Origin of the sequence: Pseudomonas sp. QS1027 (genome assembly GCF_002814235.1) — a bacterium.
In the GTDB taxonomy this organism is placed as follows: Bacteria; Pseudomonadota; Gammaproteobacteria; order Pseudomonadales; family Pseudomonadaceae; genus Aquipseudomonas.
The window spans coordinates 115,343-173,013 of sequence record NZ_PHSU01000033.1 but is presented as its reverse complement, the minus strand read 5'-3'; the positions used below and the strand labels follow the sequence as shown (position 1 = coordinate 173,013).

Below are 57,671 nucleotides of genomic sequence, written 5' to 3'. Positions count from 1 at the left end.
CGGCCATCACGTCACCGACGCCCGGGCCGAGCTGAAAACCGTGACCACAGAAGCCGAAGGCGTAGAACAAGCCGTCGACGGTGCCGCTCGGGCCCATCACCGGCAGGGAGTCGGGCAGGTAACCTTCGATGCCGCTCCAGACCCGGATAATGTTCAGATTGCCGACACCCGGCAGCAGGCGACGCATCTGCCCGAGTTGGTTGAGGATACTGCGCGGCTCGACCTGAGCCCGACGGGTCAGCATGTCCGGTTTGCTGCGGTAGCCGCCGCCGATGACGATATTGCCTCGGGGGATCTGGCGGAAATAAATCACCTCCTCGGGAATCTTGGTGTACACCCCGATCACCGTCGGCAAGGCATAAGGCACCGGTTCGGTGACCGCCATCTGCGGGCCATGGGTATCCAGCGGCACCGGCTCGCCGAATTGCGCCGAGAGCTTCTGCCCCCAGGCGCCGGCGGTAATCAGCAGGCGTTCGGCGCTGAACTGGCGACCGTCGGTGGTGGTGATGCTGAACTCGCCGCCGACCTTCTGCACCTCGGCCACCTCGGTCTGCTCCTCGATCCGCGCGCCGAGACGCCGGGCCGCCCGGGCAAACGCCGGGGCCGCCAGACGTGGGTTGGCGTGACCATCGTGGGGCGCATAGGAACCGCCTTTCACCTCCGCGCCCAGGAAAGGGAAGCGCTGGTGCAGGTCCGCGCCACGATAAATCTTCAGGTCCAGTTGCGCGGCTTCGGGAGCGGCGGCATAGGCCTCGAGCTCGGCGATTTCGTCTTCGCGGTAGCACACCCGCATATGCCCGCTGGCAATGAACTCGAGATCGTCGTCAATCAGCTCCGGCAAGCGCTTCCACAACGCCCAGGAGCGGTTGGCCAATTCCAGCTGCCCAAGGAAACGCCCCTGCCGCCGGACATTGCCGAAGTTCACGCCGCTGGCGTACTGGCCGATCTGGTCGCGCTCCAGCAGGATCACCGTCTGCCCGCGCCGGCGCAGGAAAAACGCCGCGGCCGACCCCATCAGGCCGCCACCGACAATCACCACATCGGCTTTCTGTAGCGTCATGGCGACACCTCCTCGGTAAGCATCGAAAGCGGTTTGACCGGCGCCTGACCGCGCTGGCGGCCGACCTGTTGCACGGTGACGCCCGCCGCGGCGGCAATCACCTCGGCCCCGGCCTGGGAACAGTAACGCCCCTGGCAACGGCCCATGCCGACCCGGCTGAAGGCCTTGGCCCGGTTGACTTCGCAGGCACCCTTTTCGCTGACCGTGCGCCGCAACTCGCCGGCACTGATCATTTCGCAACGGCAGACAATGGCGGCATCCGGCAAGGCTTTGGCTTGCGCCGAGGGCCAGGGAAACGCCTGGGCCAGACCCAGGCGAAACTGCTCCATCACCGCCAGCGCCTGACGCTGTTCGTCGCGCAATCCGGCATTCACCGGTTTGTGCTGATCCTCCAGCAGCGCCATCGCCACCAGGCGTCCGGCGTGTTCGGCGGCATCCGCGCCACGGACTCTCGAGCCATCCCCAGCGGCATACACGCCACTCACCGAGGTCCGGCCGTCGTCATCGGTGGCCAGCAACCATTGGCTGGAGGCCTCATCGAAGCGCAGTCGACAACCGGCCAGGTCCGCCAATTGGGTTTCCGGGCGCAGGTGATAACCCAAGGCGACGGCATCGCATGCCACGTCCAAGGTCGCCCCTGCCGCCGTCCGCACCCGCACGCCACTGACACCGCTGGCGGCGTCACCCAGCACCTGCTGGGGTTGGATGCCCAGGTGTAGCGGAATCTTCGCCCGGTACAACTGCGCCAAGAGTTTCATCCCGGTGAACAACAATCCGGGCCGCGCCAGCAGTTTCGGCAAGGCGCCGATACGCTTGCCCAGCGGCGAAGTGTCGAGCACCGCCGCCACCTTGGCACCGGCCTTGAGGTATTGGCTGGCGACCAGGTACAGCAACGGCCCACTGCCCATGAACACCACGCTGTGACCGATGGACACCGCCTGGGACTTGAGCGCGATCTGCGCGCCACCGAGGCTGTAGGTACCCGCCAACTGCCAGCCTTCGATCGGCATCAGGCGGTCGGTGGCACCGGTGCAAAGGATCAACGCGTCGTAATCGACGGTCGAGTGTTTGCCCTGGCTGACGCAACACAGTTGCCCCGGTGTGAGGTTCCACACCAGGGTGTCCGGGCGGTAATCGATCGACCCGCGCAAGCGGTCGAAACTCAGGTGCAAGTCCCGGGCCTTGGCGGCTTCGGTGCCATACAGCGTGGCGTAATCGCGGGTAAATCCCTCCGGCTGGCGACGATAAATCTGCCCACCATCGCGACGATTCTCATCGATCAGGATCGGTTTGAAACCGGCGGCCAGCAAAGTTTCGGCGCAGCGAACACCGGCCGGCCCGGCGCCGACGATGACTATCCGTGCAGTGGCCATATCGCCTCCGGTTGTGTGGTGACAATATCCAGCCCTTCACGGACTTCATTGGAACACGCGCGCAGACGTTCGCCCGTACGGGTCCAGACCCAGCAGTCCTGACAAGCGCCCATCAGGCAGAAACCGGCGCGGCGCCCCGTATCGAACTCCGACTGACGCAACGCAGTGCCCTGGGTCAGCAGCGCGACCATCAATGTGTCGCCCTGCAAGGCCTCAATCGGCGCGCCATCCACCTGCAGTTTGACAGTCGGCCTACCCTGTTCGGCCAGCCTTACAAAACGCCCCTTCATGCATAGGCTCCCTGGGTCATGATATTCAAGTCCAGCTGCGTCTTGAGCAGCTCGGCGCTGTCGTGATGACAGAGGATTTCGCTGCCGCCATCGATAGTCCGACGATTCGGCGCGGTGTGATTGCACAGGCCGTCTACCCTTACCGGGCAGCGATTGAGGAAAGTGCACAGCTCCGGCACATTGGCCTTGGCGCCGATAGGCGGCAGTTCGCCGCAAGTGGTGCCGCAGTTCTCCAGCCAGCCCTGGCGCAGTTCCGGCACCGAATGGATCAACAGGTCGGTGTAGGGATGGAACGGCGCCTGGGCAAATGACTGCCGGGTGCCGGCCTGAACCTTGTGGCCGCTGTACATCACCACGATGTCGTCACACAGCGCGCGCACGGTGGAGATGTCGTGGCTGATGAACAGGTACGAAACCCCCAGCTCCTGGCGCAGGTCGCGCAGCAGTTCAAGAATCGCCGCGCCGACCACGGTGTCGAGGGCCGAAGTTACCTCGTCGCAGAGGATCAGGTCCGGTTTGGCCGCCAGCGCCCGGGCCAGATTGACCCGTTGCTTTTGCCCACCGGACAGTTCATTGGGGCGCCGTTCGGCCATGGTTCGCGGCAACCGCACCAGGTCCAGCAGTTCGCCGATACGCTCCTGCAATACGGCGCCCTTTAGGCCGAAATACATCTTCAGCGGTCGGCTCAGAATGGTACCGACGCTGTGCATCGGGTTGAGCGCGGTGTCGGCGTTCTGGAAGACCATCTGAATCCGTCGGAACTGCTCTGGGGTGCGTTCGCAAAGACTACCGCCCAGGGGCTGGCCAGCGAACGTCAGGCCACCCAGCGCCGGGGTCAACAGCCCGGCCACCACCCGCGCCAGGGTCGACTTGCCGGAACCCGACTCGCCAATCACACCGATGGCCTGCCCTCGGCGGACCGTCAGGTCGATGTCTTCCAGCACACGGATCGACGGCATGCCTTGCAGGTTTTTGTTGCCGTAGCCGGCGGTCAAGCCCTTGATGGTCAACAGTGGTTCATCTTCAGCCAGGCCGCTGGGCGGGCGGATGGTCGCATCGGGCCGCGCCGCCGCCAGCAGGCTGCGGGTGTACTCATGGGTCGGGCCCTTGAGCAGCGACGCGGTGGCACTCTGTTCGAAAATCTGGCCGCCGTTGAGCACCACAATCTGGTCAGCCATCTGCGCCACGACGGCAAGGTCGTGGGAGACGTAGACCGCCGTCGCCCCACGCTCCCGGACCACCCGTTTGAAGGCCCGCAGCACGTCGATCTGGGTGGTCACGTCGAGGGCTGTGGTCGGCTCGTCGAGCACCACCAGCAACGGATCGCTGATCAATGCCATGGCCGCCATCACCCGCTGCAACTGCCCACCTGACACCTGGTGCGGGTAGCGCTGGCCGATATGATCCGGGTCCGGCAGGGCCAGGTCGCGGAACAATTCGATGGCCTTGGCTTCCAGCACGACACGGCTGCCCAGGCCATGAATCAATGCGCCCTCCACCACTTGGTCGATCAACTTCTTCGCCGGGTTGAAGGCCGCCGCCGCGCTTTGCGCGATATACGACACCCGGTTGCCACGCAGACTTTGCAGTTCGCGTTCGCTCAACGCCAGCATGTCGTGCTCGCCGACCTGCACCACCCCGCCCGACAACCGGCAGCCGCGCCGGGCATAGCCGAGCAGCGCCAGGGCGATGGTGGTCTTGCCGGAGCCGGACTCGCCGATCAGCGCCAGTACTTCGCCTTTTTCCAGGGAAAAGCTCACACCCTTGACGATTTCCACCTCGCCGCGTTCGCCACAGGCGACTACGCGCAGGTCTTCGACCCGAATCAGCTCACTCATTTCAATGGCCTCCCGCACGCCGACTACGTCGGGACGACAGTCTGTCGATAAACAGATTCACACCAATGGTCAGGGTGCCGATGGCCAGGGCCGGAATCACGATGGCCGGCGCGCCCTGGTTGAGACCGCCGATGTTTTCCCGGACCAGGGAGCCGAGGTCGGCATCCGGTGGTTGCACCCCCAGTCCCAGGAAGCTCATGCCGCTGAGCAGCAACACGATAAAGCCGAACCGCAGGCCCAAATCGGTCAGCACCGGATTGAGCATGTTCGGCAGGATTTCCACGCAAGCGATGTACAGCCGGCGCTCGCCACGGGTACGGGCCACCTGCACGTACTCCAGGGCTTCGATGTTCACCGCCATGCTGCGGGCAATACGGAAGGCACCGGGGCAGAAACTCAGCACCGCGGTACAGATCAGCAAGGTGACCGAGGAGCCGAACGCCGAGACCATGATCAGCGCCAGCATCTTGCTCGGGATCGAGATAAAGGCATCCATCAAACGACTGATCACTTCGTCCAGCCACTTGGGCGACACCACCGACAGCAACGCGCAACCGGTGCCCAGACCGCTGGCCAATACCGCGGCAATCAACGCCAGGCCGACGGTAAAGCGCGCACCGACCAGAATGCGGCTGAGCATGTCGCGGCCCAGGTAGTCGGTGCCAAACGGGTAAACGACGCTGATGCTGTCAAAGACATTATCGGAGACCACTTCGCCCACCGGGTGTGGCGCCAGCCAGGGGCCGAAAATAGCCACCAGCAACCAGATCACGCACATCACGGCCCCGACCAGACCCAGCCAGGCCGGACCATGGGACACCTTGCCAGCCGACAGATCGGGGGTTGCCGGCGTCGATTTCACAATGAGATTGTTCATTGGTTTCTCAGCCTCGGATTGGACAGAATCGCGCACAGGTCGGCAATCAGCACCAACCCCAGGTACGCCGTGCAGAACAGCATGGTGCAGGCCTGGACCAACGCCATGTCACGGTTGGTCACGGCATCGACCATCAGGCTGGCGATGCCGGGATAGTTGAAAATCGTCTCGACAATCACCACCCCGCCCAGCAGATAGGAGAGGCTCAGGGCAATGGCATTGGCAATCGGGCCAATGGCATTGGGCAAGGCATGCCGCAGCACGATGCGCATAGGGCTCACGCCTTTGAGCCGGGCCATTTCCACATAAGGGCTGTCGAGCTGATCGATCACCGCGGCCCGGGTCATGCGTGCCATTTGCGCGACGATCACGCAGCATAGCGTCATCACCGGCAAGGCGTAGGTACGCAGGAATTGCAGGGGTGAGGTGATGTCACTGGCATAGGACAGCGCCGACAGCCAGCCCAGGTTCACCGCAAAAACCAGCACCGCCAGGGTGGCTACCAGAAACTCCGGCACGGCCACCATCGCCAGGGTGACAAAGCTCAGGCAACTGTCGATACGCCCGCCCCGGCCCATGGCCGAACCGATGCCCAGGACCAGGGCCACCGGCACGGACACCAGCGCCGTGGCGGCCGCCAGCATCAAGGTGTTGGGCACCCGACCGGCCATCAGCTCGCTGACCGGCATGGCGTTGGAAACCGACAGCCCCAGGTCGCCGCCGAGCAGGCTTGTCAACCAGTGCAGGTAACGCAACACACCCGGCTGATCCAACCCCAGTTTCAGGCGCAGGGCCGCCACCTGTCCCGGCGTAGCGAACTGCCCCAGCGACTGTTGCGCCGCGTCTCCCGGCAGTACCGCCGTGATGGCGAATACCACTATGGAAACGATCAACAAGGTCACGATCGCGGCGCCCAGACGCCGGCCGATCAGCCACAGTGTGTTGCTATTCATCGCCCTCTCCTCCTGCAATGCAACGCGGGCAAAACCCGGGGCAGCCCATCACGCGTCCAGCCAGACCTGCTCGGCGAACATGTAGCCCATGAAACCGCCCAACGGGTTGCTGCCATAGCCCTTGACGCGCTGGTCGACGGCATCGATGTTGCTGATGAACACCGGGATACCGATACCGCAGTGGTCATGGGCCAGGGTCTGCATGTCCGCGTACATCTTGCTGCGCTTGGCGTCGTCGGTTTCAGCGCGGGCGAGCATCAGCAACTGGTCGAACTGGTCGTTCTTCCAGCCGGATTCGTTCCACGGCGCGCTCGACTGGAAGAACTGCGAAAACATCACGTCGGCGTTCGGCCGCGGGTTGATGTTGCCGAAGCTCAACGGGTGTTTCATCCAGTGGTTGGACCAGTAGCCGTCGCTGGGCAGACGGTTGACGTCGAGCTTGAGCCCGGCCTGTTTCGCCGACTGCTGCAACAGCACGGCGATGTCCACCGAACCGGTCGCTGCCGGCGAGGCCACCAGCGGCATGCTGATGCTGTCCATTCCGGCCTTTTTCAATAAAAACCTGGCTTTTTCCGGGTCGTAGACGGTCTGCGGCAAATCAGCGTTGTAGTAGCGCGAACCGGGGGCAATCGGATGATCGTTACCCACCACCGCAAAGCCGCGGAACACGGCGGACTTGATCTGCTCGCGGTCCATCAGGTACTTCATGGCCTGGGTGAATTCCGCGCTTTTGCCGGGCATCTGGTCCTGGCGGATAATCAAGTCAGTGTAGTTGCCCGACGGCGCATCCACGACACGGTAAGTGGTACTGGCCTTGATTCGCGTGGTCGATCGCGGATTGACCTCGTTGATCATGTGCACGTCGCCCGACAGCAGCGCGTTGACCCGCGACGGTTCGTCGGCAATGGCAATGAACTCGATCTCGTCCAGGTAAGGCAGGCCCGGTTTCCAGTAGCCGGTATTGCGCGCCGCAATCGAACGCACACCTGGCTTGAACTCCTTGACCTTGAACGGCCCGGTCCCAATGCCTTGATTGAAGTCGGTGGTGCCCTCCGGAACGATCAGCAGGTGCGACACTGCCAGGATCGACGGCAACTCGGCGTTGGGCGCGCTCAGACGGATCTGGACTTCATTGGCGCCGGTGGCCTTGATCTCGGCGAACTGCTCCATCAGCGGCATGACCTTGGAGCCGGTCAACGGATCCTTGTGCCGCGACAGCGAGAACACTACGTCGGCGGCGCTCAGGGTCTTGCCGTTGTGGAAAGTCACGTCCTTGCGCAGGGTGATGGTCCACAACGTGGCATCGACGTTGTCGATGCGCTCGGCCAGCTCCAGTTGCGGCACCAGATGGCTGTCGAAACGGGTCAGGCCGTTATAGAACATATAGTGGCGCGCATAGTCGGTGGACAGCGCGCCCTTGGCCGGGTCCAGGGTATCGGCGGTGGAACTGGACATGCCGGCGACACGAATCCGTCCACCCGGTTTGCCTTTGCCGGGGCTCGCGGCGTCATCGGCAAACAGCTTGCCGGCGGCGCTGAACAGGCTGCCGGTGCCTGCGGCGGCCACCCCGGCGACACCGAGCATCTGCAGGGCACTGCGGCGTGACATGCCGCGATTGAGGCTTTCGAATACCCTCAGGCTTTCCTGGCCGGAGATCAGTGGGGAGTCGATCTTGTTGTCAGTCATATCAGCTGTACCTGTCGATAATGAGAAGGCCCATGCTCGCGGTTGTCCGGAGCGTCTAGAAACGCAAACGACGGTGACACCACCCCTTCAACTCAATGCAAATAGTCCTGGAGCCGGTAATAAGCGCCCACCAGCGGTAGGAACCAGGGTTTGCCGAAATGCCCGGGAATCGCCGGCCAGTCGAGTTCGCGCCAGGGATTGGCCTCGACCTTGCCGGCCATCACCTCGGCCATGACCTGGCCCATGTGCACCGACATCTGCACCCCATGGCCGCTGTAGCCCATGGAGTGATAAACCCCGCCATGCTGGCCGGCACGGGGCAGCCGGTCGGACGTCATGTCCACCAACCCGCCCCAGCAGTAATCGATCTTCACGTTGGCCAACGACGGGAACATCTGCACCATCGCCGCCCGCAGCACCTTGCCGCTCTTGGCGTCGGAGACGCTGTCGGACATCGCAAACCGCGCACGGCCGCCAAACAGCAGGCGGTTGTCCGGGGTCAGGCGGAAGTAGTTACCGATCATGCGGCTGGTGACATAGGCTCGCCGACCGGGCAGCAACTGGTCGATCAGGGCCCGGGGCAGGACCTCGGTGGCGATCACGAAACTGCCCACCGGTACGATCCGCCGCCGATACCAGCCCAATCCGCCGTGCTGACAGGCGCCGGTCGCCAGCAGCACTTGCCCGGCGTGCAGCGAACCCTTGGCGGTATTGACCTGATAGCCGCCGCCCAGGGCTTTCCAGTCCGTCACCGGCGTGTCCTGATGGATCAACGCACCGTGACGTACGGCGGCCTCGGCCAGACCGACACCAAAGCGCCCGACATGCATCTGCACGCCGTTGCGCTGCAGCAGGCCACCGTGGAACTGGGCCGAGTCGACTTCAGCGCGAATCTGCCCGGCAGACAGCAACTCGACATCGGCATCGACTTCCCGGCGAATCAGCTCGCAGGTCCGTGCCAGGCCCTCGTAGTGCATCGGCTTGGCGGCCAACTTGAGCTTGCCGTTACGCTTGAGGTCGCAGGCGATCTGCTCTTGCTCCACCAGCGAAACCACGCTTTGCACGGCACTCTCGTAGGCTTGGTAATAGGCCCGTGCCCGCTCTGCACCGAGGCTGGCACTCAGGCCGGCGTAATCCTGGGCCACGCCGGTGTTGCACTGGCCGCCGTTGCGCCCCGAGGCTTCGCCGATCACCCGCCCGGCGTCCAGCACCACCACACTGGCGCCTTTCAAGGCCAGCGCCCGAGCCGCCGCCAGGCCGGTGAAACCGCCACCGATGACGGCCACGTCGACCTGCCCGGGCAATGCACCGAGCTGTGCACCGGTAAACGCCGGTGCGGTGTCGAGCCAGTAGGATTCACTGCCCATGTCTGATCCGCCTATGCCAAGAAGAGTGCCGTTACGGCTCAGAGACCGACCAGCGCGGCCAGCCCACCGATGTCGCTGATCTGCTGGTAGCCGTAGAAGGCATTGGCCGGTACTTCGTGGCCACGGGCGACGAAGGCCTTGTTCCGGATCTTCATGTCATGGGCCGGCATCAGGTCGTAACGGAAGCTCGACGACACATGCAAGATGTCCTCCGGGCCGCAGTTGAGGTTGTCGAGCATGTACTCGAACGCCGCCAGACGGGGCTTGTAGGCCTGTGCCTGTTCGGCGGTAAAGACTTTGTGAAAGGGCGCGCCGAGCTTGTCGACGTTGGACATGATCTGGCTGTTGCTGGCGTTGGAGAAAATCACCAGGGGGATCTTGTCGGCGATTTTCGACAGGCCGGCCGGTACGTCCGGGTGCGGGCCCCAGGTCGGCACGGCGTCGTAATACAGCTGGCCTTCGTCACGGTATTCGATGCCCCAACGCTTGCAGGTCCGCGCCAGGGCGGTCTTGAGGATTTCGTCATACGGCATCCAGTCACCCATGACCTGATCCAGGCGATAGGCGGAGAAATCCTTGACGAATTGGTCCATCTGCCCGGGCACGACACGATCGGCGAACAGCTCGCGAGTCATCGTTCCCATATGGAAATTGGTCAGCGTACCGTAGCAGTCGAACGTAATGAATTTGGGACGAAGAAAGCTCATTGAGTGCGGTCCTGAAGTTCGTTGAGGTCATGGCGTGACAAGCATTCGCTCCGTTTCAGGAGCCGTGATGCAACGCTGCAGCACATCGTCATTACAACACCGTGAAATCAGCAGATGGCGTTAAAAGCGACCTCCGCTCAATACAAACCACCGTTTTAGCACCTCCCCTCAGCAGACTTTGCGGGTCGCTCCAGCCTTGGGCAAACCCCGTATTCATGCGCTCTTATGGACCTTTATAGCCCTACCGGGCCTCAATGCGCACTGAACCGCCGCAGAACCTGCGCCGCGCCGAACGAAAACGGGCGCTTCCCTGAGGAAGCGCCCGTTCAAGGGTGCATTCGAGCGTTTTTTGAGGGTAGCCGATCAACCGGCGATATCGATCAGCACACTCTTGAAGCGCAAATTGGCCTCGAACGCTTCGCGCCCCAGGTCCTTGCCGATACCGGAACGTTTGTAGCCGCCGGTCGGCAGGATGTAGTCATTACTGCGTCCATAACGGTTGACCCATACGGTCCCCGCTTCCAGGCGCCGGACCAGGCGCAAGGCGCGATTGAGATCGGCGGTGTGCACACCCGCCGCCAGGCCGTAGGTAGCATGTGCTGCCAGGCTCAGCGCCTGCTCTTCATCATCGAAGGCCTGCACCGTCAACACCGGGCCAAAGATCTCTTCGCAGACCGCCGGGTTCTGGCTATCCAGGCCGGTCAGCAAGGTCGGCTGGTAATAAGCGCCCCCCAGGCCTTCGAAGAGCCCGCCGCCGGTGAGCACTTGCGCACCGGCCTGACACGAGCGCTGGACGATGCCATCGATGCGACTGGCTTGCAGGCGGGAAATGATCGGCGACAGCGTGCTCTCGGGCGACCAGGTCGGACCAGGACGCAGTTCCTCGAAATACGCCTGCAAGTGGGCAATGAAGGGTTCCATGATCGAGCGCTGGATCAACAACCGGGAACCGGACACGCACACCTGCCCGGCATTTCCGGTAATGGCCAGGGCCACCGTGCGAGCGGTCTTGGCGATATCCGGCACATCGGCGAAGACCAGTTGCGGGCTCTTGCCACCGAGTTCCAGGGTGACCGGTTTCGGACCGACCAGCGCGCAGGTGGACATGATGCTCGAGCCAGTCGCGGTGGAACCGGTAAAGGTCACCTTGCCCACCCGTGGATGACGACACAAGGCGTCGCCGGTGATCCGGCCATCGCCCTGGATCACATTGAAAATCCCCGCCGGCATGCCCGCCTGCACTGCCAGCTCGGCAAAGCGCAGACTGGAGAACGGCGTCAGTTCCGACGGTTTGAGGACCACGGCATTACCGGCCGCCAATGCCGGGGCGACTTTCCAGGAGGCCATGCTCAAGGGGAAATTCCACGGTGCAATGGCGGCAATCACCCCGTAGGGTTCGGCGATCTGCATGCCCAGCCGGTCGGTCTGGGTGGCGGCAACCTGGCCACCGTGCTTGTCCGCCAACTCGGCAAAAAAACGAATGCCCTCGGCGACGTAGGGAATATCCCAGGCGATCACATCTTTATGGGGACGGGTCGACCCCACTGCTTCCAGGGGCGCCAGGACCGCGGTATCGGCTTCGATCAGATCGGCCCAGCGACGCATGACCCGCGCCCGCTCCCGAGGCGGGCGACTGGCCCAATCGCTGCCATGAAAAGCCTGCCAGGCCGCATCGACGGCTTCATCCACCAGGTCGGCATCGGCGATCGGCAACTGGGCATAGACCTGACCATCCGACGGTCGCACAACCTCCAGCCCCGGTTGCGCATCGCGGTATTGGCCAGAAATGAAATGAGCGCTGCGCACAGCGATAAGGCGAGGATCGAAGCTATCCATGGAGCACTCCAGAAAGGGGCCGGCGAGTCGTGAACCCAGGCCTCCATCGTAGAAAAAAAGCGCAAGCATTTGCTGCCGACCTTGCGGTGCAATTAAGTAGTAAGTGTGGTCTGTCGACCTTGGGCGCGGGGAATCTGCCGAATGTTCCAGCCCCCCTTGCCAGGCCTTCGCACAGATGGGATACAGGCACCCTCGCAGCGCAAAACCGATCGCTCGTGCACACCGCTTAACGGAGACTCACCATGTCCGCCCCGCAACCTGTTGCTTATGTCTATCGCCCGATGACGGCCGCCGATCTGCCCTCGGCCCATGCCTTGTCCGTGCAACTGAAATGGCCCCATCGCCTGGACGACTGGGCCATGTTGCAGCGGGTCAGCGACGGTTTCGTGGTGCTGGATGGCGAGCGTCTGATCGGCACGGCCTTCGCCTGCCCGCAAGGCGCGTTCGCCACCATCGGCCTGGTGATCGTCAGCGACGACTATCAGGGTCAGGGCATCGGGCGCCGGTTGATGGAAAAGGCCCTCGACGCCTGCCAGTCGCGCACCCCGATGCTGAACGCCACCTTGGCCGGTGCGCCGCTGTACACCAGCCAGGGTTTTATCGAGTTCGGCCGGATTCAACAGCATCAGGGCCAGGCCCATGGGCCCGCCCCCGAGCCGTTGGCAGAGGGTGAAGTGTGTCGCCCGCTGCACGGGGCCGAACAGGCTCGTCAGCTGGCGCTGGCCAACGCGGCCAGCGGGCTGGAGCGCAACACCGTGCTTACGGACCTGCAGGATGTGGTCGAACATTCGGTGGGCATCGAGCGCGACGGTCAGTTGCGCGCCTTTGCCCTGCTGCGTCCATTTGGCCGCGGTCGTTGCATCGGCCCGGTGGTCGCGGAAAATCCCGAACAGGCCAAACACCTGATCGCCGCGTTGCTGGCCCAGGTGCCGGACGCCTTCGTACGCATCGACATTCCGGCGGACAGTGGCCTGAGCGAGTGGCTGATATCGGCCGGCCTCAAGCAGGTCGACACCGTGGCACAAATGGCACGGGGTACTCCGCCGAAAGCGGTCGACGGCGTCCGACAGTTCGCCCTCGTCACCCAAGCCATTGGTTGACCACCGCGCCCGCAGAAAACGCCGCTATCCCCCCTCAACCGCCCATTTCCAGGGAGCGTCACCGCATGTCTCAACCTACCGTTCTGCTCCTGGCTCGCGCCGATGGCAGCCGTGTCACCACGCCTTTCAACACGACGCCCCTGAGCGCAGCAGATCCATTCGGGGAACATCGTCAGGTCGCCTATACCGGGGCCGACGGTATCTGCGCAGGGATTGTGAGCACGGGCCAGGCACTCGATATCGAGGTTTTTCCGCACACTGAAATGATCGTGATCCACGCCGGCAACATCGTGCTGCAATCCCAAGGACAGACGCTGAAACTGGGCATCGGCGCAAGTGCCGTGATCGGCCGCGGTACAACGCTGCGGCTGCTGGCGCAACCCGATACCCGCTGGGCATTCTGTGCCGTCATCGGCGCCACTGCCGAACCGATACCCGGCCTGACAGCGCTGGATCCGCGAGCGCTGCTCTCGCCTTCGGCCGCACCGGAAACCCAGATACTGATCGGGCCCACCCCGCAGTGCCGCTCAGGCAATGCCTTCGAAGACGCCAGCACCGACCTGCGCGTCGGCGTCTGGGACTCGACCCCCTACGAACGCCAGGGTCGAGCGCACAAACTCAATGAGCTGATGCACCTGATTGAAGGCAGTGTCACCTTGCAGGAAGCCGATGGTACGAGCCTGACGGTCAACACCGGTGACACGGTGTTCGTACCGCAAGGCGCGCCGTGCGCGTGGAAAAGCACCGGGTATGTACGCAAGTTCTATGGGGTGAAATAAACCCCTGGCGCAACGCGGATGACACCCTGACTTAAACCCATCCCCCATCCACGATAAAATTCTGCGCGGAACACATCACCGACACATCCGATGCCAAGAACAGCGCCATATTGGCGATATGCTCGGGCTCGACACTGCCCGGCAGGCACTGGCTGCGGGCGATCAGCTCCCTGGCCGCGTCATCCACCCACATAGTCAGTTGTTTTTCGGTCATCACCCAGCCCGGCACGAGGGTATTCACACGGATACGACTGGGCCCCAGTTCACGTGCCAGGGCTCGGGTCATGCCATGGGCGGCAGCCTTGCTGGCGGCATACACCGGGTATCCACTGGAAGCCATCATCCAGCCCACGGAACCCAGGTTGATAATCGCCCCGCTCCCGACTTCCTTCATCATCGGCGCCACGGCCTTGGCGGCAAAAAAGGCGTGCTTGAGGTTGACGGAGATCAGCCTGTCGAAGGTTTGCGAATCGACTTCATCCAGGGTGTGGCGAACGTCATTGGCGGCATTGTTCACCAGCACATTGATGGGGCCCAAGGTCTGGGCGAAACGGCCTATGGCGGCTTCATAGGCGATCTCGTCGGTGATATCGCAATGGCCGAACTCGACGTTATGACCCTCGGCACGCAACAGCGCCTCCAAGCGTTCGCCCTGGGCTTGTGCCCGGTCGACGAAAGCGACCTTGGCACCCTGGCGCGCAAAAGCGCGGACCATGGATTCACCAATGCCCGAAGCACCCCCGGAAATCAGCACGGTTTTATCTTGCAGATCCGGGTATGAGGCTGGGCGGCCAGGTGAGGGTTGAGTATTCATATGGCGGTCACTCCGATCTTATTTAGTCTTATTTTATATTGCTAATGCTGAGTATTTGTCTATAAATAAACCGTATTTTCGGTTTAAAAAATACAATAGTCTAACTATTTAACAAAAAACAAAAAAGGTAGCTCAGTCATGCGGCAATCCCCACACCTGCTTTCCGGCATTGGTCTCTCGTTGGTGATGTCCAGCTTCTGCGTCCAGGCAGATGGCCTGTCCAGCGAACATAAACCCTTCGGCAAAACCAACGACGGCACCACCGTTGAGCAATACGTGTTGCGCAACAGCCATGGCGTGCAAGCCACGGTCATCACCTACGGCGGCGTGTTGCAGTCATTGAAAGTGCCGGACAAACACGGCAAGTTCGACGACGTGGTACTGGGCTTTGACAACGTCCAGGGTTATCAGAGCGGCACGGCGTTCTTCGGCGCCACCATCGGCCGCTTTGGCAATCGCCTGGCGGGCGGTGCCTTCGAACTGGACGGCAAGCGTTACCAGGTGCCACTCAACGATGGCCCGAACTCGCTGCACGGCGGCGCCCAAGGCTTTGACAAGCACGTGTGGAAAGCCAAGTCCGTGAAAAGCAAGGATTCGGTAGGTGTCACCCTGGTCTACCTGTCCAAGGACGGTGAAATGGGCTTTCCCGGCAACCTGACGACCGAGGTCACTTACAGTCTCAACGACAAGAACGAACTGCACATCGACTACAAGGCCAGCACCGATAAGCCCACGGTGCTGAACCTCACCAACCACAGCTACTTCAACCTTGCCGGTGCCGGTAACGGCGATGTACTCAAACAGCTCGCCACCCTGCACGCCAGCCACTACACGCCAGTCAACGGCACCTTGATTCCCACCGGTGAACTCGCCCCTGTCGCTGGCACGCCCATGGATTTCCTGAAACCCACCGCCATCGGCGAACACATCAAGGACGACCACGCCCAGCTCAAATTCGCCGAACCGAAACAGGGTGGCTTTGACTTCAACTGGGTGCTGGACACCCAGGGTGACATCAGCAAACTGGCCGCCGACGTACGCGACCCGGAGTCCGGGCGCCGTTTGCAGCTCTACACCAGCGAGCCCGGTGTGCAGTTCTACACCAGCAATTTCCTCGATGGATCGGTCAAGGGCAAGGCTGGCAAGACCTACAACCATTGGGGTGCGTTTACCCTGGAAACCCAGCACTTTCCCGATGCACCAAACCAGCCGGGCTTCGCTTCAACACGCTTGGACCCGGGTCAGACTTATATCCAGAAGACGGTGCTGAAGTTCTCCGCCAATTGAGCCTGAACCCGAGAGCCTGAGCCTGTGGGGGCCGTCGAGCTTTAGCGAGACGGCTCCTGCAATGTCGGTGGTGAGACAACGATCAACGCTGTTTCATACGGTCGATCACCACGGCCATCAACAGGATCGAACCGCGGATCACATATTGGTAGAAGGTGTCGATGTTCTTCAGGTTCATCGCATTCTCGATGATCGCCAGAATCAGCACCCCGGCAATCACGTGGCGGATCATGCCGATCCCGCCGCTCAACGACACCCCGCCCAGCACACAGGCAGAGATCACCGTCAGTTCAAAACCCTGGCCAATCATCGGCTGGCCGGAAGTCATGCGCGAGGCCAGGATCACTCCCGCCAGGGCGCCGATCAGACCGTGCACGGCGAAGATGATGATCTTGGTGCGATCGACGTTGACCCCGGCCAGCAACGCGGCTTCCGGGTTGCCGCCAATAGCCATGGTGTTGCGGCCATAGGTGGTGTAGTTGAGCAACCAGCCGAAAAACAGGAAGCAGGCCAGGGTGATCAGGATCGGTACCGGTACGCCCAGCAGTTGGCCATTGCCGAAGATAAAGAACTGATCCTGGGAGACACCGACCGCCTTGCCTTCGGCGAAAATATAAGCCAGGCCGCGCACGATCTGCATGGTCGCCAGGGTGGTGATCAAGGCGTTGACCCGTAGCTTGGCGATCACGATGCCATTGATCAGTCCGACGACCAGGCCCATCAGCAGTGCCGCGCCGACGCCGAGCAGCACGCTGTCGGTGTCGCGCATCACAATGGCCGCCACCACGCCGGCGCAGGCAATCACCGAGCCCACGGACAAATCGAAATGCCCGGACGCCAGGCAATACAGCATGGTGCAGGCGGCAATCCCGGTGGTGGAAATTGCCAGCCCCAAGCCGCGCATGTTCAGCGGCGAGAGGAAGTTGTCGATCAGCAAGGCGCAGAACACGAAAATCCCCACCGCCGCCAGCAACATCGCCCAATTGTCGAGCAGGCTGCGCAGGTCCAGGGGTTTGCGCGCCATCGGCAGCGCGTTGTCTTGGGTGGTCATAGTTACCTCTCAGTTCACCAGGCCGTCGGCGCGTTGGCGCGGCAAAGCCAGTTGCAGCAGGTTGGATTCAGTGGCGTGCTCGCGGCGTTGCTCGCCACGCAGCGCGCCTTCGCACAGCACCAGGATACGGTCGGAAATGCCCATGACTTCCATCAGGTCGCTGGACACCACGATCACCGCGATACCGCTGGCCGCCAGGTTATGGATGATCTGGTAGATCTCGGCCTTGGCCCCGATATCGATGCCCCGGGTCGGCTCATCGAGCAGCAGCACTTTCATCGGCATCGACAGCCAGCGGCCCAAAATGGCCTTCTGCTGATTGCCGCCGGACAGGTACATGATTTTCTGCGCCGCGTTGGGGGTTTTGACTTTCAGCGCCTTGATCTGCTTGTCGGCGTTGCTCTTCTCCCAGCTGTCGCGCAACAACCAGCCGAAGCCCGAATGCGCGCCACGGGCACTGATATTGATGTTTTCAGCCACGCTCGACAGCGCAATGATGCCCTCCTTCTTGCGATCTTCAGGGCACAACAGCACGCCACCGGCAATGGCATTGCGCGGTGAGCGCAACAGCAGCTTTTGCCCATACAGTTCCAGATGCCCGGCGCTACTGCGTTCCAACCCGCTGAGCAAGCGCAGCAGCTCGGTGCGCCCGGCGCCGACCAGCCCGAACAGGCCGAGAATCTCGCCTTTGTGCACCTGGAAGCTGACCGGCTCACGCAAGCCCGGTCCGAGCAGACCGTCGACCTTGAGGGCCACTGCACCGTGCTCGCGTGGACGGTAGTCGTAGATGTCTTCGATATCGCGCCCGACCATGCACGTGACGAGTTGATCGTGGGTCAGCGTGCCCATGTCCTCGAACGTGCGCACGTAGCGCCCGTCCTTGAACACTGTCACCGCATTGCAGATGCGGAACACCTCTTCCATGCGATGGGACACGTACAGCACCACTTTGCCCTCGTCCCGCAGGCGCCCGATGATCGCCATCAAACGATCGATTTCCCGCGCGGACAAACTGCTGGTGGGCTCGTCGAAAGCAATCACGTGGGCGCCACGGGACAGTGCCTTGGCGATTTCCACCAGTTGGCGCTGGCCCAGGGACAGACGGCCGAGCTTCTCCTCGGGGTCGATCTCATCGGCCAGGCCCTTGAGGCAGGCAAGCGCCTGCTGACGCAGCAGGCGATGGTTGACCACGCCGAAACGCGCAGGTAAATGCCCGAGGAACAGGTTTTCCGCGACGGTCATTTCCGGCACCAGATGCAATTCCTGGTGGATCACCGCGATACCGCTGGCAATGCTGTCGGCGGCGCATTTGAATGCCATGGTTTGCTCGCCGATCTGTACGGTGCCGCTGGTGGGGATGTAGGCGCCACCGAGGATCTTGAGCAGCGTCGACTTGCCCGCGCCGTTCTCGCCCATCAGGGCATGCACCTGACCCGGATGGGCGGTGAAGCTGATGCCATCGAGTGCCTTGACCCCGGGAAAGGTCTTGACGATACCGCTGAAGCACAAGCTGGCACCGGCAGTGTGTTGTTCATTCAGTTGCGCATGCATAACCACCTCATCACAGCCATCAGACGGTCCGGTTACCGGGACCGCCAAGGAAAGCGAGCCGCCTTATTTCCACAGGCCGATCTTTTCCAGTTCCGGCTTGAAGTTGTCACGGGTGATCAGCGTCACTTCATCCATCGCGGTGTATTTCGGCGGTTCCTTACCGGCAGTGACCCACTCGTACATCATCTGCGCGGTTTTATAGCCCTCGATGTGCGGGCTGGGCAGCATCGATCCGTAGAAACCGCTGTTGGCTTTCTTCAATTCTCCGATGGCGTCGGTGCCGTTGATGCCGATACCGATCACGTTGGCCGCGGCAAACCCGGCGCTTTCAGTGGCGCGCACGCCGCCGAGCACGGTGTTGTCGTTCATGCCGCCGATGATCAGGTTTTTCGCGCCACGGGGCAGCTTGACCAGGGCCGAGTTGGTGGCGTCCATGCTGCCGGGTACGTCCAGGGTCTTGAGGGCCGCAGTCAGGACGTGGTCTTTGGGAATGCCGGCTTCTTCCAGGGATTTGATCGAGCCGTCGGTACGTTTTTTACCCGTGTCGAGTTCGTTATAGGTGGTGATCACCGCGTAGGTGTCTTTCCAGTCCCAGCCGCGCTTTTTCGCTTCGGCGGCCATGGCGGCACCCTGCTTCTGTCCCACTTCGAACGCAGCCATGCCCAGGTACGGCACGTCCTCCATGAAGCCGCCCTTGGCGTCGACGAAGCGATCATCCACGGCGATCACTTTCATACCGTTGGCCTTGGCCTTGGCCACGATGGCCGGGCCGAGGGACACGTCCGGTGGGCAGATGACGAAACCCTTGGCGCCGTTGGCGGCCAGACTGTCGATGGCCGACAGGGTTTTCTCGCCATCCGGCACGGCGATTTTGATCACTGTGAACCCCAGGTCCTTGCCGGCTTTTTCGGCGAACGCCCACTCGGTCTGGAACCAGGGTTCTTCGGGCTGTTTGACCAGGAAGCCGATCTTCACTTCTTCAGCGGCCAGCAACAGCCCGCTCAAGCTCATGGCCGAGACCGCCACGGCGGCGCAGCACAGGGAACGGATACCACGACGACTATTCATACGATGACTCCTTGTTGTTTTTTTGAGAGTACGTAGTACAGCGGTGAAGCCCGGACCTTATCCGGCATTACAACGGGTCGCGCGACGGCATGCCGTCCACCAGCCGCTGAATGCGCAACGGGTTGGCATTTTTCAACGCGTCCGGAAGCAGGCCATCGGGGTAGTTCTGGAAGCACACCGGGCGCAGGAAACGGTCGATGGCCAGGGTCCCGACCGAGGTGCCCCGAGCATCGGACGTCGCCGGATAGGGCCCGCCGTGGACCATCGAATCGCAGACCTCGACACCGGTCGGATAGCCGTTGAGCAAGATGCGGCCGACTTTCTGCTCCAGCAGAGGCGTCAGCCCGGCGAACTGTTCAAGGTCAGCCGTCTCGCCAATGATCGTCGCCGTGAGTTGGCCGTGCAGGCCGCTCAGCGCGGCGCTGAGTTGCACCTGGTCGGCGACTTCGACGAACACGGTGGTCGGGCCGAAGACCTCTTCCTGCAGCACCTCATCACCGTCGATCAGTAAATGGGCATCGGCCTTGAACAATTGTGGCTGCGCCTGATTTCCCGCTTGAGCGCTACCGGCCAAGTGTTGGATACCCGGGTGCGCCAGCAGTTTTTCCAAGCCCTTGCCATAACTGCTCAAGGTGCCGGCATTGAGCATGGTTTGCGCCGGTTGATCGCCCATCAGCCGCGCGACCTGCTGGGTGAACGCGGTGAATGACGGCGAGGCAATACCGATCACCAGGCCGGGGTTGGTACAGAACTGACCGCAGCCTTGCACCACCGAGGCGGTCAGGTCGCGGGCGATCGTTTCCGCCCGCGCATGCAGTGCCTGGGGCAAGACGATGACCGGGTTGATACTCGACATCTCGGCAAACACCGGGATCGGTTGTGGACGTGCCGCCGCCATGTCGCACAAGGCACGTCCGCCCTTGAGCGAACCGGTGAAGCCCACCGCCTGGATCGCCGGGTGCTTGACCAGCGCTTCACCGACCCCGCCACCGAAGATCATATTGAACACACCTTCCGGCATACCGGTGGCCTGTGCCGCACGAATGATTGCATCGGCGACCTGCTCAGCCGTCGCCATATGACCGCCATGGGCCTTGAATACCACCGGACATCCCGCCGCCAGCGCCGCAGCGGTGTCGCCGCCCGCCGTGGAAAACGCCAGGGGGAAGTTGCTGGCGCCAAACACCGCCACCGGCCCCAGACCGATGCGGTATTGACGCAGGTCCGGACGCGGCAGCGGTTGGCGATCAGGCAATGCCCTGTCTATGCGCGCAGCGTAGAAATCGCCGCGACGCAGCACCGTGGCAAACAGGCGCATCTGTCCGCTGGTACGGCCGCGCTCGCCTTTGATGCGGGCGGCAGGCAATGCGGTTTCGCGGCAGACCAGCTCGACGAAATCATCCCCCAGCGCGTCCAGCTCGTCGGCCACCGCCTCCAGGAACTGCGCGCGGCGCTGCGCACTCAAGGCGCGGTAAGCCGGGTAAGCCGCGGCGGCGGCCTTGGCGGCGGCATCGACTTCTTGCGGGGTTGCCTGGTAGAAATCATGGGGCAAGGCCTCACCGCTGCTGGCATCGACGCTGTGCAACTTGACGGTGCCGTTGGCGCTGCGCTGGCCGCCGATATAGTTGTGGCCTGAAAACCGGGTCATGGTGATTTCCTTAAAGAGTGACGACGTTACCGGGCTCGAACACCGCGTCGGCGTTGCCGACACCATTGATCAACGGCGCACCGAACTCGGCCTGGCTGATCTCGAACACATCGCCTGGCTGGGTACGTATACCGTCGGCGAATGACAGGGTCGCGGTGCCGAAGAAGTGGATATGCACATCGCCGGGCGTGAGGAACTGGCTGTACTTGAAATGGTGATATTCGAGGTTTTCCAGGCTATGGCACATGTTGGCCTCGCCACTGAGGAATTCGTTTTCCCAGATCACCTCACCGTTACGCAGGATACGGCTGGTGCCGGCCAGGTGCCGGGGCAACTCCCCCACCCGCAGCTCCGGACCATAGCTGCAACTGCGCAACTTGGAGTGGGCCAGGTACAGGTAATTCTTGCGTTCCATCACGTGATCGGAGAATTCGTTGCCCACCGCAAACCCCAGGCGATACGGCTTGCGATCATGGCCGATGACATACAGGCCGCCGATCTCCGGCTCCTCGCCGGCGTCTTCGGCAAACGGCGGCACCGGGAATGGCTGACCAGGGCGCACCACGATGCTGCCATCCCCCTTGTAGAACCATTCCGGTTGGACACCCGCCTGGCCGGACGCCGGTTTACCGCCCTCCACGCCCCATTTGAAAATGCGCATGGTGTCGGTCATCGCCCTGTCATCACCGGCCTGCTGATGCATCTTGTCCCGCGCCGAGGCACTGCCCAGGTGAGTCAGTCCGGTGCCACTGACCAACATATGGGCCGGGTCCGGGTGATCCAGCGGGGGCAGGATTTTCAGGTCAGCCAACAGCTCAGCGTAGTCATGGCTATCACCCAAGCCAAGGCTTTGCACCTGCTGCTGCAAATTGACGCCCGCCTCGATGGCGGCCAACGCCAGCTCGCGCACACTGTGCGCGGTTTGCACTTCACGTAATGTGCTGCCTTCAACCACGCCTACCCGACGCTCACCGTTACGCAATTCGAACTGAACCAAACGCATGTGTCTTCTCCTGATAGTCGATTAAGTACGCGTGGCGCTGCGGGCGCTGGCGGCAAATGAGTCGGCCGGCAGCAGATGCTTGCGCTCCAGCACGCGGTAGACCACGCCGGTCAGCAGCAGCCCGAACACCATCACCCCGGAAAGGAAATACAACCCGGAGGCCAGGTTGCCGGTGTACTCCTTGAGCGCACCGATCACGAATGGGCCGATATAGCCGCCCAGGTTGCCCACCGAGTTGATCAACGCAATGCCCGCCGCCGCGCTGGCACCGGCGAAAAACCGCCCCGGTAGCGTCCAGAACACCGCCGTGCAGGAAAACAGCGCAAACGCCACCAGGCACAGCGCCGCCAGTTGCAGCACCGGCACATTCAGCCAGGCGCTGAGGAACAGGCCGGCCGCACCCAACACGTAAAGCACCGCCAGGTGACCGTAACGATCATTCAAGCGATCGGAACTGCGGGGAATGATCAACAGCCCGATGATGCCGAAGACATAGGGCACCGCTGAAACGAAACCAGTGGTCAGGTCACTGCCGCCAAACTGCTTGATCAAGGTCGGCAGCCACAGGCCCAGGCCGTAAATGCTCAGCGTCACCGGCAGGTAGAACAACGCCAGCAGCAACAGGCGGTGGTCTTTCAGGGCGTGCAGCGGGTTGCCGTGGCGGGTCTGGCCATAGGCCTGCAAGTCCTTGTTCAGCTCGCCGGCCAACCAGGTTTTTTCGTCCTCGCTCATCCATTTGACCTGCTTCGGGCCGTCCGGCAGATGGCGCAACACCGGCCAGGTCAGCAGAAGCGCCGGTGTGCCGATGACGATGAACAGCCACTGCCAGCCGTGCAGGCCAAGAAAGCCGTCCATCCCCAACAGGCCGCCTGAGACAGGGCCGGTGATCATCATCGCGATGGGTTGGGACAGGATAAACAGACCGAGGATCTTGCCGCGATGACGTACCGGGAACCATTGGGTGATGTAGTAGAGCACCCCCGGGAAAAACCCGGCTTCCGCCGCGCCGAGCAAAAAGCGCATCACATGGAAACTGTACGGCCCTTGAACGAACGCCGTGCCGAGGGTGATGGCGCCCCAGGTCAGCATGATCCGTGCGAACCAGCGCCGTGCGCCGAAGCGGTCAAGCATCAGGTTGCTCGGAATTTCAAACAGAAAGTAGCCAATAAAGAACAGACCAGCACCCAGGCCATACGCCGCGTCACCGATGCCAACGTCGGCGCCCATGTGCAACTTGGCGAAACCCACGGCCGAGCGATCCACATAGGCGATCAGGTACAGCAGGATCAGGAAGGGGATCAGTTTCAGCGTGATACGACGTATAAGCCGCGATTCCTGGCTCATGGATCGATCTCCGATTGTTATTTTTATAGAAGCTCGGGGGACGCCTCCCGTGGAAATCCACCAGGGTCGTACCTCATCTGAAAACGACTATATAGTAGTACTATTTACTAAACAACGCTTCCAAACAGAAGATTTTACGCTTATGTTTGCTGAACGAAGAACATATAGTCATACAATAAGAGAAGTCGTCATGTCTGATAAAAAGCCCGGCCTACGCTCTGCCCAGTGGTTTGGTACCGCCGATAAAAACGGCTTCATGTATCGCAGTTGGATGAAAAATCAGGGCATTGCCGACCATCAGTTCCACGGCAAGCCGATCATCGGGATCTGTAACACCTGGTCGGAACTGACCCCCTGCAACGCGCATTTCCGTCAGATTGCCGAGCACGTCAAACGTGGGGTGATCGAGGCCGGCGGCTTTCCCGTGGAGTTCCCGGTGTTCTCCAACGGCGAATCGAACCTGCGTCCCACCGCCATGCTCACCCGCAACCTGGCGAGCATGGATGTGGAGGAAGCCATTCGCGGCAACCCCATCGACGGCGTGGTGCTGCTGACCGGCTGTGACAAGACCACCCCGGCGCTGCTGATGGGTGCGGCCAGTTGCGACGTACCCGCCATCGTGGTCACCGGCGGGCCGATGCTGAACGGCAAGCACAAGGGCCAGGACATCGGTTCGGGCACGGTGGTGTGGCAACTCAGCGAACAGGTAAAGGCCGGCACCATTACCCTGGATGACTTCCTCGCGGCCGAAGGCGGCATGTCGCGCTCGGCGGGCACCTGCAACACCATGGGCACCGCGTCGACCATGGCCTGCATGGCTGAAGCACTGGGCACTTCCCTGCCCCACAACGCGGCGATTCCGGCGGTGGATGCGCGCCGTTATGTGCTGGCGCATATGTCCGGCATGCGCGCGGTGGAGATGGTGCGCGAGGACTTGAAGCTGTCGAAGATCCTGACCAGGGAAGCGTTTGAAAACGCGATCCGCGTGAATGCGGCCATCGGTGGTTCGACCAACGCAGTGATCCACTTGAAAGCCATTGCCGGGCGCATCGGCGTCGAGCTCGACCTGGACGACTGGACCCGCATGGGGCGTGGTATACCGACCATCGTCGACCTGCAACCGTCGGGACGTTTCCTGATGGAGGAGTTCTACTACGCCGGCGGCCTGCCGGCGGTGCTGCGTCGCCTCGGTGAAGCCAACCTGATCCCGCACCCCAACGCCCTGACCGTCAACGGCAGGTCCCTGGGTGACAACACCAAAGACGCGCCGATCTACGGCCAGGACGAAGTGATCCGCACCCTCGCCAACCCGATCCGTGCAGACGGCGGCATCTGCGTACTGCGCGGCAACCTGGCACCGCTGGGTGCCGTGCTCAAGCCTTCGGCGGCCAGCCCGGAGCTGATGCAGCATCGTGGCCGCGCGGTGGTATTCGAGAACTTCGACATGTACAAGGCGCGGATCAACGACCCGGAACTGGACGTCGATGCCCATTCGATCCTGGTGATGAAGAACTGCGGGCCCAAGGGTTATCCGGGCATGGCGGAAGTCGGCAACATGGGCTTGCCAGCCAAGCTACTGGCCCAGGGAGTGACCGACATGGTGCGTATTTCCGATGCGCGCATGAGCGGCACGGCCTATGGCACGGTGGTCTTGCACGTGGCACCGGAAGCCGCGGCCGGCGGGCCCTTGGCCACAGTGCGCGAAGGCGACTGGATCGAGCTCGACTGCGCCAACGGCCGTCTGCACCTGGACATCCCGGACGCCGAACTGGCCGCGCGCATGGCGGACCTGAAGCCGCCACAGCAGGTGATCGTCGGCGGCTATCGCCAGCTGTATATCGACCATGTGCTGCAGGCTGACCAGGGCTGCGACTTCGATTTCCTGGTGGGTTGCCGCGGGGCTGAAGTCCCGCGTCATTCCCACTAATTGCGATGGTATGATGCGCGGTATTTAGCCAGAGCAACCTCCTCGTTATGGATCAGCAGTCGCCCAAGCCGCGCAAGAGCATGCACGCCCAAATCGTTCAGGACTTGGGCATGCACATCGTTTCCGGACGCTTCAAGCCGGAAGAAAGACTGCCCATGGAAGCCACGCTCTGCGAAGAGTACAAAGTCAGCCGCTCGGTGTTGCGTGAGGCGACCCGCGTACTCAGCGCCAAGGGCCTGGTGTATTCCAAGCCACGGGTGGGGGCGGTGGTACGGCCTCGCGTGAAATGGCACTTGCTCGACCCGGACGTGCTGTCCTGGCTGATGCAGTCCACGCCCCATAGCGAGTTTTTCAACACCCTGGCGGGTGTGCGCCGCATTCTCGAACCGGAAATTGCCGCCATGGCCGCGTCCACCGCGACCGACGAAGACATCACCACCATCGAAAATGCCTACCGGGGCATGGAGACGGCGCAGACCCACGAAGCTCTGCTGCAGGCTGACCTGGACTTCCACCGCGCCATTGCCGACGCCACGCGCAATGACTTGCTCGCCTATATGTGCAACATGCTGTCGTTGCCGCTGCGCGAGTCGATCAGCATCACCAACCGCCGCCCCGATATCCAGCGCCTCAGCCTGCCCCGACACAAGGCGATCCTCACCGCAATCAAGAACCGTGACGCCCTCGGTGCCCGGCATGCTTCGCTAGTGCAACTGGACGATACGCGCGTGGCGCTGGATACGGTGATGAATGTGCTGACGCCGCTATAGTCTTGCTTGTGTATGGCAGTCGCCAGTTTCACCAACGGCTCTGGCGCTATCGCATGCGCCAGAGCATGGAACGCCAAAACGAAAAAACCCGCCAGAAGGCAGGTTTTTCGGGGGTTCCAGAGAGCCTGTAAGCGCTTACGTGATTACGGGTACCCGATCCGTCAGTCAAAACATCTACATGGAAGTCAGGTTCGCCCCGCAACAAGCGAAGATACAGCGGCGATTAGCCGTGTAGTGATCGCCGCTCTGCGTGAGTCAAATTCACAGAATTATTCAGCTGACATCATCGCTCAGGTTGAGCGGAGTTTTGCGCCTGAAGCCGTCAGCGTACTGCTCGATAAGCGCAACGTTGGGATCTGGTTTTCGACCTGATGAAGGAACTTCGCGGTCACCTTTCACATGCGTATGCGCAGCTCTGCCAAACCCGGAAACTCCCTCACGGTCGTACCCATGCTGACGATCGAGCCTGATCTGTAGCGATCCCCTCTTCTGCGCGCCCTCCTCAGGCAGGCAAAAGCTCGTAGCCGTTGAATTCAACAGCCAACGCAGGTAGTAGAGATACAACCCCTACTTGGGTTTATCCGCGCAGTGGCATTTGGAGGCCGTGCAAGGTTCGCCATTCGGGTGATGATCGGCGCACGCCTGGCAGCAGTAGTGCTTGCCATGACGCACGACCGCATGCTCGCCAACCTTGCAGGTGCAGTGGGGGCAGGCGCAGGTTTGTTCATTCATGATCGGACTCCGGTTGTCGGGTGGTCGCCAAGCGTTGTGGTGCACCGTGCATGAAAAGCTGACTGACGCGATCCATCATCAGCCTCCACTTACGTCTTTGCCATGCTCTTTTGTCATTGTCTCGGGCATCGCCAAGCTCAGCAGTAACAAGCCTAGTCCATCAGCAGGGAGGTGCTACAACTCGGCGACGACTTTGCCCGCTTGGTGCTACGGTGATGGCTCTCTAGCGACCCATTCGAGATATCCATATGAAACCCGATCCGACAATCGATAACGTATTACGCGTCGCATTGGTTACAGGATCCACTTCCGGTATCGGCGCAGCCATTGCACGTGCACTGAGCCGGGCAGGCTATGCGGTGGTGCTCCATTCGCGAAATTCTGCGGAGACGGGACGCGCCATGGCTGCCGAAATGAAGCAGGCTATTTACGTGCAAGCTGATCTTGCTTTCGAAGCTGACAGGGTCAGGCTTATCAACGAGGCGATCGCCGCGTGGGGGCAGCTCGACGTATTGGTCAATAACGCCGGTATTAGCAGAGTCATTCCGCACGGCGACCTGGCCTCTGCCAGTTCGGCGGTGTGGCACGAACTTAACGAGGTTAATGTCGTGGCGCCGTTCCACCTGGTCACATTGGCCGAGTCGGCATTGCGCGATGCCGCCCTTTACCGTCGAGCAGGTAGCGTCGTCAACATCAGTTCGCATGCCGGTATCCGTCCTAAGGGCGCATCGATTCCCTATGCGGTAAGCAAAGCAGCTCTCAATCACATGACCCGCTTGCTCGCGGTATCGCTTGGGCCGGAAATTCGCGTAAACGCTGTGGCGCCTGGCTTGGTCGACACGCCTCTGACCGCAGGGTGGACAGAGGCCCAAGAGTTGTGGCGAACTCGCGCACCCATGCGCAGGGCCGCCAGCCCAGACGACATCGCAAAAGCTGTTTTAATGCTGGTCGAGTCGGACTACCTAACCGGTGAGATACTCCTGTCAGACGGAGGGTTGAATCTGACCTAGGTACCGCAAGGGTCTTCTCATCCGTTTTGCTCAGCTTACTTTTTGTCTAACGGGTGGTTACGTCCCTTACTCACCGGCACCCTGCCCAAGTCTGCCGGGTCAACACCGTCCAAGCAGCCAACGTTGTAGGCGCACCGTGACGGATCGATTCGCCTGATGTCGTTGTGAACCGGTTTGATCTCTGTCTCACCAATACGGTTGATCATCGATTTCGTCCTTGTACGGCTCGGTTGACTACGTGGTACTCGCAGATTATCGAAGCGCCAGGCTGGGCGCACTCTGATTGACCAGGGTCTCGGTTTTGCAGGGCTGCCACACATTACATACGCATCGTTCGACAAAGCCCGACTAGTCAACCAGCCAGTATCCGACGCGAATCGCAGAGCCTGATTTGTAGGCCTCTTCCCCCGCTCTGTAGCTGCACCAACGACCTGAAAAAGCTTGTAGCAGTTGGGGTTTTGACAGCCTTCTGGGGCGTTATTCATTGTGTCGGCGTGTACCGTTACCGTTTCCCTGACAAATCCTGCAAGAAACCTTCCTGCATGAATACCAGACTCAAACTAGGCATGAGCGAACGCGATGGCATAATATGCCAACATCCGCAGAGGCGTTATTTGTTCCTGGAGCACAACATGGCTACGCGAAATGTCGTTCTCACTGATCACATGGATCAGGTCATCAATGATCTGGTTGTCTCCGGCCGGTACCAGAACGCCAGCGAAGTCATGCGCGAAGGGCTTCGCCTGCTGGAGCAGCGTGAGGCTGAAGAACTGGCCAAGCTCGATGCATTGCGTCATGCCACTTCAGCAGGACTGATGGACCTGGAACGAGGTCATTTCATCGAGATTGGCGGTGACCAGTTGGGAGAGCTCCTGGCTGACATCGGTGAACGAGCGGCCCTCCCCTCTACCAAGAACCGTTGAGCATGGGAAAGTACCGCCTCTCTCATACGGCCCTCAGTGATATCGAGGATGTTCTCAGGTACTCCCAAGTACAGTTTGGCCCACAAGCCAGGATCAGGTACCAGGTGCTCATACGCACAGCCATCGAAGACCTTGCAGAAACGCCAGACAGGGTGGGTAGCAGCCCTCGAGATGAACTCTCAGAGGGACTGAGGAGCTTTCATCTGACCTGCGTACGCAAGCAGGCTGCAACGGCCACGGGCACCGTGCAGAGACCGCGGCATGTCGTTTTCTATCGATTGGCAGATGACCAGGTCATCGAGATCGTTCGGATACTGCATGACGCCATGGAGGTCAGGCAGCACCTTACGCTGGAATTGAGAGGTAGTGAGCGGCGCAAAAAAACCCGCCAGAAGGCAGGTTTTTCGAGGTATCCAGAGAACTCGTAAACGCTCTATGGAACGCAAAGATGGTGCCCGAAGCCGGAATCGAACCGGCACGCCCTTACGAGCGGGGGATTTTAAGTCCCATGCGTCTACCAGTTTCGCCATTCGGGCGGCAGCGCGGTGAAGCGGTCTACGCGGCGGTTCGTTACAAACCAGAGGGCTTGACACCCTGACGCCTGCGCGACAAGGGGACGAATATATACATCCCCACCCTACGAAGCAAGTTTGCTGACGGCAATTTTCAACGCCACACACATTTCGCAACCATCTGATTTTCAAAGAATTGCAGGGCATCGCCAGGGACCTGGCACACCTCAAGCCAGAGTGAGCCATCAAAAGCCCTCCCACCCCGCCAAGTCATTGGTTTTCCAAAGGAAATGCATCAAATTGATATCAGATTGTAATTATTTCATCATAAACGGCCGACATAATGGGCCCCAGCCAAAGGATCTGGCCCCATCCCAAGAAGCCCGCACATGCGGGCTTTTTGCTGTCTGGCCAAAAGCGCCGGGCCTCCAAGCCCACATAAAGGGCTAAAACACCCGCCCATCCCAGCCAACCGTCACGTTACCCGGCAACGCCTGACGCTGCTGCAGCAACCAGGCATCCAACGTATGCCCGACATGGGTCAACACCCCCTGCCCTGGCTTTAATTCTTCGATGCACTGCAACGCCAGCGTCAGGTCGTTGTGATTACGCGGGGCCTGGGGCTGGGGCGGCATCGAACAATCAAGCACCAGCACATCGAGCGTTTCGCGTTGCAGCCAGGCCATAGTGGCCGGCGGCAAGCCGACAGTGTCGGTGAGGTAGGCGATGCGACGCCCCTGCCCTTCGAACAGATAACCCAAGGTCGGTTTTGAGTGTTGCAGCGGCAGCGCCGTAACGCTGAGAGCACCGAAAAGCCGGGTCTCGAACTCACTGAAAGGCTGACTGAAATCAAGGATGCCGGGATGTTTGTAGAGATCGGACAAACCCTCCGGATCCACCGGCCCGTGCACCGGAATCACCAGCCCCTGGCCCCAGCGCAAATGCAGCAGGCCCTGGGCGTGATCCGCGTGGTAATGGGTCTGGAAAATGCCGTTGAAGCTTCGCGGTGGAAAGCGCTCGGTGAGGTCGGGCAAGCCGCTGTCGATCAGCCAGCGCTGGTCACCACACTCGATCAGCGCGCTACAGGGCAGACGTCGCAGGCTTTCGTCTCCGCGGGCCAGCTCGCAGGCTGCACATTCGCAACCGTAGACAGGCACTTGCCGGGCATCACCGGTGCCAAGCAAGATCAGACGCATGTGGTTTCTCCATCGAGACACATCAGCAAGCACTCGACAGTGCGTTGCAACGGGCCGGAGTTATCGATCAGGCACAGCCCCGGAACGGCCTCGGCGATCAGATCCGCATTGAAATGGGCATTGCGTGCCAGTCGCGCCTCAATTTCAACCAGGGATTCACGCCCACGCGCCAACAGGCGCTGGCGCAATACAGCCTGATCCACCGTCAGCAGCACCACCAACAACTGCGGATAACGCAAACGCGTCTGCGCCAGATGCCCACGGGAACCGTTGACCAGCACATCCTCCCCCGCCGCCAGCCAATCGTCGATATCCCGTGGAATACCGTAGGACAACCCATTGGCGTGCCAGCTCAGGGCAAACTCGCCCTGAGCCTCCAGCGCGGCGAACTGCTCCGGACTCACGCCCTCGGCCTCCTCGCCCACCGCCTCAGCCGAACGGGTGATTACCCGCCGCGCAATGCGGCAGCCACGTTCGGCCAAACGCACCCGCGCGGCATCCAGCAGGCTGTCCTTGCCCGAACCTGAAGGTCCGATGAGATAGATCAACCTGCCCGCCATCAAAACACCCTGTTCGCTTGGCGCCAGACTTGTTGCACCACCGGCAGCCCATCCCGGCACCTGGCCTGTACCAGATCCGCCCGCAGCCCAAGGGCAATTTCGCCGCGATCGCTCAAGCCGGCCGCTCGCGCCGGCGCCAGGCTGATCATCCTGACCGCCTCGGGCAGATCGCAGTGATTGTCCAGCGCCGCCAGCGAGAACGCGGCTTGCAGCAGGCTCGCCGGGTAGTAGTCACTGGAAAGTATATCCAGCAATCCCTTGGCGGCCAGGTCGGCGGCGGCCACGTTGCCCGAATGGGACCCGCCACGGACCACGTTAGGCGCGCCCATCAACACGCTCATGCCCAACCGCTGGCAGCCCCGGGCCGCTTCCAGGGTGGTGGGGAATTCAGCGATGGTCATGCCGTAGCGCGCCGACTCCTCGACATGGGCCACGGTCGCGTCGTCATGGCTGGCCACCGACAGGCCACGGGCCAGGCAATGTTCAACGATGGCGGCACGATAGCGGTCGCTGTACTCCTTCGAGTTGGCCATTTGCAGGACGATAAAGGCATCCATCGTCTCGTCGTTCAAATGGTACTTGCCCATGTAGTACTCGCGGTACTTGGATTCCAGCACGAACTGGCGCTGGCCCGGCGAATGGTCCATCACCGACACCAGTTGCACCAGCGGGTTTTCCACCAGGTCACGGAACACGCTCAGGGTATCCGGGTGGCACAGTTCGCAGCGCAGATGCAGGCGGTGTTCGGCGCGGGTCAGCCCGGCGCCTTCAGCCGCAGCGATGGCATTCAGCATCGCAGGTAGTTTCTGCATGCGATTGCCCTTGGGGTTGACGTCGCCGATGGACACCGCGTCAAACACCGTGGTGATCCCGGCGGCGATGATCTGCGCATCATGGCTGAGCACCGCCGAGATCGACGGCCAGTCCACGCCGGGGCGCGGGGTCATGTGTTTTTCCAGGTTGTCGGTGTGCAATTCCACCAGTCCCGGCAACAGGAAATCGCCGTTCAGGTCCTGGGCCTGGGGTAACTGGCTGCGGCCTTCGGCGATGTCGACGATCACCCCGTCACGCAGGACCACGGAACCTTCGATCACGCGGTCGGCCATGACCAGGCGGGCATTGCTGAGGATCTGTTCAGCGGGCATGGGCGTATTCCTCTTCGGCAACAACAGTTGGGGTCATGTCGAGGTGACGGTCGGCCACCGCTTCACGGGCGGTACGATCGTGGAAAATGCCGATCAGCGCGGCACCGCTGGCCTTGGCTTCGTTCATCAGTTCAAGCACCACCTGGCGGTTGCTGTCGTCCAGGGATGCGGTGGGTTCATCCAGCAGCATCAGCGGCCAGGCGACCATAAAGCCCCGGGCGATATTGACCCGCTGCTGCTCACCACCGGAGAAGGTCCCCGGGGCCAACTGCCAGAGGCGCTCGGGGATATTCAGGCGACTGAGCAACAGCTCGGCACGGGAACGTGCCAGGGCCTTGGACCAGCCACGGGCCAGGGCCGGCTCCATCAGCACATCCAGGCAGGCAACGCGGGGGATCACCCGCAGAAACTGGCTGACATAGCCGAGGGTCTGCTGACGCACCTGGAGAATGTCCCGGGGCGCGGCGCCCACCAGTTCCAGCCACTCACCCGCGTGCCGTACCCGGATGCTGCCGCCCGCCGGCAGATAGTTACCGTACAAGGTGCGCAGCAAGGTACTTTTGCCGGCGCCGGACTGGCCATGCAGCACCAGGCATTCGCCCGCCCGCACACTGAAATCCACCCCGCGCAGCACGTTGAGGACCACGCCGTTCTGCTGGTGCAAGGTGAAGGTTTTCAAGAGGCCACGGACCTCGATCAAGTTAGTCATCACGCTGGATTCCACTTCACGGACAAGGCTCATGGCTGCAACACCGAAGACACCAGCAGTTGCGAGTAAGGGTGTTGCGGGTCGTCGAGGATCTGGTCGGTCAGCCCGGTTTCCACCACATGAGAGCGGCGCATCACCATAAGGCGGTCGGCCAGCAGACGCGCCACCGCCAGGTCGTGGGTGACAATCACCACCGCCAGGTCCAGTTCGCGGACCAGGCCGCGCAGCAGGTCGAGCAAGCGCGCTTGCACCGAAACGTCGAGGCCACCGGTGGGCTCATCCATGAAGACCAGACGCGGACTCGACACCAGGTTGCGGGCGATCTGCAGACGCTGTTGCATGCCGCCGGAAAAGGTCCGGGGCAAGTCGTCGATACGCAGCGGATCGATTTCCACCTGGCTCAGCCAGTCGAGGCCGGCGCTACGCAGTTGTTGGTAATTGCGTACGCCCTGGGCCATCAACCGCTCACCGATATTGGCGCCCGCCGAGACGCCCATGCGCAAGCCGTCCCGAGGGTTCTGTTCGACAAAGCCCCATTCGGTGCGCAACAAGGTGCGGCGCTCGGCCTCGCTGGCGCTGTACAGGTCCAGCCATTCGCCATCCTTGCCGCGATAGCCGATGCTGCCGCGCTGGGGCGGCAGGCGCCCGCTCAGCAACGACAGCAAGGTGGACTTGCCCGAGCCGGACTCGCCGACAATCCCCAGTACTTCGCCGGGATACAGGTCGAAGCTGACACCCTGGCAGCCCTTTTCCAGGCCGTACAACAACGTCAGGTCACGCACTTGCAACAGCGGCTCGGCGGATACGCTGAGCGGCTGCTCTTCCATCAGGGACAGGTTCATTGGTTGCTCTCCTGCTGCTCGACCCGCTGGGCGCAGTACCAGGTGTCGGAACAGACAAAACGCTGGGTGCCGGCGTCGTCGATGATCAGTTCGTCGAGGAACGAGTCATGGCTGCCGCAGATGGCGCAGCACTCCTTCCACTTCTGCACTGCGAAGGGATGGTCTTCAAAGTCCAGGCTGGTGACCCGGGTGAACGGTGGCACCGCGTACAAGCGCTTTTCCCGTCCGGCGCCAAACAGCATCAGCGCCGGGCTCATGTCGAGTTTCGGGTTATCGAACTTGGGAATCGGCGACGGGTCCATCACGTAGCGTTCGTCGACCATTACCGGGTAGGCGTAGGCCGTGGCGATATGACCGAAGGTGGCGATATCCTCGTACAACTTCACATGCATGACCCCGTAATCGTTGAGGGCGTGCATGGTCCGGGTCTCGGTTTCCGAAGGCTCGATAAAACGCAACGGCTCGGGGATCGGCACCTGGTAGACCATGATCTGATCAGCCCGCAAAGGGCTTTCCGGGATGCGGTGGCGGGTCTGGATCACCGTGGCGTCAGGTGTACTTTCGGTGGTGGCGACACCCGCCGTGCGGGCGAAAAAGCGTCGGATGGAGACCGCATTGGTGGTGTCGTCGGCGCCCTGGTCGATCACCTTGAGCACATCGTCGGCCCCAAGGATCGCCGCCGTCAGTTGCATGCCGCCGGTGCCCCAGCCATAGGGCAACGGCATCTCGCGACCACCAAAGGGCACCTGGTACCCGGGAATCGCCACGGCCTTGAGCAAGGCGCGGCGGATCATGCGTTTGGTCTGCTCGTCGAGATAGGCAAAGTTGTACGCCGGGTCGCGCGCAGGCGCTTGGCTCAGGTCATTCATGGCGTTTCCCCTCGGCCGGTTGGCGCAGTTTGCGGATCAGTTCCAGTTCAGACTGGAAGTCCACGTAGTGAGGCAATTTGAGGTGCGAGACAAAGCCCGCCGCTTCGACGTTGTCGCAATGCATCAGCACGAACTCTTCCTGCTGCGCCGGCGACTGGATCTCTTCGTTGAACTCTTCAGCGCGCAGTGCGCGATCCACCAGGGCCATGCCCATGGCCTTGCGCTCGGCATGCCCGAACGCCAGGCCGTAGCCGCGAGTGAACTGCGCCAGCTCCGTGGCCGAACCGACGAACTGGTTGACCATCTCGCACTCGGTCACTTCGATACTGCCCAGGCAGATGGGGAAACCCAGCTCCTCCGGGTCGATCCACACCTCGACGTCACCGATCCGAATTTCCCCGGCGAACGGGTGGTTGCGGCCGTAACCACGCTGGGTCGAGTAACCCAGGGCCAGCAGGAAACCCTCATCGCCACGTGCCAGGGCTTGCAAGCGCTGGGCACGGCTGGCCGGAAACTCCAGGGGATCGCGGGTGATGTCGGCAACGCTGTCGCTGTTGTCGGCCTCGTTCTTGATCAAGCCTTCCTTGGCCAGCAAACCCAGCACTCGCGGGCATGGCTCAAGACGGGCATCAGGCGCAGTCTGCGGGCCTGGATACTCACCCTCGGCCAGCAGCGCAAAATCCAGCAGGCGATGGGTGTAGTCGAAGGTCGGACCCAGCAGCTGGCCGCCGGGCACATCCTTGAAGGTCGCGGACAAACGCCGGCTGAGGAGCATCTGCGAGGTGTCGATCGGCAGGCTCGGGCTGAAGCGCGGCAACGTGGTGCGGTAGGCCCGCAGCAGGAAGATCGCTTCCACCAGGTCCCCCGCCGCTTGCTTGATCGCCAGTGCGGCCAGCTCTTCGTCGTACAGCGAGCCTTCGCTCATGACCCGGGCCACGGCCAGGGGCAGTTGCTGGCGGATCTGCTCGACACTCAGCTCAGTGACAGAAGTATCGCCCCGGCGCTTTTTCGCCAGCAGACGGTGGGCATTGTCGATGGCCTGTTCGCCACCCTTGACGGCTACGTACATCAGGCAAGCTCCTCTGCGATATGGGCGACCCGGGTGCTGCGGGGCAAGCCGATCAACTGCTGGCCGGCGGCAAACAGCACATCCAGACCTCGGGGGAAAACCTCGCGGCGTTGGCGTTCCAGCCAGAAGCCAGAAGGCAATGGCAGACTGACCCGACGCGCGCTCTCGATCCCCGGACCGCTCCAGTTCAACTCGCGACCGGCCTCCAGAGCGGGCAACTGGACCAGCAAGGTGCAGGACTGGTCCGGGTAGCGATCATTGCCGTGGTCGAAGCCGCTCAGGTCCAGCAGATCCGCTTCGCCGAGCAAGGCGAACGCGGCCTCTTCCCGGCGGCTCGTCAACGGACAGCCGCAGTGGAACGCCAGATTGGCGCGGATCAACGGCGTGTCGAAGGCCGGCGCCAGCCACAGCGGCGTATCCATATCCAACAGCGCCAGGCACAGCGCATAGGTGGTGGGCGCCAGGCCTTCAAGACTGGGCGCGCCGGGCAGCAACTGGACCAGGCCGGGCTCGGCCAGCGCCTTGAGAGCGGCTCGAAAGCCGCGCTGGGCATCCAGGACCGGGTCGACAAACGCCGGTTGCAACAGCTGTGGATTCATCAGTTTTCTCCTCGAACCAGGGTGAAGAACTCCACCTTGGTGGCAGCGGTGTCCGCCTCTTTTTCCGCGCGGCGGGCGACTTGGGCATTGGCCAGACGGGTGATCAATTGACTGAGCCATTGGCTCGGTTGCGAACCCTGTAAATGCGCATCGGCCAAGGCCGCCAGCTCGGCGTGAAGCTTGTCGCGACCGGCCAGATAGCTGTAGCCGGTACGACCATCGGCCAGGCGCACCACGCAACGGGTCACGCTCATTTCACCGACGTTGAACGGCGCGCCGTTGCCGCCCATGCGACCGCGGACCAGGGTCATGCCGATCTCCGGGGCGCGGATCAACTGGTAATCGGCATCCCGCAAGGCGGCTTCATGGGGGAGCAATTCACTGCGTCGGGCACGGGCAAGCACACCGATCCAGTGCTGACGTTGGGACGGATTCATCAATGGGTTCTCCATCAGGTGACGACCTGGTACTGAAAACGATCCGAACGGCTGGTGGACTGGGCCAGCTCCACCGGGCGGCCGTCGCGATCGCGGGAAAGGGTGAATACGGTCAGGGCCGGCAGATGCCGGGGCATCATCAGCAACGCGGCTTCGTCGCGGTTGGGCAAACGGGCGCCGATCAGGCTCTGGGTGCGGGTCAACGGCAGGTCCCGCTCACGCAGGTACTGGCGCAGGGAACCGCCGTTGTAGTCCGCCAGCAGCGGCGCATGGCTGGCGCAGTAGCGATGGCGGATCAGGCTGACGGGCTGGTGGTCGAGCTTGCGCAGGGTCTGCAACTCGATCATCGGCGCCATCTCGGCAATGCCCAGTTGTTGCGCTTCGTCGCGACTGGCGTAGCAGTAGCGGCGTTTGAGCAGGACCGCCTCGACCCCGACACCCTGGGCCGACAATGACTGGCTGTAGGAGGTCTCGGCGCCCATCGGGTAAATCAACGGCCGCTCCAGCACCTGGGTGCCCTTGCCCTGCAAGCGCAACAGGCTGCCTTCGAACACCAGCTCATCGATGGCCCGGCGCAGGGTGTGGCGGTTGACGCCGAAGCGTTCGGCCAACTGCACTTCACCCGGCAGGAAGTCACCGGCCTGATAACTGCTCAGTTCGCGACGGAGGATATCGGCCAGTTCGCGGTACACCGGCTCATCTTGTCTAGACAACTGCATGGTTAAAAAAAGCGCCCAGGGGCACCCCTCCGAAATCAGATGAACTGCTTGCGCAGGCGTTGGGAAAAGACGTCGATCAGGCTCACCACAACGATGATCACCAGCAGCACCGCGCAGGTCTGGACGAACATGAAGGCGCGGATGTTTTCCCAGAGGATCACCCCGATCCCGCCCGCCCCGACCATCCCCACCACCGTCGCCGAGCGCACATTGGCTTCGAAGCGGTAAAGCGCGTAGGAGACCCACAGCGGCATCACTTGCGGGATCACGCCGTAGATCACTTCCTGCAAGGCGCTGGCTCCGGTGGCACGAACGCCTTCCACCGGGCCCGGGTCGATGGCTTCGACGGCTTCGGCGAAGAGCTTGGCGAGCACCCCGGTGGTGCTGATCCACAGGGCCAGGACCCCGGCAAACGGACCCAGGCCGACCGCTACCACGAACAACATGGCGAAGACCATTTCGTTGATCGAACGGAAGGCATCCATCACCCGGCGCAGCGGCTGGTGGACCCACCACGGGGTGATGTTGTCGGCGCAGAGAATCCCCAGCGGCACCGAGCAGACAATCGCCAGCACCGTACCCCAGAGGGCGATCTGCACGGTGACGATCATCTCCTTGAGGTAGGAGCGCCATTCATGGAAGTCCGGCGGAAAGAAGTCGGCGGCGAAGGTCGCCATGTTTCCCGAATCGCGGTACAGCGCCAGCGGGTTCATCTCGGCACCGTGCCAGGCCCAGGCCAGCAGGACCAGGAACAGGCCCCAACCGACGTATTGCGGCCAGGTGTGCTTGCCGACAGCTTCAGCGTGCAGCGTGGTCATGATCGACTCTCATAAAAGAAGCTCGGAAAAGGCGCGGCGTGGTAACGCCGCGCCAGGGGTCAACCGGCATTGGCCGCGGTCTTCTTGTCCAGCTCGGTGATGCGCTGTTGCAGCTTGGCCAGGTCGGCGTCGATATCCGCCAGTTTCCTGGCCTTGTCGGCCGCCTCCAGGTGCTCGTCGGCGCTGATGTTGGTGCGCTGCTTGAACAGTTCGAGTTGGCGGATCGGCAGCAGTTGGTCATCGCTGGAGACGAGGAACTTGCCCAGTTGCATGCCCTTGAGCACGGCCTTCTCTTCATCGGTGTTGCCATAGTTGAAGAAGAAGTCGCGGATCTTGGCTTTCTCGCTCTCACCCAGGGCCTTGCTCCAGACCATCGGATCGGCAGGGATCAGCGGCGACTTCCAGATCACCTTGAGCATGGCGGCCTTGTCCGGCTGGGTGACTTCGAGGCGCTCCCAGCTTTCGGTGTTGAAGGTGGCGACGTCCAACTGCCCCTTGGCCACGCTCAAGGCGTTGACCTCATGGCTGGAGTTGAGCGTGCGCTTGAAGGCGGTGGCCGCGTCGACGTGGTTCTTGGCGAACACGTAATAACCGGGTACCAGATAGCCCGAGGTGGAGTTCGGATCGCCGTTGCCGAAGGTCAGGTTCTTGGCGTTCTTGAGCATGTCTTCCACGGAGTTGATCGGGCTGTTCTTGTTCACGATCAGCACGCTCCAGTAACCGGCCGCACCGTTGGCGGCAGCGGTCTGGGCGAAGATTTCACCGTTGGAGCGGTCCACCGCTTCCATGGCCGCCTTGTTGCCCAGCCAGGCCACGTCGACCTTGTTGAAACGCATGCCCTGGATCAGACCGGCATAGTCGGAGGCGAAGGTGGCGTTGATGGTCAGGCCGGTTTTCTTGTGCATGTCATCCAGGAACGGCTGCCAGATGCTCTTGAGGTTCTGCGAGGACTCGGTGGACATGATCCCGAAATTGATGACCTTGTCGGCGGCCTGGGCATTGCCCAGGACACCGGTGGCCAACAAGACGGCGGACAGACACACGTGACGGATACGGTTCAACATTGAAGGATTCCTGTGGGTGGAATACTGCCGGGGGAATAAGGGTATTCAGAGGCTCGCCAGCACCAGCCGAGGCGTGACGTCGGGGCGGCGGCTCTGGTCGGAAAACATCAGGCTGGTGTCGATATCGGCACCGTACAAATCGTTGAGGAACTGGCTGCTGAGATCGCTGCCGCGCCCGTCGTAATGAATCCGCCCGCCTTTCAGCGCCACCGCACGGGGGCAATAACGCATGGCGTAATCGACTTGATGCAGGGTGACGACTACGGTCTTGCCGTCGCGGCGATTGATATCGGCGAGGATTTCCATGACCTTGCGCGCCGACTCCGGATCGAGGGAGGCGATGGGCTCATCGGCCAGGATCACCTCGGCACGCTGGGTCAAGGCCCGGGCAATCGCTACCCGTTGCTGCTGGCCACCGGACAAGGTCGAGGCCCGTTGCGCCGCGAGATCGGCAAGACCGACACGGGCCAGGGATTCCATGGCGAATTGCTTTTCCTCGGTATTGAACAGGCCGAGGCTGCCGCGCCAGCGTGGCATGCGCCCCAGGCAACCGAGCAACACGTTGTCGAGCACGCTGAGGCGGTTGACCAGGTTGAACTGCTGGAAGATGTAGCCGATATCGGCCCGCAGACGCCGTACCTTGCCGTTCAAGCGTCCGGAGACCTGCACATCACGCCCGAGCACCTTGACGCTGCCACCGTTGCTTTTGTCGCAACAGGCCAGGCCTGTGAGGTGACGCAACAAGGTCGACTTGCCGGAGCCGGAAGCGCCGATCAGCGCGACCATTTCACCGACCGCGATGGAGAGATCGAGGTCGACCAATGCGCTCTTTCGCGCAAAGGTCTTGTTCAGGTGTTCGACACGGATCGCTGGATGCATGGGCTGCTCTATCAGGTTGAGCAGCCGTCCCTGGCCACGTTTGAGTTCAAACGACTCTAGGCAGGCGGGGTGTCAGGTAGATGACCTGAACAAAACATGGGAATAAACGTTTGATGAAGGTTTGATGAAAGGTTGAGTTAGAGGGGGGACGCCCAAAAGGGCTCCCGCCAGCTTCAGACGAACGGCCAAACCGAATGTCCGCGCCGCCTTGCGCTTGAGCGAACGCAATCTAGTGTCTATGGGTATCGCTCAAGAAACCTGAGTTTCCCCACGCATTCTGGTCAGCAGTACCGTCCAGTGACAACGGCACCTCGGAGTCCGAGTCATGGAAGAAACCCTCATTCTGCTAGATGAGGATGATTGCGAAACCGGCAGTGCGCAGAATCCTACCCATCTACCCGCGGTTGAAGAAAGCTCACCCACTCGCCAGCCCTTGATCCGGCATCTGGCTGTCATTCTCGACGGCAACAGACGCTGGGCGGCCACGCAAGGCTTGTCGTGTATCGAAGGTTATCGCGCTGGAGGGGCCCGGGTTCATCACCTTCTGGAGTGGTGCGCGCAACTCGAGATTCCATTTATTACCCTATGGCCGCTCTCGTTGGAAAATCTCCAGCGCGATCCTGAAGAACTTGCCGGGTTGATCGACGTCATCGTGAGTGTCATCAACGAACTGGCCAATAGCGGGCGTTGGCGCCTGCATATCCTGGGTGATACCGATGCACTTGCGCCCGCTGCCAACAACTCGATACGCAACGCCCAAAGTCGTACCCGCCATGTCAAAGGGCCCTGCGTCAATATTGCGGTGGCTTACAGCGGGCGACAGGAAATCATTCGGGCCGTACGCTCGGTCATAAAAGAGTTCATGGCTAGCAATGCACTGGAACAGCTACCGGATGCCATCACCGAGCAGCGGCTACAGCAGGCCTTGGACACCGGCGACCAGCCCGGACCGGACCTTGTGATCCGCACGTCAGGCGAACAACGGCTCTCGGGGTTCATGCCCTGGCAATGCGCTTATTCTGAGTTTTACTTCTCGTCGCTGTGTTGGCCTGAATTCACTCAAGAAGAATTTCACCAGGCGATGACCGCCTATCAATGTCGTCAAAAGCGATTTGGCGTATGACTCGCCTCATTCTGGCAAGCCTCTGACGCTAACAGGAAGACCCCCTCATGCCCTCTTTCGAACTTGAAACCACCATCCCTCTTCGCGTGCACCCCCAAGCCACCGAACTTGAGAGTTATCACATCAACTGGTTACGCGAGATGGGCCTGATGAGTGACACTGAAGCAGAACAAAGCTACTTGCAACAAGGCGCTGTCAGGCTCGTGATCTATACGTTCCCGCAAATTCCCTACGTCGGTCTCTGCCTGGCAACCGACATGATAGGTATTGCGGCCATTGTCGATGACTACTGCTCTTCCCATGTCAATGAAACCGAACAGGTGACAAAGCTGATCCACTCACTGATCAATATCACCGAAGACCCCGTCGAGCAACACCACGACATGAACAACCCGATGCTGCGAAGCTGGTTGAACACCTGGCAACGCTACAGCGATGGCATGGTGTGCATGTCTGATGCCTGGCAAAGGAAAACACGAGCCACCTGGCAGAGCTTCCTGCAGTCATGGATTGATGAGTCTCGGATGCATGCGAGTGACGCGCCTATCACCCTGGAACGTTATCTGCCTTTGAGAAGGCGAGCCATCTCTGTTCGTGCCTTTGTGGATGTGGCGCAATGGGCCACACGATTGGAGCTGCCGCCACACCTCGCAGAGCATCCAATGATTCAGGACATTCTCGATACCTGCACGGACATCTGCTTCTACACCAATGATATCTTTTCACTGGAAAGAGAGATCCTGAAAAAAGAAAAACATAACGCTGTGCTCCTTGTTCAGAAAGAAGGCAATCTCTCCATAGAGCAAGCCATAAATCTCACCATAAACAAGTGCATTGATACCTACCATGTGTTTGAAGCACAGAAGCACAACCTGTCACTTCTCGTCACTTCAACGCATGAGCAACAGACGGTGGATTCGTTCGTTGACCTGCTCTGCAGTTGTATAAAAGGAAATCATCACTGGTCAACGATTACGCCACGCTACAAAACAACAACACTGTCTCCAAGCCCGGAGCTCTATTTATCAAAGTGCGAGTACCTCTCCAACACCTGAAGCCGGGCTCGCCTCTTGGGACACCAACCCTACCAGCACCGATAATAAACCAGCAGTTTCAATATGTTATTAGAGACAGTTCTTACATTTATGATCGTCTTTTCCTCTTGAATCTGGCCTGACCACATGTTCCGATGGGCGTCCCTGGCCCGCACGGAACGTACCTTCATGACCGACACCCCCTGGGCTGCCCGCGAGGGCGATGCTTTGCTACACACGTCGATGATGGCCGAGTTGTCGGTATGCGCCAAATCCGGCGGTATGGATTGACCCACTAGGACTGACCAACAACCCTATCAGCGGTACCCCACTAGGCGAAATACGGGAGCGTGTATCTTTAAGAACAGGAAAAACATATCAAGGCCAACAGATATTTAAATTTACGAAAAAAACGACAGTTGATACAATCAAATTCAAGCCTGACGACTACTATTATATGGACGGCATGCACAAGGATCACATAGAAACATTTTCATCGAAAAACTCAATACAACCTCCTTCAACAAACTAGTAGACGACATAGAGAGCGTGCTAAAAAACCTGCTCCTAAACCGTCGACCGAGCTCAAGGAGTTCCTGGTTTGGTTTGTCATGAGCACCATGCACTGCATCATATGCCACAATGACAGTAGCGACTCATACAAGATACAAAATTTCTCCATGGAAAATTGGTACTAAACACATGAAGCCAAACTAAACAGCATCCTTATGATGCTCATAAAATATTGAGCTCATACCGTGAAGCAAAACGGATGGAGCCCCTCACCCGAACGTTCCAAGTGAGGGAGCAGATCCAAACACCAAACAGCAATGAAAATGCTTGAGAGAGGCGGCAAACCTACTGATTTTTCATCCGTGCGGCCCGTACTTGAATAATCTCTAATAGCGCACAACCCTCGCGCATCAGTAGATGACTGCCACGGCTCACTCGCAACAAATCGCAATCATCAATATTTTTGAGCCCTAGTGTAGACAAGGTGTCCATCAGATCGCGAACCACCGTAAAACGGTGAGCCGCGCAAATCGCCAGATCTTCGAGGGGGGCATCGTGACGGATATACAGTACCGGATTAGCAGCATCGTGGGTGTCAAGCGGGGTAAAACGGAGGACAGTGTGAGTAGGCATCTCGGATATCACTATATAATTGCTATTCCTTAAGCGCCCACTCGTTATTTTGAGCGCTTGTGTGCCTATGTGCTCAACCGGCCAAGGTTGATCGCAAAATACTGTTCGCGAAAGACAACTTTATGCGTTATCCGCACGAAGATACAACCGACAGGCCTTGTAGGAAAGAGAACGATTCAGCGTCTTACAAAATCCCTTTCATCAGACCTCCCTCCAAAGCGCAAGGGATTGGCTCCCCCCAAAAGCGTCAATTCCGCGCACAGCCCAACAGCCAGCACTGCCCATCCGCCAGCTTCAGACGAACGGCCAAACCGAATGTCCGCGCCGCCTTGCGCTTGGGAAAACGCGATCTAGTGTGAATGGATACCACTCAAGAAAACCTGAGTTTCCCCCACGTATTCTGGTCAGCAGTATCGTCCAGTGACAACGGCACCTCGGAGTCCGAGTCATGGAAGAAACCCTCATTCTGGTAGATGAGGATGATTGCGAAACCGGCAGTGCGCACAAGCTGTTCATCCATCGACAAGGCCTGCGCCATCGGGCTTTCTCGATCTTCATTTTCGACGAGCAGGGCCGTTTGCTGCTGCAACAGCGCGCGCTCGGCAAATACCATTCGCAAGGCCTGTGGACCAACAGCTGCTGCGGCCATCCGCGCCTGGGCGAACAGACCCACGCTGCCGCGCAACGGCGTTTGTTCGAAGAAATGGGCCTGACCTGCCCCCTGAAAAAGGTCGCCTCCCTGCTCTATCGGGAACAGGTCTCGAACGACCTGATCGAGCATGAGTTCGATCACCTGTTCGTCGGTAGCAGCGACACACCACCCATTGCCAATCCCGATGAAGCCCTGGCCTGGGCCTGGTTGCCGCTGTCCGACATTCCGCGGTGCATTGCCGCCGAGCCGGAAAAGTACACGGTCTGGTTTCGCAAGATCTTCGACACCTACACCCTCGCGGGTCTGCGTGCCTGGCAAAAAATCGCTCTCGCGGCCCCCTCGACCAGCCATCTGGCCCTCTAGCAATCGTCCCATGACACTGAACGTGCACGGCGCGCTGGCGATCTGTTTGCGCCTCTGGCGGACCCGATCGTCAACCGCTTGCACCGAGCCCCACGGAGGAGTCCGCCATGTTCGAGCTACTGGACACCATCGACAGCCCGGTCGACCTGCGAGCCCTGCATCCAAGGGCACTCTCGGCGGTCGCCGACGAGTTGCGGGCCTTTATCCTCTACAGTGTTTCACGGACTGGCGGGCACCTTTCCGCCAATCTGGGCACCGTGGAGCTCGCCATCGCGCTGCACTATGTCTTCGATACCCCCCATGACCGGATCGTCTGGGATGTGGGTCATCAATCCTATCCGCACAAGATCCTCACCGGACGCCGCGAGGCCATGGTCGGTATTCGTCAATTGGGCGGGATTTCCGGCTTTCCCAGACGCCAGGAATCCGAGTACGACACCTTCGGTACGGCTCACTCCAGCACCTCGATTTCCGCGGCACTGGGCATGGCCCTGGGGGCCAGGAGCAAAGGTGAGCAGCGCCACGGCATCGCGGTGATCGGCGATGGCGCCCTGAGCGGTGGCATGGCCTACGAGGCGATGAACAATGCCGGCCTGCACGCCGACCTGCCGTTTCTGGTGGTCCTCAACGACAATGACATGTCGATCTCTCCCGCCGTCGGCGCGCTGCGCCACTACCTGGGCAAACTCACCGCGCATCGCTGCACGGCTTCGGCCCAGGCTGGTATCAAGCGCATCCTGCGCGATGAAGCGCCCCTGGGTGAACGGGTATTCGAAGCGCAGCTCAAGGGACTGAGATTGTCCGCGACGCTGTTCGAAGCCCTGGGCTTCAACTACACCGGCCCCATCGACGGTCATGACCTCAACGAGCTGATTCCGGCGATGCAGGCCCTGAAAAACCTGCGCGGCCCGCAACTGCTGCACATCATCACCGAAAAGGGCCACGGCTACAGTCCGGCGGCCATGGACCCGGTGCTGTATCACGGGCCCGGGAAATTCAATCCGGAACAAGGCATCCAGCCGGCGGCGCCCGGCAAGCCAACCTATACCCAGGTCTTCAGCCACTGGCTGTGTGACGAGGCCGAACGCAATCCCAGGATCGTCGCGATTACCCCCGCCATGCGCGAAGGCTCGGGACTGGTGGAGTTCGAGCGACGCTTCCCCGATCGCTACTTCGATGTCGGGATCGCCGAACAGCATGCCCTGACTTTTGCCGCGGGCCTTGCCACCGAAGGTCTGAAGCCGGTGGTGGCGATCTACTCAACCTTCCTCCAGCGCGGTTACGACCAACTGATCCATGACATCGCGATCCAGAACCTGCCGGTGGTGCTGGCCATCGACCGCGCCGGGATTGTCGGGGCGGACGGCGCCACCCATACCGGTGCGTTCGATATTGCCTACCTGCGCTGCGTGCCCAATCTGATCGTCATGGCCCCGGCGGATGAAAATGAATGCCGGCAGATGCTGCACACCGCGCTGCTGCAGAACGGACCGGTGGCGGTACGTTATCCACGCGGTGCCGGCAGTGGCGCGGCGACCCAAGCCGAGCTGAGTGCCCTGCCCCTGGGCCGAGGTGAAATCCGTCGGCAAACGACCCTTCCCCAGGGCTCGCGAATCGCCATCCTCGCCTTCGGTTCCATGGTGCTGCCCAGCCTTGAGGCGGCTGAGGTACTGGATGCGACAGTGGCCAACATGCGTTACGTCAAACCCCTGGATGTCGACCTGATAGAAGCCCTCGCCTGCAGTCACGACCTGCTGGTGACGGTTGAAGAAGGCTGCGTAAAGGGCGGCGCCGGTAGTGCATGCCTCGAACATCTGGCGGCTTCGATGGTTTCTCCAAAGGTGCTGCAACTGGGCTTCGACGATCAATTCATCGAGCACGGCGCCCCGGACCAACTGCTCACGGCCTGCGGCCTGGATGCCAAGGGGATTGTGACCTCGGTCCAGGTGTTTTGCGGACAAATCGCGCTGGCCCGCGAGGTCTCCCGGCGCACCGATATCCCCCACCGACAAGCCATGAGTGGAGGTCACCCATGAACGTCATCCTGGCCCAACCCCGCGGTTTCTGCGCCGGCGTGGTCCGGGCAATCGATATTGTCGAACTCGCCCTGGAGCAGTACGGCGCGCCGGTGTATGTGCGCCATGAAATCGTTCATAACCACCACGTGGTCGAAAGCCTGAAGGCCAAGGGCGCGATCTTTGTCGAGGAACTCGATGAAGTGCCGGTCGACGCCGTCACGGTGTTCAGCGCCCATGGTGTGGCCAGGGTCGTCGAAAACGCGGCGCGCCAGCGCCAGCTGCGGGTCCTCGACGCCACCTGCCCGCTGGTCGGCAAGGTACATAACCAGGGCCGCCAGTACGCCGCCAAAGGCTATCAGGTGATCCTGATCGGTGAAGCCGGACACCCCGAAGTGATTGGCATCCTCGGGCAGATTCCCGCCCCGGTGGTGGTCGTGCGTAACGTGGATCAGGTAGAGGATTTGCCTTTCCCGGCGAATACACCGATGGCCTATATCACTCAGACCACCCTCAGCGTCGATGACACCAAGGCCGTGGTCCTGGCCCTGCAACAACGTTATCCGGGCATCGTCGGCCCCGATACCCGGGATATCTGCTACGCCGTGCAAAACCGCCAGACCGCGCTGCGAATCCTCAGCCAGTGTGTCGACCTGGTGCTGGTGGTGGGTGCCGCGAACAGCGCCAATACCGTGACCTTGCGCACCATTGCCGCCGAAACCGGTGTGCCCGCCTACCGGGTGGCCGAGGGTGCAGAGCTGGATCGACAATGGTTTCAAAACGTCGAGACGGTGGGGATCACCGCTGGCGCCTCGACACCCGAGGTCCTGGTCGACGACGTGATTGCCGCGCTCGGGAACCTGGCGCCCCTGACGATCAAAACCCTGCCCGGCCGTGAAGAGCAGGTGCAGTTCAATCTTCCGACCGGGCTGATCGCCCGCAGTCGCTAAGCCAACACCGTCATAGGAGGCAACATCATGCCCCGTGTCGATCTGCCAGAGATTCGCCTGCCCTTTGCTTCAAGGATCAATCCGCATCAGGACGCGGCGACTCGAAGTTCCAACGCCTGGCTGGAGTCGATGGGCCTGGTCAACCGCGATGTACGCCGGACACTGGACTCAGGTCGGTTCTTCGAACTCGCCGCCAGGGTCTACCCCGATGCGCAAGCGCGCGGACTGCAACAGATGATCAACCTGATCACCTGGATTTTCCTGTTGGACGATGAACTGGATCAGGGTGTATTGAAGGATCAAGTCACGCCAGCACAGGCATTGCTGGAGCGACTGCTTCGCCAGTTCTCATCGCCGCACGACGCCCCCGCTCCCAAACCGGGAATCGAGCAGTCGGGATGCGCCTTGTTTGCGTCGATCAGCGAGGGATTGAGTCCCCACGGGCAACGGCGCTTTTTCCAGGACATCCGTGACTACTTCGACTCCACACTGAAGGAAATAGAGGCCAGGGCCGCTGGCGAGGTGCCAGATCTGCTGGCCTTCGTCCAGGTGCGACGATACACCGGCGCCACCCAGTTGATGTTCAGTGGCGGTGAAGCCGCCAACCGGGCCGAAGTGCCTGAAGGGTTCTGCCGCAGCCGGATCTTCCAGGCGCTGCAGGACAGCGCCAACGACGTGGTCGTCCTGGTCAATGACATCTTTTCCCATGGCAAGGAAAGCCATGGCGGTGAAATAAACAACTATGTGGTCGTCTGCCAGCATCATCTGGAGTTGTCGCTGCGCGAAGCCATGGATTTCGTCAACCGGCTGGTGACCTCTCGCGTTCATACCTTCGAACTGGCACGGGAAAAACTGCCGTTGTTCATTGGGCAACAGCGCTACTCGGACGCCGAGCGAAAGGCGATTGAACAATACATCGCCATGCTGGAAAGCTGGATGAGCGGCAATCTTGCGTGGTCTTTGCGAACACCTCGATACCACGACACATCTCTCACGCAGGAGTCACCTCAATGAACCTCGCGATTGCCCGCCGCAAGACCCGCCAGGTCACCATCGGTCCGCTCAGCCTGGGCAGCGCCAGCCCGATTGTGGTCCAGGCCATGACCAACACCGATACCGCCGACGCCCGGGCCACCGCGACCCAGGTCGAGCAACTGGCCCTGGCCGGCGCCGAACTGGTACGGATCACGGTCAACGGCCATGAGGCCGCCTCCCAGGTGGCGAAGATCCGCGAGTTGCTCGACGCCCGGCAGATCAGGGTGCCGCTGGTGGGCGACTTCCACTTCAACGGCCACCGGCTGCTGGCGGCCTATCCCGACTGTGCCCGGGCCCTGGACAAGTACCGGATCAACCCCGGCAACGTCGGCAAGGGCGCCAAGCGCGACGAGCAGTTCTGCGAGATGATCGAAATCGCCTGCCGTCATGAAAAACCGGTGCGCATCGGCGTCAACTGGGGCAGCCTCGATCCGGACCTGCTGGCGCGGATGATGGACGCCAATGCCGCCCTGGCCCAACCACTGGCCGCCGACGCGGTGATGCGCGAAGCCCTGGTGGTGTCGGCGCTGGAAAATGCGCAACGGGCCATCGAAGTCGGTCTGCCGGCGGAGCGGATCGTGCTGTCGGCGAAGGTCAGTCACGTCCAGGACCTGATTGCCGTGTACCGCAACCTCGCCGCCCGTTGCGACTTCCCCCTGCATCTGGGCCTGACCGAAGCCGGCATGGGCTCCAAGGGGATCGTTGCCTCCTCCACCGCCCTGGCGGTGTTGTTGCAGGAAGGCATTGGCGACACCCTGCGTATATCGCTCACCCCCGAACCTGGCGGCGAACGCACCCGCGAAGTGCTGGTGGCCCAGCAGATCCTGCAGACCATGGGCCTGCGGGCGTTCAGCCCCTCGGTGGTGGCCTGTCCCGGTTGTGGGCGTACCAGCAGCAGTTTTTTCCAGGAACTGGCCCAGCAGATCGAGGACTACCTGCGCGAGCAGATGCCGATCTGGAAAAGCCGTTTCAGCGGTGTCGAGCAACTGCAGGTGGCGGTCATGGGTTGCGTGGTCAACGGCCCGGGGGAAAGTCGCCTGGCGGATATCGGTATTTCCCTGCCGGGGGCCGGCGAGCACCCATCGGCGCCGGTGTACATGGACGGTGAACGGGTGCTGACCCTCAAGGGCAACACCATTGCCGATGACTTCACCGGTTTGCTCCAGGCCTATGTCACAGCCCGTTACGGTGGCCAGGCCAACGCTCGCGAACACCTGGCGCAGATGGTCGGTCAATTCAGCGCCCATCCCCGTGAGCTGATCGCCCGGGACAATCAATAGCCAAGGAGCCCGATCATGCACCAGCGCCTGACCCTGCTCGGGGCCACCGGTTCTATCGGCGACAGCACCCTGGATCTGGTCGCGCGGCATCCCGAGGATTTTTCCGTGTTCGCCCTGACCGCGCACCACAATATCGACAAGCTGTATCGGCAGTGCCTGGCCTTCCAACCCGCCGTGGCGGTGGTGGCCGATGCCGATGGGGCTTCGCGGTTGTCGGCTCGGTTGAAGGCGCTCGGGCAGCACACCGAGGTGCTCCATGGCCCGCAGGCACTGATGACGGTGGCCGCGGCCGATGAATGCGACACGGTGGTCGCGGCGATTGTCGGAGGCGCCGGGCTGGCCTCGACGTTGGCCGCCGCCCAGGCCGGCAAGCGCATCCTGCTGGCCAACAAGGAAGCGCTGGTGATGTCCGGTGCGTTGTTCATGGCCAGCGTCGCCGAGTCGAAAGCGCAGTTGCTGCCGGTCGACAGCGAACACAATGCCATCTTCCAATGCCTGTCGACCCACCCCGAGGCCCGTCCCGAACGGTTGATCCTGACCGCTTCCGGCGGCCCGTTCCTGACTCGGCCGCTGGAAACCCTGGACGACATCACCCCCGACCAGGCCTGTGCCCACCCGAAATGGCGCATGGGTCGCAAGATCTCGGTGGACTGCGCCACGATGATGAACAAGGGCCTGGAGGTGATCGAGGCGCACTGGTTGTTCGAGATGCCGCCGGAACGGATCGAGGTGCTGATTCATCCGCAAAGTATCGTGCATTCGATGGTGGTGTACGCCGATCAGTCGGTCCTGGCGCAACTGGGTAATCCCGATATGCGCACCCCCATCGCCCAGGCCCTGGCCTATCCCCGGCGGATGGAGTCCGGGGTTGAGCCACTGGACCTGACCGGTTGTGAGCCGCTGGTGTTTTCCAAACCGGACCTGCGGCGTTTCCCCTGCCTGCGCCTGGCCCTGGAAGTGGCACATGCCGGTTGTGAACTGAGTGTGGTGCTCAATGCCGCCAATGAAGTGGCGGTGGCGGCGTTCCTGGCCGGAGCCCTGGCATTCAGCGATATCGCCCGTGTCGTCGGGCAAACCCTGGAACAGACCGCCGAGGTGGCGATTGGCAGCCTTGAGGCCATCGAGGACACCGACCGCCGTGCTCGCGCCAGGGCCACGCAGTTGTCAGGCCTGCCACCAACGCGGCAATAACTGCCGGACCTTGGCCTCGGCAAAACGATCGTCGATCAGCATCACCACGCCGCGATCCTGTTCGCTGCGAATCACCCGCCCGGCCGCCTGCACGACTTTCTGCACACCCGGGTACAGGTAGGTGTAGTCGTATCCCGCGCCGAATAGCACGGCCATGCGCTGCTTGATCTGCTCATTGACCGGGTTCAGTTGCGGCAACCCCAGGGTCGCGATAAACGCGCCGATCAGTCGCTGACCGGGCAAGTCGATACCCTCGCCAAAGGCCCCGCCGAGGACCGCAAAGCCAATGCCCTGGCTGTGTTCGGTGAACTGTTCGAGAAAGGCCTGGCGCTGGCTTTCCTCCATGCGTCGCGATTGCAGCCAGAGCGGGATCTGCGGATGGGTCTCGGCCAATAGCTGTGCCACCTGCTGCAGATAGTCGAAGCTGCTGAAGAAGGCCAGGTAGTTGCCGGGACGCCCGGCGAACTGATCGGCCATCAGTTCGACAATGGGTACCAGTGAAGCCTGGCGATGGACGTAGCGGGTGGAGATCTGGCTGATGATCCGCAGGTCCAGCTGCTCGCGCTTGAACGGCGATTCGACATCGATCCACGCGGTGTCCGCCGGCAGGCCCAGCAGGTCGGTGTAGTAGTGCCGGGGGCTCAGGGTCGCGGAAAACAGCACGCTGCTGCGGGACGCTGTCAGTCGCGGACGGAGGAAGCCGGCCGGCACCACATTGCGCAGGCACAGTTGCGAACTGCGGCGCTGGCCGTTCTCGCGCAGGCTGATATCGAACAGGTAATGCTCGTCGAACAGCTCCCCCACCCGGGAAAACTGCAGCAGCTCGAAATAGAAGCCCTGGAGCTCGCCATCGACGCCTTGCGGGTGTTCATTGAGGTAGTCGCCGATGGCCGACACGCACAAGCCAATGGCGTTCAGCAGCTTGGCGGGCGCCTGCCCATAGGCCTGATAAAGGCCGACCTGCTCCTTGTGCAAAGCGTTCCACTCACGGTTCAAGCGCTGGAACGACTTTTTCAAAGCTTCTGGGATGTTGCGCCGGACACTGCTCAGGACCTGCTGATCGAGGCTGGCGCTGTACATCTGCCGCCCGCGTTCCACCAGGTTGTGGGCTTCGTCCACCAGCGTCGCCACCCGCCATTGATTGGCCTGGGCCAGGCCGAACAGCAGCGCACTGAAGTCGAAGTAGTAGTTGTAGTCGGCGACCACCCAATCGCTCCAACGGGCCATTTCCTGGCTCAGGTAATAGGGGCAGATGTCATGGGCCAGGGCGACGCTTCGCAGCGCCTGCTGGTTGAGCAAGGGCACGCCGACCGCGGCCTGTCTCGCCGCGGGCAGGCGATCGTAAAAGCCCCGGGCCAAGGGGCAGGACTCGCCGTGACAGGCCTTGTCCAGGTGTTCGCAGGCTTTGTCCCGGGCCACCAGTTCCAACACCCGCAACGGCAACGTGGGCGAACGCTCATGGAGGACCTGCGCCGCATCCAGGGCCAACTGACGGCCCGGCGTCTTGGCGGTGAGGAAAAACACCTTGTCCAGTTGCTGCGGAGCCAGGGCCTTGAGCATCGGGAACAAGGTGCCGAGGGTCTTGCCAATCCCCGTCGGCGCCTGGGCCATCAGGCAGCGACCGGTGCTGACGGCCTTGTACACTGTCTCTGCCAGGGTCCGTTGGCCGGGACGAAAATCGTCGTGGGGAAAAATCAGGTCCCGGGCCGCCTGGTCGCGGGCCTGGCGATGGCCGGCCTCCTGCTCGGCCCAGTGGAGGAAACGTTCGCACTGCTGCGCAAAAAAAGCCTCAAGCTGCGCGGCGCTCCAGGTTTCCCGCAGCACGGTTTCCTTTTCGCTGACGATATCGAAGTAGACCAATGCCAGGTTCATTTCCGCCAGTTGCAACTGCTGGCAGACCAGCCAGGCGTAGATCCGGGCCTGGGCCCAGTGCAGTTGCCGATGGTTGGCCGGCTGCGCGGCAAGGTCACCGCGATAGGTCTTGATTTCCTCCAGCAGGTTTTGCCCCGGGTCATAACCATCTGCCCGGCCCTGGACCTTGAGGTGACGGTAATACCCTTCCACCGGCAGTTCCGCCTGGTAGCCCTCGGCACGCCGCGAAGCCACGGTGCGATGACCGAGCATGCCCTCCTGGGCCGTCGGCGACGGCGTGAAGCGCAGGTCCAGGTCGCCGACCTTGGCGGTGAACTCGCACAAGGCGCGCACGGCAACGCGGTAGGTCAAGGTGCCTCCACTGCCCATTGCACATAGCAGACGGCAATCGGCATCTGGTGCTGGCGACAGAACTCCAGCCAGCGCAGCTGGTTGTCCTGCAAACGGTCACCGGGGCCTTTGACTTCGATCATCCGGTAGCGTTTATCGGCCGGCCAGAACTGGATCAGGTCGGGCATGCCGGCGCGGTTGGCGCGGATATCCAGCAGCAGGCGCTCGAACCAGTGTTGCAGATGTTCCGCGGGCAGGCAGACGAGGGCCTGCTCCAATAGCTCCGGGGTCAGGATATTCCAGAACACGAAGGGCGATTGCAGGCCCCATTTGGCATTGAAGGTGGCGCGGATGCTGTCCTGGTAACGACCGTCCCGCAGTTGCCCCAGGCACTCGGTGAACAGCTCGGCGCGGCGAGCGTGGAAATCTTCGTCATGCAGGTCCGCCGGACCGCTCTGGAACGGGTGGAAAAACGCCCCCGGCAGCGGCGCGAAGATCGCCGGCCAGCACAACAGGCCGAACAGCGAATTGATCAGGGTGTTTTCCACGTAGTGCACCGGGGCCTGCGGTTCGTGCAGGTGCCGGGCGACGCCCTCCTCGACGGACAGGGCCGGATCATTGACCAGCATCAGGTCCAATCGGGTAATCGCCACCGGTGCTGTCGGGGCAATCGCCGGCAACCCGAGCTTGCGCCGCAGCCGGGGCAGGATACGCAGCAGATGCTGTTGTTCTTCGGCGCTGTGGGGCGCGTCCTGCGCCTGCAACGCCAGGTCCAGGGCCAGCTGGAATTCGCCCAGGCGTTCGAGCACGCGGATACGCCGCTGGCGCGCTGGCGGGTGGCTGCAGCCGCTATAGATCGCCAGTGCGCCGGGCCAGTCCTGCAAGCGCTCGCTCTGCTGTCCGATCTGGAACAGCAATTTGCCCCGACGCCGTTCCAGCCAGGGGTTGTCGGTATCCAAACGGTTGACGTGCTGGTGTATCAGGCCAGGTTCCTCGCCAGCCTCAAGGGCTTCGCGAGCCGCCTGCAGATGCAGGTAGCCGTCGAGGTCGGCGCGGCTGCGCAGACCGCGGGACGATGCGTGGAGCTCGACCTTTTCATAGGTGAAGATGCCCAGGTCCGCCAGCACGAACTCGGACCAGTCCTGATACAGGTTGCCGAAAAACATCAGCCGCAGGCGGTCGCACAGAGGCATCACCTGCAGGCTGTAAAGCGGTTCGGGAATGCTCGGGCACCATTGGGCAAACGACCGGCTCTCGTCGAAGCACAGGGCCAGCTCCGCATACAGCTCGGGCTTGTTGGCCCTGGGCTGGGTGATATCGGCCTTGAAACTGCTCAGCACCTCGGCCTTTTGCAGGACCGTAAACAACTGCGCCAGGCTCAGCGGCGCGTCATCGCGCACCCAGCCCAGGGCCAGCAACGGCAGCGCCGCCTGCTCGGGGTCGCCGATTTCGGCATAGTTCAGCTTGCCGGCGCGAAAGTGCCCGCCCTTGCGCATCACCATTCTGACCAGCAAGGCCCGGGAAGCCTTGGGCAAACGGGAGAAATCGTCGATGAAGGCCTGTTCCTGCACGTCCAGCAGGTCGGCATAACGCGCGGCCAGCCAGTCGAGCACTTGCTGGAAGTTGTTCAGGTAGTAGAACGGATCGTCGAGGGGCTGGGTTGTCACAGGCAGGAAGGACCACGGTTATCGAATGCTGGTTATGCATACAGATAACAGGCCCTCCCGCCCCTGGCAAATACAAACGGACAAAGGGCGCTTCAGTCGAGCTGTTCCAGGCGCAGGGCATCGGCCAGCACACCCAGGGCCTGGTCCAGGTGACGATGGCCATTGGCGGTGCTGCACAGGCGCAGGTGCTGCTGATGCAGGCCATACAGGCTGAACAACTCGCCGGGGGCGATAACGATCTTCTGCTCCAGCAGTCGCTCGAACACCTTGCGCATGTCCACCGACCGGGTCGCCTGTGCCCAGACCGTCGCCCCGCCCTGCGGCGGCACGAACACCAGGCTGTCGGCCAGACGCTCGCGCAGCAGGCCGCTCATATGCGCCATGCGCTCCTGCAATAAACGGCGCAAGGTCGCCAGGTGCTGATCAATCCGACCGCTGCTGTAGAGCCGGGCAATCGCCTTCTGCCGGGTCGGCGACATGCGGAACGAACGCAACAGGAAATGCCGCTGCAATTCCGCCCCCAGGTGCCGGGACAGCAGGTAGCCGAAAGGCGCCTCGGCCCCCATGATCCGCTCGAAGCTGGCGAACACCAGCAGGCGATCCGGGTCCACCAGGTCGCGCATCCGCGGGCCGCCAGGCTCGAAGGCGAACTCGCCATGGCTGTCGTTTTCCAGCAACCAGACGCCGAAATGCTCCAGCAACCGCGCCAGGTGCTCGCGCTGCGCCAGAGGCATCAGGCTGCCACGGGGCACACTGAGCCCGGAAGACATCAGCAACAGCTTGACCGGCTGGGTCTGCAGCAAGTGCTCCAGGGCCATCAGGTCAAAGCCACCGTCATCCAGCAGCGGCAGCTCGACGATATTGACCCCGCCCGCCTGCAACAGTCGCAGGATCACCCAATCGCAGGGCGACTCCACCAGCACCGTGGCCTGTTTCAGGCTCAGCGCGGCCATCAGGGTTTCCAGCACGCTGCGCAGGTCCGCGCCGATATAGACATCATCGGCATGCCAATAGCGCTGGGCCGAGGTGGTGTAGCGCACGGCCAGGGCGGTGCGCAGCTCCAGCTCGCCAAACGGCTGGAACTGCGGCGCCTGCTGGCGCGGGTACTGACGCACCAGTTCGCGTTCGAGCAACAACAGCGGATTGTCCAGCGACAGCAGCAACGCCGGTTCATCGCTGCTCAACACCAGGGTACCGGGTCGTCGCGAGTGCACATACAGGCGCTCCAGCACATCGGCGCTGCCACTGACAAACGAAGCCCCGGAGACCGGTAGCGCGTAATAACCCGACTTGGCGAGCGAGTACACCCGGCCCTCCTTTTCCAGGAGGGAATAGGCGTACTGGATGGTCGAAATCGAAACATTCAGGCGCTCGGCCAACTGACGCAGGGACGGCAGCTTGACCCGGGCATCGGTCTCGACTTCGCTGATCAGGCTGACCAGATAACGGTAGACCGCCTGGTAGGCGAAGTCCGAGTGTTTACGTCCCTTGTCAGGTAACGGTTGAGTCATGTCCTGGGGTACGGACGAATCCGCACCCGGCTGGGGAGTGTCTGAAACTATCAATACCAATCCTTTTTAACGTCCCGACAAGACTTCTTTGAACACTTCACCGTTGTCGGGATTGACGATGTCGATGCGGTGCTTGTCCGGGTCGCTGGCGCGAACCCGGGCAATCAGCGAGCTGACCCCGGAAAAGTCCACCTGGGCCCTGGTGTAGAGATCACCGAGCAAGGTCGGGGTCAGGCCGCTGACTTCGCTCAGCCATTGCCAGATCTGCTCGGGCACCCCCTGCCCCGACAGCGCCTTGTGCAAGTCCGGCAGTGCCACCAGCATGCCGGGGTGGCAACTGCGCAGGAACTGCTCGAGCCCGTGGCCACGGTTGACGAAGGGTGCGAACAACAAACACGTCAGTTGCACTTCGCTCAGGCCAAAGGCCTCCTGCGCATAGGCACTGGCCAGTGCCCGTCGATCGAGGATCTTCTCGTCGCTGTCATAGGCAGCCATGGCCTGCTCCACCAACCGCGCCGGCATGCGCTTGCGGCGCATCATCGCGGCGGCCAGTTGCAGGTACTCGCCAATGCCGCCCTCGTAGCTCAAATCCCGCACGTACTGCGCCTGCAAACCGCGCATATGCGCCATCAGCAAGGGATTGGCGCAATCGGACTCGCTGAAGTGGAATGCCAGGTCATCGAACTGGAAGCCGAGAAACTCGGTCAGCAGCGGCCAGCGCTCCTCGAGGTCGCGGCCGACCAGGTCATAGACGCTGACCAGCATCGGCGCCGCGCTCCGACTGGACCGACTGATGGCCGGGCCCTCGGGCTCAACCAGGGCCTCGCCATACAACTCCCGGTAGTAATCCAGGCCGAGGTCGTGGCAGGTTTTCACCGCCTCGTCGAACTCCAGCGCCCGCCCTCCGACCCAGGTCCGTTCCGGCTTCTCGGTGGCCCGCAACAGCCAGGTCATGTACTGCTTCTGCTCACGGGGCGACTCGCCGCTGACCAGGGCATCGACACCTTTGTCCCAAGCGCTGGAGCGCTCGTAGAAATCGGCCATGGACAGATAGCAGCCATTGCAGAAGGTCGCGCGCCCATCACCCGCC

51 protein-coding genes, 1 tRNA gene and 2 pseudogenes (2 of these 54 running past the window's edge) are annotated in these 57,671 nt (G+C 61.6%); 17 read left to right on the top strand and 37 right to left on the bottom strand.

The annotated features are described in order from the left end of the window. The 10 genes from CWE01_RS27625 to CWE01_RS27580 form a co-directional block, all read right to left on the bottom strand. Positions 1-1,060, bottom strand: partial view of an FAD-binding oxidoreductase gene (locus tag CWE01_RS27625; RefSeq protein ID WP_100943728.1) — the 5' portion only. 95 nt of this gene lie to the left of the window's left edge; the window shows 1,060 of its 1,155 coding nt (coding positions 1-1,060); its start codon is at positions 1,058-1,060; its stop codon lies off the left edge, out of view. Beyond that, complete coding sequence (locus CWE01_RS27620; RefSeq protein WP_100943727.1) at positions 1,057-2,433, bottom strand: NAD(P)/FAD-dependent oxidoreductase; 1,377 nt, start codon at positions 2,431-2,433, stop codon at positions 1,057-1,059. The genes CWE01_RS27625 and CWE01_RS27620 overlap by 4 nt, the downstream gene beginning before the upstream one ends. Beyond that, positions 2,415-2,723: a (2Fe-2S)-binding protein gene (locus CWE01_RS27615; RefSeq protein WP_100943726.1), complete on the bottom strand. Its 309-nt coding sequence runs from the start codon at positions 2,721-2,723 to the stop codon at positions 2,415-2,417. Before CWE01_RS27615 ends, CWE01_RS27620 begins: the two co-directional genes overlap by 19 nt. After that, a complete protein-coding gene (locus CWE01_RS27610; RefSeq protein WP_100943725.1) occupies positions 2,720-4,561 on the bottom strand; it encodes an ABC transporter ATP-binding protein in 1,842 nt (613 codons plus the stop codon). Before CWE01_RS27610 ends, CWE01_RS27615 begins: the two co-directional genes overlap by 4 nt. A 1-nt stretch (position 4,562) precedes the next feature. After that, the gene (locus CWE01_RS27605) at positions 4,563-5,438 is read right to left on the bottom strand and encodes an ABC transporter permease (RefSeq protein WP_100943724.1); all 876 of its coding nucleotides are present in this window, start codon (positions 5,436-5,438) and stop codon (positions 4,563-4,565) included. Continuing rightward, positions 5,435-6,391, bottom strand: coding sequence for an ABC transporter permease (locus CWE01_RS27600; RefSeq protein ID WP_100943723.1), 957 nt, complete (start codon positions 6,389-6,391; stop codon positions 5,435-5,437). The genes CWE01_RS27605 and CWE01_RS27600 overlap by 4 nt, the downstream gene beginning before the upstream one ends. A gap of 48 nt (positions 6,392-6,439) precedes the next feature. Continuing rightward, positions 6,440-8,077: an ABC transporter substrate-binding protein gene (locus CWE01_RS27595; protein WP_100943722.1), complete on the bottom strand. Its 1,638-nt coding sequence runs from the start codon at positions 8,075-8,077 to the stop codon at positions 6,440-6,442. Positions 8,078-8,169: 92 nt separating this feature from the next. Further along, complete coding sequence (locus tag CWE01_RS27590; RefSeq protein WP_100943721.1) at positions 8,170-9,444, bottom strand: FAD-binding oxidoreductase; 1,275 nt, start codon at positions 9,442-9,444, stop codon at positions 8,170-8,172. A 38-nt stretch (positions 9,445-9,482) separates the two neighbouring features. Beyond that, a complete protein-coding gene (locus tag CWE01_RS27585) occupies positions 9,483-10,151 on the bottom strand; it encodes a haloacid dehalogenase type II (RefSeq protein ID WP_100943720.1) in 669 nt (222 codons plus the stop codon). A gap of 363 nt (positions 10,152-10,514) precedes the next feature. After that, positions 10,515-11,987, bottom strand: a complete 1,473-nt coding sequence (locus tag CWE01_RS27580) for an aldehyde dehydrogenase (protein WP_100943719.1) — start codon at positions 11,985-11,987, stop codon at positions 10,515-10,517. A 242-nt stretch (positions 11,988-12,229) separates the two neighbouring features. On the opposite strand from CWE01_RS27580, the gene CWE01_RS27575 reads away from it, so the two are divergent. Next, a complete protein-coding gene (locus tag CWE01_RS27575; protein ID WP_100943718.1) occupies positions 12,230-13,087 on the top strand; it encodes a GNAT family N-acetyltransferase in 858 nt (285 codons plus the stop codon). Positions 13,088-13,152: 65 nt separating this feature from the next. Then, a complete protein-coding gene (locus CWE01_RS27570) occupies positions 13,153-13,866 on the top strand; it encodes a cupin domain-containing protein (RefSeq protein WP_100943717.1) in 714 nt (237 codons plus the stop codon). 31 nt (positions 13,867-13,897) lie between these two features. On the opposite strand, the gene CWE01_RS27565 is transcribed toward CWE01_RS27570, so the two are convergent. Then, positions 13,898-14,680, bottom strand: coding sequence for an SDR family NAD(P)-dependent oxidoreductase (locus CWE01_RS27565; protein WP_100943716.1), 783 nt, complete (start codon positions 14,678-14,680; stop codon positions 13,898-13,900). Positions 14,681-14,818: 138 nt separating this feature from the next. Between CWE01_RS27565 and CWE01_RS27560 the strand changes: the two genes are divergently transcribed. Beyond that, positions 14,819-15,967 carry an aldose epimerase family protein gene (locus CWE01_RS27560; RefSeq protein ID WP_100943715.1) on the top strand — a complete coding sequence of 383 codons (1,149 nt, stop codon included), beginning with the start codon at positions 14,819-14,821 and terminating at the stop codon, positions 15,965-15,967. An 82-nt stretch (positions 15,968-16,049) separates the two neighbouring features. Here the strand turns inward: CWE01_RS27560 and araH are convergent, their stop codons facing one another. The 6 genes from araH to CWE01_RS27530 all read right to left on the bottom strand — a co-directional run bounded on the left by araH (position 16,050) and on the right by CWE01_RS27530 (position 23,632). Continuing rightward, positions 16,050-17,018, bottom strand: a complete 969-nt coding sequence (araH, locus tag CWE01_RS27555; RefSeq protein ID WP_100943714.1) for an L-arabinose ABC transporter permease AraH — start codon at positions 17,016-17,018, stop codon at positions 16,050-16,052. 9 nt (positions 17,019-17,027) lie between these two features. After that, positions 17,028-18,569 (bottom strand): L-arabinose ABC transporter ATP-binding protein AraG, encoded by a 1,542-nt coding sequence (gene araG / locus CWE01_RS27550; RefSeq protein ID WP_100943713.1) that lies wholly within the window; start codon positions 18,567-18,569, stop codon positions 17,028-17,030. A gap of 63 nt (positions 18,570-18,632) precedes the next feature. Further along, positions 18,633-19,637, bottom strand: coding sequence for a substrate-binding domain-containing protein (locus CWE01_RS27545; RefSeq protein WP_100943712.1), 1,005 nt, complete (start codon positions 19,635-19,637; stop codon positions 18,633-18,635). 67 nt (positions 19,638-19,704) lie between these two features. Beyond that, positions 19,705-21,285 carry an aldehyde dehydrogenase (NADP(+)) gene (locus tag CWE01_RS27540; protein ID WP_100943711.1) on the bottom strand — a complete coding sequence of 527 codons (1,581 nt, stop codon included), beginning with the start codon at positions 21,283-21,285 and terminating at the stop codon, positions 19,705-19,707. Positions 21,286-21,295: 10 nt separating this feature from the next. Further along, the gene (gene araD1 / locus CWE01_RS27535; protein ID WP_100943710.1) at positions 21,296-22,288 is read right to left on the bottom strand and encodes an AraD1 family protein; all 993 of its coding nucleotides are present in this window, start codon (positions 22,286-22,288) and stop codon (positions 21,296-21,298) included. Between the two features lie 21 nt (positions 22,289-22,309). Continuing rightward, positions 22,310-23,632 carry an MFS transporter gene (locus CWE01_RS27530; protein ID WP_100943709.1) on the bottom strand — a complete coding sequence of 441 codons (1,323 nt, stop codon included), beginning with the start codon at positions 23,630-23,632 and terminating at the stop codon, positions 22,310-22,312. 190 nt (positions 23,633-23,822) lie between these two features. On the opposite strand from CWE01_RS27530, the gene CWE01_RS27525 reads away from it, so the two are divergent. The 3 genes and pseudogenes from CWE01_RS27525 to CWE01_RS33985 all read left to right on the top strand — a co-directional run. Beyond that, positions 23,823-25,559, top strand: a complete 1,737-nt coding sequence (locus CWE01_RS27525; protein WP_100943708.1) for an IlvD/Edd family dehydratase — start codon at positions 23,823-23,825, stop codon at positions 25,557-25,559. A gap of 47 nt (positions 25,560-25,606) precedes the next feature. After that, positions 25,607-26,329 carry a FadR/GntR family transcriptional regulator gene (locus CWE01_RS27520; RefSeq protein ID WP_100943707.1) on the top strand — a complete coding sequence of 241 codons (723 nt, stop codon included), beginning with the start codon at positions 25,607-25,609 and terminating at the stop codon, positions 26,327-26,329. A 156-nt stretch (positions 26,330-26,485) separates the two neighbouring features. Beyond that, positions 26,486-26,680: pseudogene (locus CWE01_RS33985) on the top strand (hypothetical protein); the annotation flags it as partial. Positions 26,681-26,896: 216 nt separating this feature from the next. On the opposite strand, the gene CWE01_RS27510 reads toward CWE01_RS33985, so the two are convergent. After that, on the bottom strand, positions 26,897-27,061 hold the full coding sequence (locus CWE01_RS27510; protein WP_100943706.1) for a metallothionein: 165 nt from the start codon (positions 27,059-27,061) through the stop codon (positions 26,897-26,899). A 248-nt stretch (positions 27,062-27,309) separates the two neighbouring features. Between CWE01_RS27510 and CWE01_RS27505 the strand changes: the two genes are divergently transcribed. The 3 genes and pseudogenes from CWE01_RS27505 to CWE01_RS27490 form a co-directional block, all read left to right on the top strand. Then, on the top strand, positions 27,310-28,071 hold the full coding sequence (locus CWE01_RS27505; protein ID WP_100943705.1) for an SDR family NAD(P)-dependent oxidoreductase: 762 nt from the start codon (positions 27,310-27,312) through the stop codon (positions 28,069-28,071). A 632-nt stretch (positions 28,072-28,703) separates the two neighbouring features. After that, on the top strand, positions 28,704-28,994 hold the full coding sequence (locus tag CWE01_RS27495) for a type II toxin-antitoxin system ParD family antitoxin (protein WP_100943869.1): 291 nt from the start codon (positions 28,704-28,706) through the stop codon (positions 28,992-28,994). A 2-nt stretch (positions 28,995-28,996) separates the two neighbouring features. Then, positions 28,997-29,341, top strand: a pseudogene (locus tag CWE01_RS27490) (type II toxin-antitoxin system RelE/ParE family toxin); the annotation flags it as partial. A 102-nt stretch (positions 29,342-29,443) separates the two neighbouring features. Here the strand turns inward: CWE01_RS27490 and CWE01_RS27485 are convergent. The 14 genes from CWE01_RS27485 to phnC all read right to left on the bottom strand — a co-directional run bounded on the left by CWE01_RS27485 (position 29,444) and on the right by phnC (position 40,412). Further along, positions 29,444-29,530 (bottom strand) — tRNA-Leu (locus CWE01_RS27485). Between the two features lie 422 nt (positions 29,531-29,952). Next, complete coding sequence (phnP, locus tag CWE01_RS27480) at positions 29,953-30,702, bottom strand: phosphonate metabolism protein PhnP (RefSeq protein ID WP_100943703.1); 750 nt, start codon at positions 30,700-30,702, stop codon at positions 29,953-29,955. Then, positions 30,693-31,262 (bottom strand): phosphonate metabolism protein/1,5-bisphosphokinase (PRPP-forming) PhnN, encoded by a 570-nt coding sequence (gene phnN / locus CWE01_RS27475; protein ID WP_100943702.1) that lies wholly within the window; start codon positions 31,260-31,262, stop codon positions 30,693-30,695. The genes phnP and phnN overlap by 10 nt, the downstream gene beginning before the upstream one ends. Next, on the bottom strand, positions 31,262-32,407 hold the full coding sequence (locus CWE01_RS27470; RefSeq protein WP_100943701.1) for an alpha-D-ribose 1-methylphosphonate 5-triphosphate diphosphatase: 1,146 nt from the start codon (positions 32,405-32,407) through the stop codon (positions 31,262-31,264). The genes phnN and CWE01_RS27470 overlap by 1 nt, the downstream gene beginning before the upstream one ends. Then, positions 32,397-33,116 (bottom strand): phosphonate C-P lyase system protein PhnL, encoded by a 720-nt coding sequence (gene phnL, locus CWE01_RS27465; RefSeq protein ID WP_100943868.1) that lies wholly within the window; start codon positions 33,114-33,116, stop codon positions 32,397-32,399. The genes CWE01_RS27470 and phnL overlap by 11 nt, the downstream gene beginning before the upstream one ends. A gap of 29 nt (positions 33,117-33,145) precedes the next feature. Then, positions 33,146-33,958, bottom strand: coding sequence for a phosphonate C-P lyase system protein PhnK (gene phnK / locus CWE01_RS27460; RefSeq protein WP_100943700.1), 813 nt, complete (start codon positions 33,956-33,958; stop codon positions 33,146-33,148). After that, entirely contained in the window at positions 33,955-34,827 is an 873-nt protein-coding gene (locus CWE01_RS27455; protein WP_100943699.1) for an alpha-D-ribose 1-methylphosphonate 5-phosphate C-P-lyase PhnJ, read from the bottom strand. The genes phnK and CWE01_RS27455 overlap by 4 nt, the downstream gene beginning before the upstream one ends. Next, positions 34,820-35,896, bottom strand: a complete 1,077-nt coding sequence (locus CWE01_RS27450) for a carbon-phosphorus lyase complex subunit PhnI (RefSeq protein WP_100943698.1) — start codon at positions 35,894-35,896, stop codon at positions 34,820-34,822. Before CWE01_RS27450 ends, CWE01_RS27455 begins: the two co-directional genes overlap by 8 nt. Further along, positions 35,896-36,495 (bottom strand): phosphonate C-P lyase system protein PhnH, encoded by a 600-nt coding sequence (gene phnH, locus CWE01_RS27445; RefSeq protein WP_100943697.1) that lies wholly within the window; start codon positions 36,493-36,495, stop codon positions 35,896-35,898. Before phnH ends, CWE01_RS27450 begins: the two co-directional genes overlap by 1 nt. Then, a complete protein-coding gene (phnG, locus tag CWE01_RS27440) occupies positions 36,495-36,932 on the bottom strand; it encodes a phosphonate C-P lyase system protein PhnG (RefSeq protein WP_100943696.1) in 438 nt (145 codons plus the stop codon). The genes phnH and phnG overlap by 1 nt, the downstream gene beginning before the upstream one ends. A 14-nt stretch (positions 36,933-36,946) precedes the next feature. Further along, positions 36,947-37,651: a phosphonate metabolism transcriptional regulator PhnF gene (phnF, locus tag CWE01_RS27435; RefSeq protein WP_177143700.1), complete on the bottom strand. Its 705-nt coding sequence runs from the start codon at positions 37,649-37,651 to the stop codon at positions 36,947-36,949. Positions 37,652-37,686: 35 nt separating this feature from the next. Continuing rightward, a complete protein-coding gene (gene phnE / locus CWE01_RS27430; RefSeq protein WP_100943694.1) occupies positions 37,687-38,469 on the bottom strand; it encodes a phosphonate ABC transporter, permease protein PhnE in 783 nt (260 codons plus the stop codon). 59 nt (positions 38,470-38,528) lie between these two features. Then, complete coding sequence (gene phnD, locus CWE01_RS27425; RefSeq protein ID WP_100943693.1) at positions 38,529-39,533, bottom strand: phosphonate ABC transporter substrate-binding protein; 1,005 nt, start codon at positions 39,531-39,533, stop codon at positions 38,529-38,531. 45 nt (positions 39,534-39,578) lie between these two features. Beyond that, a complete protein-coding gene (phnC, locus tag CWE01_RS27420) occupies positions 39,579-40,412 on the bottom strand; it encodes a phosphonate ABC transporter ATP-binding protein (protein ID WP_100943692.1) in 834 nt (277 codons plus the stop codon). A gap of 325 nt (positions 40,413-40,737) precedes the next feature. Between phnC and uppS the strand changes: the two genes are divergently transcribed. Continuing rightward, complete coding sequence (gene uppS, locus CWE01_RS27415; RefSeq protein WP_100943691.1) at positions 40,738-41,535, top strand: polyprenyl diphosphate synthase; 798 nt, start codon at positions 40,738-40,740, stop codon at positions 41,533-41,535. A gap of 47 nt (positions 41,536-41,582) precedes the next feature. Beyond that, the gene (locus tag CWE01_RS27410) at positions 41,583-42,590 is read left to right on the top strand and encodes a terpene synthase family protein (protein WP_100943690.1); all 1,008 of its coding nucleotides are present in this window, start codon (positions 41,583-41,585) and stop codon (positions 42,588-42,590) included. 837 nt (positions 42,591-43,427) lie between these two features. Here CWE01_RS27410 and CWE01_RS27405 read toward each other — a convergent pair. Beyond that, positions 43,428-43,715, bottom strand: a complete 288-nt coding sequence (locus CWE01_RS27405; RefSeq protein ID WP_100943689.1) for a hypothetical protein — start codon at positions 43,713-43,715, stop codon at positions 43,428-43,430. A 448-nt stretch (positions 43,716-44,163) separates the two neighbouring features. Here CWE01_RS27405 and idi point away from each other — a divergent pair, with 448 nt between their 5' ends. The 6 genes from idi (at position 44,164) to ispC (ending at position 51,201) form a co-directional block, all read left to right on the top strand. After that, positions 44,164-44,730, top strand: a complete 567-nt coding sequence (gene idi, locus CWE01_RS27400; RefSeq protein ID WP_100943688.1) for an isopentenyl-diphosphate Delta-isomerase — start codon at positions 44,164-44,166, stop codon at positions 44,728-44,730. 107 nt (positions 44,731-44,837) lie between these two features. Then, positions 44,838-46,766, top strand: coding sequence for a 1-deoxy-D-xylulose-5-phosphate synthase (dxs, locus tag CWE01_RS27395; protein ID WP_100943687.1), 1,929 nt, complete (start codon positions 44,838-44,840; stop codon positions 46,764-46,766). Beyond that, the gene (ispH, locus tag CWE01_RS27390) at positions 46,763-47,695 is read left to right on the top strand and encodes a 4-hydroxy-3-methylbut-2-enyl diphosphate reductase (protein ID WP_100943686.1); all 933 of its coding nucleotides are present in this window, start codon (positions 46,763-46,765) and stop codon (positions 47,693-47,695) included. The genes dxs and ispH overlap by 4 nt, the downstream gene beginning before the upstream one ends. A 27-nt stretch (positions 47,696-47,722) precedes the next feature. Further along, complete coding sequence (locus tag CWE01_RS27385) at positions 47,723-48,709, top strand: hypothetical protein (RefSeq protein WP_100943685.1); 987 nt, start codon at positions 47,723-47,725, stop codon at positions 48,707-48,709. Continuing rightward, on the top strand, positions 48,706-50,010 hold the full coding sequence (gene ispG, locus CWE01_RS27380; RefSeq protein WP_100943684.1) for a flavodoxin-dependent (E)-4-hydroxy-3-methylbut-2-enyl-diphosphate synthase: 1,305 nt from the start codon (positions 48,706-48,708) through the stop codon (positions 50,008-50,010). Before CWE01_RS27385 ends, ispG begins: the two co-directional genes overlap by 4 nt. 15 nt (positions 50,011-50,025) lie before the next feature. Beyond that, positions 50,026-51,201 carry a 1-deoxy-D-xylulose-5-phosphate reductoisomerase gene (ispC, locus tag CWE01_RS27375; protein ID WP_100943683.1) on the top strand — a complete coding sequence of 392 codons (1,176 nt, stop codon included), beginning with the start codon at positions 50,026-50,028 and terminating at the stop codon, positions 51,199-51,201. Here ispC and CWE01_RS27370 read toward each other — a convergent pair. The 4 genes from CWE01_RS27370 to CWE01_RS27355 all read right to left on the bottom strand — a co-directional run. Further along, complete coding sequence (locus CWE01_RS27370; protein ID WP_100943682.1) at positions 51,175-53,424, bottom strand: ATP-dependent DNA helicase; 2,250 nt, start codon at positions 53,422-53,424, stop codon at positions 51,175-51,177. The genes ispC and CWE01_RS27370 overlap by 27 nt on opposite strands. Then, entirely contained in the window at positions 53,421-55,070 is a 1,650-nt protein-coding gene (locus CWE01_RS27365) for a VRR-NUC domain-containing protein (RefSeq protein ID WP_100943681.1), read from the bottom strand. Before CWE01_RS27365 ends, CWE01_RS27370 begins: the two co-directional genes overlap by 4 nt. Before the next feature lie 92 nt (positions 55,071-55,162). After that, positions 55,163-56,581, bottom strand: a complete 1,419-nt coding sequence (locus tag CWE01_RS27360) for a PLP-dependent aminotransferase family protein (RefSeq protein WP_100943680.1) — start codon at positions 56,579-56,581, stop codon at positions 55,163-55,165. A 66-nt stretch (positions 56,582-56,647) separates the two neighbouring features. Next, positions 56,648-57,671, bottom strand: the 3' portion of a protein-coding gene (locus tag CWE01_RS27355) for a hypothetical protein (protein ID WP_177410519.1). It continues 476 nt past the right edge of the window; 1,024 of the gene's 1,500 nt are visible here — the last part of the coding sequence; the start codon falls outside the window, past its right edge; it ends in the stop codon at positions 56,648-56,650.

Coding starts and splice junctions, on each gene's coding strand:
- CWE01_RS27620 (WP_100943727.1), bottom strand. CDS start 2,433: ATGGCCACTGCACGGATAGTCATCGTCGGCGCCGGGCCGGCCGGTGTT.
- CWE01_RS27615 (WP_100943726.1), bottom strand. CDS start 2,723: ATGAAGGGGCGTTTTGTAAGGCTGGCCGAACAGGGTAGGCCGACTGTC.
- CWE01_RS27610 (WP_100943725.1), bottom strand. CDS start 4,561: ATGAGTGAGCTGATTCGGGTCGAAGACCTGCGCGTAGTCGCCTGTGGC.
- CWE01_RS27605 (WP_100943724.1), bottom strand. CDS start 5,438: ATGAACAATCTCATTGTGAAATCGACGCCGGCAACCCCCGATCTGTCG.
- CWE01_RS27600 (WP_100943723.1), bottom strand. CDS start 6,391: ATGAATAGCAACACACTGTGGCTGATCGGCCGGCGTCTGGGCGCCGCG.
- CWE01_RS27595 (WP_100943722.1), bottom strand. CDS start 8,077: ATGACTGACAACAAGATCGACTCCCCACTGATCTCCGGCCAGGAAAGC.
- CWE01_RS27590 (WP_100943721.1), bottom strand. CDS start 9,444: ATGGGCAGTGAATCCTACTGGCTCGACACCGCACCGGCGTTTACCGGT.
- CWE01_RS27585 (WP_100943720.1), bottom strand. CDS start 10,151: ATGAGCTTTCTTCGTCCCAAATTCATTACGTTCGACTGCTACGGTACG.
- CWE01_RS27580 (WP_100943719.1), bottom strand. CDS start 11,987: ATGGATAGCTTCGATCCTCGCCTTATCGCTGTGCGCAGCGCTCATTTC.
- CWE01_RS27575 (WP_100943718.1), top strand. CDS start 12,230: ATGTCCGCCCCGCAACCTGTTGCTTATGTCTATCGCCCGATGACGGCC.
- CWE01_RS27570 (WP_100943717.1), top strand. CDS start 13,153: ATGTCTCAACCTACCGTTCTGCTCCTGGCTCGCGCCGATGGCAGCCGT.
- CWE01_RS27565 (WP_100943716.1), bottom strand. CDS start 14,680: ATGAATACTCAACCCTCACCTGGCCGCCCAGCCTCATACCCGGATCTG.
- CWE01_RS27560 (WP_100943715.1), top strand. CDS start 14,819: ATGCGGCAATCCCCACACCTGCTTTCCGGCATTGGTCTCTCGTTGGTG.
- araH (WP_100943714.1), bottom strand. CDS start 17,018: ATGACCACCCAAGACAACGCGCTGCCGATGGCGCGCAAACCCCTGGAC.
- araG (WP_100943713.1), bottom strand. CDS start 18,569: ATGCATGCGCAACTGAATGAACAACACACTGCCGGTGCCAGCTTGTGC.
- CWE01_RS27545 (WP_100943712.1), bottom strand. CDS start 19,637: ATGAATAGTCGTCGTGGTATCCGTTCCCTGTGCTGCGCCGCCGTGGCG.
- CWE01_RS27540 (WP_100943711.1), bottom strand. CDS start 21,285: ATGACCCGGTTTTCAGGCCACAACTATATCGGCGGCCAGCGCAGCGCC.
- araD1 (WP_100943710.1), bottom strand. CDS start 22,288: ATGCGTTTGGTTCAGTTCGAATTGCGTAACGGTGAGCGTCGGGTAGGC.
- CWE01_RS27530 (WP_100943709.1), bottom strand. CDS start 23,632: ATGAGCCAGGAATCGCGGCTTATACGTCGTATCACGCTGAAACTGATC.
- CWE01_RS27525 (WP_100943708.1), top strand. CDS start 23,823: ATGTCTGATAAAAAGCCCGGCCTACGCTCTGCCCAGTGGTTTGGTACC.
- CWE01_RS27520 (WP_100943707.1), top strand. CDS start 25,607: ATGGATCAGCAGTCGCCCAAGCCGCGCAAGAGCATGCACGCCCAAATC.
- CWE01_RS27510 (WP_100943706.1), bottom strand. CDS start 27,061: ATGAATGAACAAACCTGCGCCTGCCCCCACTGCACCTGCAAGGTTGGC.
- CWE01_RS27505 (WP_100943705.1), top strand. CDS start 27,310: ATGAAACCCGATCCGACAATCGATAACGTATTACGCGTCGCATTGGTT.
- CWE01_RS27495 (WP_100943869.1), top strand. CDS start 28,704: ATGGCTACGCGAAATGTCGTTCTCACTGATCACATGGATCAGGTCATC.
- phnP (WP_100943703.1), bottom strand. CDS start 30,702: ATGCGTCTGATCTTGCTTGGCACCGGTGATGCCCGGCAAGTGCCTGTC.
- phnN (WP_100943702.1), bottom strand. CDS start 31,262: ATGGCGGGCAGGTTGATCTATCTCATCGGACCTTCAGGTTCGGGCAAG.
- CWE01_RS27470 (WP_100943701.1), bottom strand. CDS start 32,407: ATGCCCGCTGAACAGATCCTCAGCAATGCCCGCCTGGTCATGGCCGAC.
- phnL (WP_100943868.1), bottom strand. CDS start 33,116: ATGACTAACTTGATCGAGGTCCGTGGCCTCTTGAAAACCTTCACCTTG.
- phnK (WP_100943700.1), bottom strand. CDS start 33,958: ATGAACCTGTCCCTGATGGAAGAGCAGCCGCTCAGCGTATCCGCCGAG.
- CWE01_RS27455 (WP_100943699.1), bottom strand. CDS start 34,827: ATGAATGACCTGAGCCAAGCGCCTGCGCGCGACCCGGCGTACAACTTT.
- CWE01_RS27450 (WP_100943698.1), bottom strand. CDS start 35,896: ATGTACGTAGCCGTCAAGGGTGGCGAACAGGCCATCGACAATGCCCAC.
- phnH (WP_100943697.1), bottom strand. CDS start 36,495: ATGAATCCACAGCTGTTGCAACCGGCGTTTGTCGACCCGGTCCTGGAT.
- phnG (WP_100943696.1), bottom strand. CDS start 36,932: ATGAATCCGTCCCAACGTCAGCACTGGATCGGTGTGCTTGCCCGTGCC.
- phnF (WP_177143700.1), bottom strand. CDS start 37,651: ATGCAGTTGTCTAGACAAGATGAGCCGGTGTACCGCGAACTGGCCGAT.
- phnE (WP_100943694.1), bottom strand. CDS start 38,469: ATGACCACGCTGCACGCTGAAGCTGTCGGCAAGCACACCTGGCCGCAA.
- phnD (WP_100943693.1), bottom strand. CDS start 39,533: ATGTTGAACCGTATCCGTCACGTGTGTCTGTCCGCCGTCTTGTTGGCC.
- phnC (WP_100943692.1), bottom strand. CDS start 40,412: ATGCATCCAGCGATCCGTGTCGAACACCTGAACAAGACCTTTGCGCGA.
- uppS (WP_100943691.1), top strand. CDS start 40,738: ATGGAAGAAACCCTCATTCTGCTAGATGAGGATGATTGCGAAACCGGC.
- CWE01_RS27410 (WP_100943690.1), top strand. CDS start 41,583: ATGCCCTCTTTCGAACTTGAAACCACCATCCCTCTTCGCGTGCACCCC.
- CWE01_RS27405 (WP_100943689.1), bottom strand. CDS start 43,715: ATGCCTACTCACACTGTCCTCCGTTTTACCCCGCTTGACACCCACGAT.
- idi (WP_100943688.1), top strand. CDS start 44,164: ATGGAAGAAACCCTCATTCTGGTAGATGAGGATGATTGCGAAACCGGC.
- dxs (WP_100943687.1), top strand. CDS start 44,838: ATGTTCGAGCTACTGGACACCATCGACAGCCCGGTCGACCTGCGAGCC.
- ispH (WP_100943686.1), top strand. CDS start 46,763: ATGAACGTCATCCTGGCCCAACCCCGCGGTTTCTGCGCCGGCGTGGTC.
- CWE01_RS27385 (WP_100943685.1), top strand. CDS start 47,723: ATGCCCCGTGTCGATCTGCCAGAGATTCGCCTGCCCTTTGCTTCAAGG.
- ispG (WP_100943684.1), top strand. CDS start 48,706: ATGAACCTCGCGATTGCCCGCCGCAAGACCCGCCAGGTCACCATCGGT.
- ispC (WP_100943683.1), top strand. CDS start 50,026: ATGCACCAGCGCCTGACCCTGCTCGGGGCCACCGGTTCTATCGGCGAC.
- CWE01_RS27360 (WP_100943680.1), bottom strand. CDS start 56,581: ATGACTCAACCGTTACCTGACAAGGGACGTAAACACTCGGACTTCGCC.